This is a genomic window from Butyrivibrio sp. FCS006 (assembly GCF_000424525.1).
GTDB lineage: Bacteria > Bacillota > Clostridia > Lachnospirales > Lachnospiraceae > Butyrivibrio.
Genome location: NZ_AUKB01000012.1, coordinates 115,343 through 173,013, shown reverse-complemented (window position 1 = coordinate 173,013; position 57,671 = coordinate 115,343). Strand labels below are relative to the sequence as shown.

45 protein-coding genes, 2 tRNA genes, 1 pseudogene and 1 other annotated feature (2 of these 49 running past the window's edge) are annotated in these 57,671 nt (G+C 42.5%); of the genes and pseudogenes, 39 read left to right on the top strand and 9 right to left on the bottom strand.

Annotation, left to right across the window (positions count from 1 at the left end):
- The 14 genes from G633_RS19080 to G633_RS0103795 form a co-directional block, all read left to right on the top strand.
- On the top strand, positions 1–604 hold the 3' portion of the coding sequence (locus tag G633_RS19080) for a glycosyltransferase family 2 protein (protein WP_051199905.1). It extends 491 nt beyond the left edge of the window; 604 of the gene's 1,095 nt are visible here — the last part of the coding sequence; its start codon lies off the left edge, out of view; its stop codon occupies positions 602–604.
- 7 nt (positions 605–611) lie between these two features.
- The gene (locus G633_RS19075; protein ID WP_051199903.1) at positions 612–2,507 is read left to right on the top strand and encodes a glycosyltransferase; all 1,896 of its coding nucleotides are present in this window, start codon (positions 612–614) and stop codon (positions 2,505–2,507) included.
- Between the two features lie 101 nt (positions 2,508–2,608).
- Entirely contained in the window at positions 2,609–4,375 is a 1,767-nt protein-coding gene (locus G633_RS17265) for an ABC transporter ATP-binding protein (protein WP_051199901.1), read from the top strand.
- Between the two features lie 19 nt (positions 4,376–4,394).
- Positions 4,395–5,519 carry a DegT/DnrJ/EryC1/StrS aminotransferase family protein gene (locus G633_RS0103845; RefSeq protein ID WP_026519128.1) on the top strand — a complete coding sequence of 375 codons (1,125 nt, stop codon included), beginning with the start codon at positions 4,395–4,397 and terminating at the stop codon, positions 5,517–5,519.
- Positions 5,506–7,293, top strand: coding sequence for a glycosyltransferase (locus G633_RS19070; protein WP_051199898.1), 1,788 nt, complete (start codon positions 5,506–5,508; stop codon positions 7,291–7,293). The genes G633_RS0103845 and G633_RS19070 overlap by 14 nt, the downstream gene beginning before the upstream one ends.
- Before the next feature lie 63 nt (positions 7,294–7,356).
- A complete protein-coding gene (locus G633_RS0103835; protein ID WP_026519127.1) occupies positions 7,357–8,427 on the top strand; it encodes an acyltransferase family protein in 1,071 nt (356 codons plus the stop codon).
- Entirely contained in the window at positions 8,427–8,690 is a 264-nt protein-coding gene (locus G633_RS0103830; protein ID WP_026519126.1) for an acyl carrier protein, read from the top strand. Before G633_RS0103835 ends, G633_RS0103830 begins: the two co-directional genes overlap by 1 nt.
- On the top strand, positions 8,677–9,717 hold the full coding sequence (locus G633_RS0103825) for an acyltransferase (protein ID WP_026519125.1): 1,041 nt from the start codon (positions 8,677–8,679) through the stop codon (positions 9,715–9,717). Before G633_RS0103830 ends, G633_RS0103825 begins: the two co-directional genes overlap by 14 nt.
- Before the next feature lie 24 nt (positions 9,718–9,741).
- Positions 9,742–10,491, top strand: coding sequence for a WbqC family protein (locus tag G633_RS0103820; protein ID WP_026519124.1), 750 nt, complete (start codon positions 9,742–9,744; stop codon positions 10,489–10,491).
- A 59-nt stretch (positions 10,492–10,550) separates the two neighbouring features.
- Complete coding sequence (locus G633_RS0103815; protein WP_026519123.1) at positions 10,551–11,519, top strand: NAD-dependent epimerase/dehydratase family protein; 969 nt, start codon at positions 10,551–10,553, stop codon at positions 11,517–11,519.
- Positions 11,520–11,580: 61 nt separating this feature from the next.
- Positions 11,581–12,180, top strand: coding sequence for an acyltransferase (locus tag G633_RS0103810; protein ID WP_026519122.1), 600 nt, complete (start codon positions 11,581–11,583; stop codon positions 12,178–12,180).
- 41 nt (positions 12,181–12,221) lie between these two features.
- A complete protein-coding gene (locus tag G633_RS0103805; protein ID WP_026519121.1) occupies positions 12,222–13,628 on the top strand; it encodes a class I adenylate-forming enzyme family protein in 1,407 nt (468 codons plus the stop codon).
- A 39-nt stretch (positions 13,629–13,667) separates the two neighbouring features.
- Positions 13,668–15,305 carry a hypothetical protein gene (locus tag G633_RS0103800; RefSeq protein ID WP_026519120.1) on the top strand — a complete coding sequence of 546 codons (1,638 nt, stop codon included), beginning with the start codon at positions 13,668–13,670 and terminating at the stop codon, positions 15,303–15,305.
- An 81-nt stretch (positions 15,306–15,386) separates the two neighbouring features.
- Positions 15,387–16,943, top strand: coding sequence for a glucosyltransferase domain-containing protein (locus G633_RS0103795; protein WP_026519119.1), 1,557 nt, complete (start codon positions 15,387–15,389; stop codon positions 16,941–16,943).
- Between the two features lie 44 nt (positions 16,944–16,987).
- On the opposite strand, the gene G633_RS0103790 is transcribed toward G633_RS0103795, so the two are convergent.
- Positions 16,988–17,938, bottom strand: coding sequence for a glycosyltransferase family 2 protein (locus G633_RS0103790; RefSeq protein WP_196804226.1), 951 nt, complete (start codon positions 17,936–17,938; stop codon positions 16,988–16,990).
- A 30-nt stretch (positions 17,939–17,968) separates the two neighbouring features.
- Here G633_RS0103790 and G633_RS0103785 point away from each other — a divergent pair, with 30 nt between their 5' ends.
- From G633_RS0103785 to G633_RS17255, 3 genes are read left to right on the top strand one after another with little or no spacing between them, the layout of a single operon-like run.
- Positions 17,969–18,754, top strand: a complete 786-nt coding sequence (locus G633_RS0103785) for a glycosyltransferase family 32 protein (RefSeq protein ID WP_026519117.1) — start codon at positions 17,969–17,971, stop codon at positions 18,752–18,754.
- The gene (locus G633_RS0103780; protein ID WP_026519116.1) at positions 18,744–19,409 is read left to right on the top strand and encodes a DUF1919 domain-containing protein; all 666 of its coding nucleotides are present in this window, start codon (positions 18,744–18,746) and stop codon (positions 19,407–19,409) included. The genes G633_RS0103785 and G633_RS0103780 overlap by 11 nt, the downstream gene beginning before the upstream one ends.
- 55 nt (positions 19,410–19,464) lie before the next feature.
- Positions 19,465–20,415, top strand: a complete 951-nt coding sequence (locus G633_RS17255; protein ID WP_051199897.1) for a glycosyltransferase family 2 protein — start codon at positions 19,465–19,467, stop codon at positions 20,413–20,415.
- A 63-nt stretch (positions 20,416–20,478) separates the two neighbouring features.
- On the opposite strand, the gene G633_RS0103770 is transcribed toward G633_RS17255, so the two are convergent.
- Positions 20,479–20,551, bottom strand: a tRNA-Gly gene (locus tag G633_RS0103770).
- Between the two features lie 112 nt (positions 20,552–20,663).
- Between G633_RS0103770 and G633_RS0103765 the strand changes: the two genes are divergently transcribed.
- The 9 genes and pseudogenes from G633_RS0103765 to G633_RS0103715 all read left to right on the top strand — a co-directional run bounded on the left by G633_RS0103765 (position 20,664) and on the right by G633_RS0103715 (position 33,604).
- On the top strand, positions 20,664–21,905 hold the full coding sequence (locus tag G633_RS0103765; RefSeq protein WP_035770649.1) for a class I SAM-dependent rRNA methyltransferase: 1,242 nt from the start codon (positions 20,664–20,666) through the stop codon (positions 21,903–21,905).
- A gap of 82 nt (positions 21,906–21,987) precedes the next feature.
- A tRNA-Gly gene (locus G633_RS0103760) sits at positions 21,988–22,060 on the top strand.
- A 308-nt stretch (positions 22,061–22,368) separates the two neighbouring features.
- Positions 22,369–23,667: a GNAT family N-acetyltransferase gene (locus G633_RS17250; protein ID WP_035770646.1), complete on the top strand. Its 1,299-nt coding sequence runs from the start codon at positions 22,369–22,371 to the stop codon at positions 23,665–23,667.
- A gap of 150 nt (positions 23,668–23,817) precedes the next feature.
- Positions 23,818–24,285, top strand: coding sequence for a GAF domain-containing protein (locus tag G633_RS0103740; RefSeq protein ID WP_026519113.1), 468 nt, complete (start codon positions 23,818–23,820; stop codon positions 24,283–24,285).
- Between the two features lie 12 nt (positions 24,286–24,297).
- Positions 24,298–25,368, top strand: coding sequence for a threonine aldolase family protein (locus G633_RS0103735; protein WP_022767876.1), 1,071 nt, complete (start codon positions 24,298–24,300; stop codon positions 25,366–25,368).
- A gap of 64 nt (positions 25,369–25,432) precedes the next feature.
- Positions 25,433–25,674, top strand: a binding site (T-box leader).
- Between the two features lie 40 nt (positions 25,675–25,714).
- Positions 25,715–28,906 carry an isoleucine--tRNA ligase gene (gene ileS / locus G633_RS0103730; protein ID WP_022767875.1) on the top strand — a complete coding sequence of 1,064 codons (3,192 nt, stop codon included), beginning with the start codon at positions 25,715–25,717 and terminating at the stop codon, positions 28,904–28,906.
- Between the two features lie 219 nt (positions 28,907–29,125).
- Positions 29,126–29,527 (top strand): annotated as a pseudogene (locus tag G633_RS20475) (flagellin); the annotation flags it as partial.
- A 279-nt stretch (positions 29,528–29,806) separates the two neighbouring features.
- A complete protein-coding gene (locus G633_RS20470) occupies positions 29,807–31,024 on the top strand; it encodes a flagellin (protein ID WP_442852341.1) in 1,218 nt (405 codons plus the stop codon).
- A gap of 99 nt (positions 31,025–31,123) precedes the next feature.
- Positions 31,124–33,604, top strand: coding sequence for a glycogen/starch/alpha-glucan phosphorylase (locus G633_RS0103715; protein WP_022767874.1), 2,481 nt, complete (start codon positions 31,124–31,126; stop codon positions 33,602–33,604).
- 52 nt (positions 33,605–33,656) lie between these two features.
- On the opposite strand, the gene G633_RS0103710 is transcribed toward G633_RS0103715, so the two are convergent.
- Positions 33,657–34,571, bottom strand: coding sequence for an AraC family transcriptional regulator (locus tag G633_RS0103710; protein WP_022767873.1), 915 nt, complete (start codon positions 34,569–34,571; stop codon positions 33,657–33,659).
- Between the two features lie 169 nt (positions 34,572–34,740).
- Here G633_RS0103710 and G633_RS19060 point away from each other — a divergent pair, with 169 nt between their 5' ends.
- The 4 genes from G633_RS19060 to galT all read left to right on the top strand — a co-directional run bounded on the left by G633_RS19060 (position 34,741) and on the right by galT (position 40,053).
- A complete protein-coding gene (locus G633_RS19060; RefSeq protein WP_051199895.1) occupies positions 34,741–35,940 on the top strand; it encodes a 5-bromo-4-chloroindolyl phosphate hydrolysis family protein in 1,200 nt (399 codons plus the stop codon).
- A 43-nt stretch (positions 35,941–35,983) separates the two neighbouring features.
- Positions 35,984–37,156, top strand: coding sequence for a toxic anion resistance protein (locus G633_RS0103700; RefSeq protein WP_022767871.1), 1,173 nt, complete (start codon positions 35,984–35,986; stop codon positions 37,154–37,156).
- 177 nt (positions 37,157–37,333) lie between these two features.
- The gene (locus G633_RS0103695; RefSeq protein ID WP_026519112.1) at positions 37,334–38,497 is read left to right on the top strand and encodes a galactokinase; all 1,164 of its coding nucleotides are present in this window, start codon (positions 37,334–37,336) and stop codon (positions 38,495–38,497) included.
- Positions 38,498–38,511: 14 nt separating this feature from the next.
- Positions 38,512–40,053, top strand: a complete 1,542-nt coding sequence (galT, locus tag G633_RS0103690; RefSeq protein WP_035770644.1) for a UDP-glucose--hexose-1-phosphate uridylyltransferase — start codon at positions 38,512–38,514, stop codon at positions 40,051–40,053.
- Here galT and G633_RS0103685 read toward each other — a convergent pair.
- Positions 40,022–40,651 (bottom strand): hypothetical protein, encoded by a 630-nt coding sequence (locus G633_RS0103685; protein ID WP_022767868.1) that lies wholly within the window; start codon positions 40,649–40,651, stop codon positions 40,022–40,024. The two genes, galT and G633_RS0103685, sit on opposite strands and share 32 nt — an antisense overlap.
- Positions 40,652–40,714: 63 nt before the next feature.
- Between G633_RS0103685 and G633_RS0103680 the strand changes: the two genes are divergently transcribed.
- The 8 genes from G633_RS0103680 to G633_RS0103645 all read left to right on the top strand — a co-directional run bounded on the left by G633_RS0103680 (position 40,715) and on the right by G633_RS0103645 (position 50,152).
- Positions 40,715–42,292 (top strand): VanW family protein, encoded by a 1,578-nt coding sequence (locus tag G633_RS0103680; protein ID WP_026519110.1) that lies wholly within the window; start codon positions 40,715–40,717, stop codon positions 42,290–42,292.
- A 17-nt stretch (positions 42,293–42,309) separates the two neighbouring features.
- Entirely contained in the window at positions 42,310–43,278 is a 969-nt protein-coding gene (locus G633_RS0103675) for an AIR synthase-related protein (RefSeq protein ID WP_026519109.1), read from the top strand.
- Between the two features lie 50 nt (positions 43,279–43,328).
- Entirely contained in the window at positions 43,329–43,817 is a 489-nt protein-coding gene (locus tag G633_RS0103670) for an Lrp/AsnC family transcriptional regulator (protein ID WP_026512388.1), read from the top strand.
- The gene (locus G633_RS0103665; RefSeq protein ID WP_026519108.1) at positions 43,814–44,971 is read left to right on the top strand and encodes an aminotransferase class I/II-fold pyridoxal phosphate-dependent enzyme; all 1,158 of its coding nucleotides are present in this window, start codon (positions 43,814–43,816) and stop codon (positions 44,969–44,971) included. Before G633_RS0103670 ends, G633_RS0103665 begins: the two co-directional genes overlap by 4 nt.
- A 199-nt stretch (positions 44,972–45,170) precedes the next feature.
- A complete protein-coding gene (locus tag G633_RS0103660; RefSeq protein ID WP_026519107.1) occupies positions 45,171–46,139 on the top strand; it encodes a glycoside hydrolase family 43 protein in 969 nt (322 codons plus the stop codon).
- Entirely contained in the window at positions 46,136–47,701 is a 1,566-nt protein-coding gene (locus G633_RS0103655; protein WP_081664674.1) for a glycoside hydrolase family 43 protein, read from the top strand. Before G633_RS0103660 ends, G633_RS0103655 begins: the two co-directional genes overlap by 4 nt.
- Positions 47,679–49,184: an alpha-N-arabinofuranosidase gene (locus G633_RS0103650; protein ID WP_026519105.1), complete on the top strand. Its 1,506-nt coding sequence runs from the start codon at positions 47,679–47,681 to the stop codon at positions 49,182–49,184. Before G633_RS0103655 ends, G633_RS0103650 begins: the two co-directional genes overlap by 23 nt.
- A 44-nt stretch (positions 49,185–49,228) precedes the next feature.
- A complete protein-coding gene (locus G633_RS0103645) occupies positions 49,229–50,152 on the top strand; it encodes an ArsR/SmtB family transcription factor (RefSeq protein WP_022767860.1) in 924 nt (307 codons plus the stop codon).
- Positions 50,153–50,206: 54 nt separating this feature from the next.
- Here the strand turns inward: G633_RS0103645 and G633_RS0103640 are convergent, their stop codons facing one another.
- The 5 genes from G633_RS0103640 to G633_RS17230 all read right to left on the bottom strand — a co-directional run bounded on the left by G633_RS0103640 (position 50,207) and on the right by G633_RS17230 (position 56,079).
- Positions 50,207–51,103 (bottom strand): carbohydrate ABC transporter permease, encoded by an 897-nt coding sequence (locus tag G633_RS0103640; RefSeq protein WP_242838825.1) that lies wholly within the window; start codon positions 51,101–51,103, stop codon positions 50,207–50,209.
- 13 nt (positions 51,104–51,116) lie between these two features.
- Positions 51,117–51,998, bottom strand: coding sequence for a carbohydrate ABC transporter permease (locus G633_RS0103635; RefSeq protein WP_242838824.1), 882 nt, complete (start codon positions 51,996–51,998; stop codon positions 51,117–51,119).
- 117 nt (positions 51,999–52,115) lie between these two features.
- Positions 52,116–53,597, bottom strand: a complete 1,482-nt coding sequence (locus tag G633_RS0103630) for an ABC transporter substrate-binding protein (protein WP_026519102.1) — start codon at positions 53,595–53,597, stop codon at positions 52,116–52,118.
- 166 nt (positions 53,598–53,763) lie between these two features.
- The gene (locus G633_RS0103625; protein WP_026519101.1) at positions 53,764–54,708 is read right to left on the bottom strand and encodes a 3'-5' exoribonuclease YhaM family protein; all 945 of its coding nucleotides are present in this window, start codon (positions 54,706–54,708) and stop codon (positions 53,764–53,766) included.
- Positions 54,709–54,732: 24 nt separating this feature from the next.
- Positions 54,733–56,079 (bottom strand): S1C family serine protease, encoded by a 1,347-nt coding sequence (locus tag G633_RS17230; RefSeq protein ID WP_051199893.1) that lies wholly within the window; start codon positions 56,077–56,079, stop codon positions 54,733–54,735.
- Positions 56,080–56,213: 134 nt separating this feature from the next.
- Here G633_RS17230 and G633_RS0103615 point away from each other — a divergent pair, with 134 nt between their 5' ends.
- Positions 56,214–57,671 carry the 5' portion of an endonuclease MutS2 gene (locus tag G633_RS0103615; RefSeq protein WP_026512386.1) on the top strand. Its footprint extends 936 nt past the window's final position, so 1,458 of the gene's 2,394 nt are visible here — the first part of the coding sequence; the start codon lies at positions 56,214–56,216; its stop codon lies off the right edge, out of view.

Below are 57,671 nucleotides of genomic sequence, written 5' to 3'. Positions count from 1 at the left end.
GGTAGGCTATGAGATATGGGATAAGCTGTATGTGACTAGAATCATCAGACAAAACGACCTTAAGTTTGATGAAAACTGCCATATTGGAGAAGATCTTGAGTTTAACATTTGTTATAGCATGTATGCAAATAGCCTTGTCTGCCTCAAAGATAGGCTTTATTTCTACCGAGTAAGATCCGGGTCTGCCATGCAATCTCTCAGTAATTTTTCATCTGCTTTTGAAGAAAGACTAATTGTTTTACGTGGCATTCAGGAAGCTTATTCCATGTGTTTTACTGGAGATTACAAGAATAAATACTATCAGCTTTCTTGCAAACTATTTCGCCATGCATGCCAGGGGCATACTACGGAAGAAGTGGCTGAAGTGGCTATGAATTCTAGACAGAAAAAGTTTTGTCTGGAGCTATTGACGGAAATTTTGAGGCATAAGAGAGAACTAAAAAAATTTCTACCTGAAGAAATTGCCAATACTTACTGGAGAGAAATTTTATATATTTTTACCAAGCTTAATGGGAGCTTAAAAGGAAGATTATATTTAGGATTCTATGACTTGTATAGAAAGCTTGGGAGAAGAGATACTATCGCTCATTTGAAGGTGGTATAGGTTAAAAATGGAAAAGAAACATGCATATCTGATCATGGCACACAACGATTTTGAGTCTTTGCAATATTTGCTTAAAGCCATAGATGATAAGAGAAATGACATATATCTTCATATTGATAAAAAGACCACGTACGTAGATTATGAAGAGATCAAAGGATGGGTAAAAAAGTCAGGTTTTTTTTGTGTGCCTCGAATTAATGTGAGATGGGGCCATTTAAGCCAAGTTAAGTGTGAACTATTAATGCTAAAAATGGCAACATCGATGTCACAGTACCATTATTATCACTTATTATCTGGGATAGATTTCCCTTTAAAATCGCAAGATCAGATACATGAGTATTTAGACTCGCAGAATAAAGAATTTATTGAGTATCACCATTGTGGTGATTCTGGTGATGATTTTACGTATAAAATCAAATACTATTTTCCCCTAATGCGGTGGTGTGGAAAAGGGGAATTTAATGGCCCAGGGAAAAAAAGGGCTCTGCTCAGAAAAATGTTAGAAATACAATGGGAACTATTGGAATGGCAAAAACGCCATGGGGTAGACAGGACCAGAAAACTGGCAAGCCTTGAAATAGTTAAAGGAAGTAATTGGTTTACTATTACTGATGATTTTGCACGATACCTTGTGGCAATAAGAAAAAGAGTATTTCAGAAATGTAGATTTACTAATGGTGCAGATGAAATTTTTATTGGTACAGTTGCACTGAATTCAAGATTTAAGGATCGCGTTTGCAACAATGATCTGAGGAAAATTGATTGGAATCGGGGCACACCTTATGAATATACATATGAAGATCTTCAGGAACTGAGAGCTTCAGACTGTTTTTTTGCAAGAAAGATATCATATTCCAGAGAGCCTGAACTTGTGAAAGAGCTAATGAAGGATATTGGGGTGGGCTTAGAGTATATATCTGATGCAAATCCGTTAGTGAGTATAGTTGTTCCTATATACAACGTGGAAAATTTCTTGGAAAAATGTCTTACTTCCATTGCTGGACAGAGTTATCGAAATATTGAAGTTATTATGGTAGATGACGGGTCAAAGGACAATTCTGCTGATATAGCAAAGAAGTTTGCAGTAAATGATGATAGGTTTAAGTATTATCATCAAGAAAATGCAGGTCTATCAGCTGCAAGAAATACCGGTATTAATAATGCCACTGGAGAGTATATTTCTTTTATAGATTCAGATGATTGGATAGATTCTGATTTTGTAAAAAAACTAATGGAAGCAATTATTGCGCATAATGCAGACTTGGCTGTTTGTGGCTATTACAAAGAAGAGGATAAGATAGAAGCAATTGGCTATGACTCTGAGATGATTCTGTCAAGAACCGCCGCTATGTCAGTTTTCGAGGTCATATTCCCGAAAGAGTATTCGTTGATGGTTATTGCCTGTAATAAATTGTTTAAAAAGTCAATTTTTGATAATGTCAAGTTTAAAGAAGGCAGGATTCATGAAGATGAATATACGATGCATAGGATTATTGATGCTTCCAGTATTGTAGTTACAATACCTGATGTTCTTTATCATTATATGATCAGAGCTAATAGTATTACAGGGGCAAATAATATAGAAGATTTAAGGCATTTCGATATAATAGATGCTCATCGAGACCGAGTAAAGTGTTGCAGACAGCAGATTTACAGTGATTTTTATCGCTTGATAGTTTATTCATTATTCGAAGAAATTATTTGTCTTATGCTTACATATGACAATGAGACATTTGACAAATACCATTTAAATAAATTATTCAGACGTATTATGCTGAAAGAATGTATTAAACATTACAATCAACTCGATAGAGTTCAGAAAAAGACTTATCTGGCAGTTATCATAAATCCTAAGCTGTATACAAATCATAAACGTAAAATTGATGCTACCAGGCATGTATAACTATAATGGGTTCAGTAATTCCAGAAAGATTGACTGGAATGAGGAAAAACTTGTGATGTTGTATACACAGATCTGGAAGAATTATTAGTGAGGCTTTTGCTTTGGGAAAGATAAAGAATAAAGTAAAAAGTTTTAAGGATGGAATAATAAGCAGACTATACCACGATATGAAGTGGATATATGGCTTTTATAGAAACTATATAGGCAGGATTTTGGGTTACATCGCTGTGGAAATATTGCATATGGCAGTCAGCTTTTATATTACATATAAGATGGGACCATTTGTGGATATAATTATAGAGATGGATACAGAAAAAACGCTAGCAATGGGATTGGAGTTTATTGGCCTTTTTCTGCTTGTAGTTATTTTGAACCTTACCTCAAACAGATTTGGATCCTGGAACTACAATTCCATGAGATCTGATCTCGTCAAGAAATTGTACAACAAGTTGATGCATTCGGATTGGGAAGAATTGACCAGTTACCACACTGGTGATCTTATCACCAGATTGAGCAATGATGCCATGACAATCGCAGGCAATGCAAATGGGTTTCTGACAACCCTTATATCATGTACTTTGATGATCATTGTTTCAGTCAGTGTCATTATAATAAACGATGTGAGCATGATTCTTGTAGTTATTATCGTTGCTCCGCTAATTGCAGTTTCTTCAAGAATATTCATGAAGAAGGTTTACGAATGTCAGACTGCCATTAAAGCTATTGAGAGTAAAGAAAATTCATATCATAAGGAGTCGTTTCACAATATCCAGTCTGTTAAAGCCTTTGGTCTGGCCGATGTTTTCTATAAGAGAATAGAGGCTCTTGAAAAAGAAAGATATACCGCAGATATGAGATCAAACTTTTTCTCTTTATTGTCCTGGGCGGTAACCTTTCTTGCTGGAATTATTTCAGGAGTAATCTGTATCGGATGGGCTCTTTACAGAGTTAATTCAGGCGCTATATCGATTGGCGGACTTACAGTGGTCATTGCTATGGCTTACAGAACGGCGATGGCAGGCAAGGAACTTCTTGGACTTATACCCATATCTCTTCAACTGGCTGTGTCTACAGAGCGTGTTTGTGAATTATTAAATATTAAGGATGAGAAGACCGTTGAATCGCCTGCTTTTAACAGGCTAGTTGATAAAAGTAAGGGGAGAGGCATTGCAGTAAAAGTGAATGAGATGTCTTTTGCCTACAAGACCAGCAGACAGATATTCGACAAGGTTTCCATGGAAGCTCATCCGGGCGAGATAATTGCACTTGTCGGCCCTTCTGGAGAGGGAAAGACAACAATGCTGCGTATTCTTCTAGGCATTTTAAATATTCAGCAGGGAGAAGCATATGCTTATATTGAAGGAAATGACAAAGAAAGGATAGTACTTTCTACAGAGACACGACCACTCATTGCATATGTTCCACAGGGGAATACGATGCTGGCAGGCACAATAGCCGAGAATATGAGACTTATAGCTCCGGATGCCACTGACGAAGAGATTATAGATTCACTTAATCAGTCCTGCGCATACGATTTTGTAAAAAAGCTTCCCAAGGGCATATATCACAATATCGGAGAGAGTGGCATTGGCTTCTCAGAGGGACAGAATCAGAGGCTTGCTATCGCAAGAGCTATACTCAGAAAAACACCGATTCTTCTTATGGATGAGGCTACTTCGGCGCTTGATGTGGTGACTGAGAGGCAGGTCCTTAGTAATATTATGAAGAAGGACACAAGGAGAACCTGTATCCTTACAACCCATCGTCCAAGTGTATTATCTGTCTGCGACAGGGTTTACAGAATCAGCGATGGAAAAGTAGCAGTTATTGGGGATATAGAGATAAGAAAATTGATGAACGAGTTCTGACTGGAGTTAGGAGCAGATTGTGGAAGAGAATATCTATGTGACCAGGCCGAGCCTTCCGCCTGTTGAAGAATATATAGAGTATGTTCGTCAGATATGGGACAGTCATAACTTGACAAATATGGGAATGGTTTGGCAGGAGTTTAATAAAGGGCTTTCTGCATTTTTGCAGGAGCAGCATGTATTACCAATGAGTAACGGACATATGGCTCTCGAGATGGCCTTACAGGCGTTGGATATTACGGGCGAGGTTATCACGACGCCATTTACTTTTGCATCTACTACGCACGCAATTGTCAGAAATAACCTCACTCCAGTATTTTGTGATATTAAGGAAAGTGATTGTACAATCGATCCGGATAAAATAGAAGAATTAATTACTGATAAGACAAGTGCCATAGTACCTGTTCACGTTTATGGTATGCCCTGTGATGTTGAGCGGATTGAAAAAATTGCACAAAGACACAATTTGAAAGTGATATATGATGCAGCCCATGCTTTTGGCGAAAGGATAAATGGGGTGAGTATTTCTCGTTACGGAGATATATCAATGTTCAGTTTCCATGCCACAAAATGCTTTAACACTATTGAGGGCGGATGTGCTGTAACAAGGGACAAGGAAACTATGCTCAAAATTTATCAGCTGCATAACTTTGGAATCGTGGGCAGGGAAAGTGTTGAACTTGTTGGAGCGAACGCCAAAATGAATGAGTTTCAGGCAGCTATGGGCATATGCAACTTAAAGCATTTCGAGGAGAACAGAAACGCGCGTAAAGTTATTTTTAACAGATATAGAGAGAGATTATCAGGAATTAACGGGCTCAGACTTCTAGATTATGATGAGGATAAGAATACATACAATTACAGTTATATGCCAATTTTTGTTGATTCTGCTGAGTACGGCATGAATCGGGATGCTTTGCGTGAATTGTTAGCTAAGAAGCATATTTATGCCAGAAAGTATTTTTATCCAATCACAAATAAGTTTAATTGTTATAAAAATATCGGCTTCAGGGGAAATACAGAAATAGCTGAACAAAAGTCAAAGCAAGTTTTAGCCTTGCCGCTTTACGCAGATCTTAATATAGAAACTGTGGAAGAGATTTGCAATGTTATAGAAGAGGGAGCGGGAAATGGAGTCAGGTGATAAGAGCATAAAAGTCAGTGTTATTGTAGCAGCGTATAACGAAGAAAAATATATTGGCCACACGCTGGAAAGCGTATTATCACAGAATGTTGATTTTAAGTATGAGGTTTTGGTTGGTGATGATTGTTCGAGTGATGGAACAGCGAAAGTGATAAAAGAATTTGCTGATAACTATCCTGAGATCATTATTCCGTTTATTCGTGATGTTAATCTTGGAATGACAGAAAACGCCATGGATCTTATAAGACATGCAAAAGGAGAGTATATAGCTTTTGTAGAGGGGGACGATTACTGGATTGATGATGACAAACTAATGAAACAGTGTGAGTTTTTAGATTGTCATAGGGATTATGTGGCTTGTTTTGGCCTTTGCACAATTGTTGATGAAAATGATAAAAGACAAAAAAAACTTGAACAGTACAGTGGTTTCCTCAAAAGAGGCGGAGATTATACAATAAAAGATTTTGAAGACTATCTTTTACCTGGTCAGACGGCAACTTCTATGTACAGAAAAAAGAGCTTTGAAGATATGCTTGACAAGCTTACAAAGAGCCATTTTGATATGAGTCGTTTTATTGACAGGCATATGGTGTTGATAATGATGGCTGATGGTAAGCTTTATAATTCTGGAGAAGAAGTTTCAGCTTACAGATATGTTATGAATAAAAATTCTGGGTCATGGTCCTCAAAGAACGATTACTTTAGCTTTTTGAACCTGAAAAATTACCTTGAGGTATTGAAAGAACTGGAAAATTTGGCATCTGATTTTGGGCTAAAACTCGATTTTGATGGTCGAAGAAGATATGAGTATGATAAGATGCGTGATAATTGTACCGTTTTTACAAGAGAAGAAGTTTTGACTATAAAAAAGACTCTTTTAGATAGCAGTAATGATAGAAGTGCAATGAATATGTTTATGCTGAAAAGAGATTTGAAAAATATACTAAAGAAGTTTGTAGACTGTATTAAACAAAAAAGAATAGAACCATTTCAATTAAAACCTGAATTAAATTACTTGGAATATCATGTGGCATGGCATTGTAACTTAAAGTGCAAAGGGTGTGGGCATTACAGTAATCTACAGGAAGATCCAATGTTTTCCGATTTGGGTCAGTATGAAAAAGATTTAGGCCAGTTACATAAGTTTGTAAGCAATATTGCTGATATCAGACTTATGGGAGGCGAACCATTACTGAATCCGGAATTGGGGAAATTCATCGAGGTGACTCGAAAAGAATTTCCACATGCCAGAATTGCAGTAGCATCTAATGGCATACTCATACCTTCATGCGATGATTCCTTAATGCGCTCCATGAAGAAATATCGGGCGCGTTTTGATGTTACCTGTTATCCACCTACATATAAAATTCTTGATAAAATCAGAGAAAAATGCAGTAAATTTGGTGTTGAACTGATTGTATCGGACTTAGTAAATGAGTTTTTTGCATGCTCTGATGGTACAGAAACAAGTAATGCGAAAGAAAATTGGGAGAATTGCGAATCAAAGGAGTATCATTTTCTTTACAATGGTAAATTAGCTGTCTGTGGTCTGCCGATTCTTTCAAATGTCATGCGTGATAAAACGCAATATAAAGGAATTGCTCTGCCAGATGATGTGGTAGATATTTATGATCCGGAAATAACTTCTGAAGTTTTAATTGAAAAAATGAATTCTCCAATAAGCATGTGTCAATATTGTGATAAATGTAATAAGAAGTTTTTTAAATGGGAAGGTCAGTATACTGATTATTTCTCTGCTCAGATGTTAAATTAACATATTTCGTTGTGCAGTTTTATTGATGAATATGAAAACATACAGTTTATAGGGAAAAATAATATGCCGAAGGGAAAATACTATATTAAAAATACATTAGGAATGTTTAATCTGTATAAGGGATTTGCTATGATTTTTATGATTATGCATCATACATATGAAAAAGTTCCTGTTATAGGAATTTTGCAAATGGTATCGCCTCCCTTTATAGTAAGTGCTGCAATGCCGGCACTGTTTGTTATAAGTGGATATGGATTCAGAAAGACCACAAATAAAAAATGTGTTGTTAAACAGTGGAATACGCTTATTATCCCATTTATTTACGTTCTTATTTCTGTAACTATTGTTCATTTCTTGTACTATTTTTTCGTGTTTGGGGAGAGAAGAGTAGCGATAGAAGAAACAGCTAAAATATTCATGATAACGGCATTAGGAATCACTTATGAAAACTTCTTGGGATTTAATTTGCCGATGTGTGGGCCTATATGGTTTATTCTGGCCTTGGCCCTGGGTAATATTCTGTTTAATTTTCTTTTGAATCATTTGGAAGGGATTAAACTGCTTATTGCGGCAGCTGGCGTTGCAACATTGGGCTGGATAATCGGCCTTTTTGTTATATTACCTTGGTGTATCTTGCAAGGAATGATAGCTACCTTTTTTATTTGCATAGGGTATTTTGTAAAAAAGAATAAGCTGTTTACTACATCGTGGAGTACTCGTCAAAAAGTATTATCAATTGGAACCATCCTTGTATTAAACATCATAGCGATGATAGCTGGGGATAAATGTATTATGGCGTACAACTATTACTCACATGGTATTATCACGATTATATTTAATGGTATATCAGCGGTATTTGTTATTTATTGTTTTCTATATTTGAATAGATTCGATGGAATAATCAGTAATGCTATAAGAAATATCGGAAGGCTGTCGCTGTATGTATATTGCATTCATAGTGTAGAATATATGGGCTTTGGAAGGTATTTCCAATATGACCTTGCAAACAATTGGAAATGGCACCCGGCTTTATATAGTCTGTCTTTGTTCTGTGGTAGACTGTTTTTGGTTTTAGTAGCAACTTATTTTTTGGTTTGGATAAAGGGAATCATTGAAAATAGGGAGAAAAAGTAATGAATAACTATTTCGAAGAAATTATAAAACTGATTGTTGATGTTACAGATATTGCAAGTGAAGATATTCATGAGGACAGTTCTTTTATGGATGACCTTGATATGTCTTCACTTGAGATAATGGCATTTGTTTCAAGAGTCGAAAAGACATTTTCAATAAATGTAAAGGAGGAAGAAATGATGTCAATCGAGACTGTAAAGGATGTTATAGACATGATTTCATCCAAAAGTAATGAAGATATAGATAAAAATGAAAAGAAATAATCCGGATAAAAGAGTTTATTATTTAGACTATCTCAGGATACTTGCAACATTTGCAGTAATGATAGAGCACAATAGTGTCCCTTTCTTTATGCGAAGCGTTCACTCTGCCGATTGGAAAATCAGTAATACTTTTGAAAGTCTTATCAGATGGTGCGTGCCAATGTTTATGATGATAAGTGGAACTTTGTTTTTAGGCAGAGATATAACAGTAAAGAAGCTCTATTCAAAATATGTTATCAGAATGATAATTGCCTATTTTGTGTGGTCTTTATTCTATACTATTGTCGCAAGAAATCCTGCACAAAGTGTGTGGGAACAATTTCTGATGGGGCATTACCACATGTGGTTTATTCGAATGACAATAGTGATTTATGTTTTCATGCCTTTCTTAAAATGGATATCCCAGAATACTCGAGTTATGAAGATGTTTCTTATAACTATTTTGGGAATAGTGATTATGTGTGCACAGATAGCATGTTTGATAGGAGATTTTGGGGATCCGGAACTGGTAAATAGCCATTTATTATTGAAGATGTTATATGGCTTAAGAGACAGTATTATTTATGTGTATATTAATTATTCTGCATATTTCGTACTTGGTTATTATCTTTCTAAAACCGAAATTCCCAAAGCAGTCAGATATGTATTATATGTGATTGGAGTTTTTAGTGTGTTTGTAACCTACAAAATTGAGTATGCATATGTTTTAAGCCTTGGTCATCAATCCGAACTGTATTATGATCCGACTAATATACATATGTTATTTATTACAACGGCCCTTTTTGTTCTTTACAGGAATTTGCCCCTACCGGAGTGCAATATTATTAAAATATTATCGATATGTTCTTTTGGGGCTTATTGGATTCATCCATTTATAATACAGCTTCTGGATATGATCGGTATTAATGCCGGAAAATATTTTCCGCTTGTAGGGATATTTGTTATTGGAAGTATGGTTTCAATAATCTCATTTGGTGTTTCGTTTGTTTTAAACAAGATACCTGGCGTAAGAGATTATTTAGTGTGAATTTGTTGTTATGAGGTGAGAAATATGAAGCTTGGAATAATGCAACCCTATTTTTTTCCGTATATAGGGTATTGGCAGTTATTAAATGCAGTGGACAAATATCTGATAGTTGACAATGTCAATTATATAAAAAATGGATTCATTAACAGAAATAAAATATTAGTTAATGGAGAGCCGTTTAATTTTGGCATATCAGTTAAAAAGGCTTCTCAGAATAAGCTTATTTGTGAACATGAACAAGGACTTGATGAATCTAGTGTAAATAAGCTCCTTGCAACATTAAAGAGCGCTTATGCAAAGGCTCCATATTTTACTGATACCTATGATCTTGTTAAAGAGGTATTGGAATTTGGTCTTATACCTGAAGGTCGGAATTTATCAATTTTTTTGGATAATGCAATTCGATTGACTTCAAAAAAACTGGGAATTGAAACGCCAATAAATCTAACTAGCAAAGATGTTCCTTTAGACGGAGATTATAAGAGAGAACACCTAGTAGTTGCATACTGCAAGAAATTAAAAGCTGACGAATATGTCAATGCAATTGGAGGAACAGGGCTTTATTTCCAAAATTTCTTTAGAGAGAATGGTGTGGGGCTAAAATTTCTTAAAACCCATGAGGATATATGTTATTCACAGAATAGGGAATTGTTTATACCAAACCTATCAATAATAGACGTAATGATGTATTGTTCTCCGGAGGAGATTAGTCAGATGCTTGGACAGTATACATTGATAGATGGATATGAGTCACCTGAAAATTTACCTGGCTGATTTGCCATCTTTTGTAAGATGTGGCCGTAGTTTGTTGATATTAAGAAGGAGACCACCAAATGAAAAAAATTCTTATATTTGGTACATCGGGTAACATGGGGGGATACCTTGTAGAGTATTTCCTTCAGTACTGCGGAAGTAATTATGAAATAATCGGTGTGGACAGAGTTGAGCACCCCACTGTGAAGAAGATGGTCAACACAATTCTTATGGATGTTAATAATGATGAAGAATATAACAAGCTTCCACAGGATGATGTTTATGCTGTTATTGATATGATAGGCCCAATGCCTGCAAGAATGAACGGTTATAATCCAAGTATTTATGTTGAGACTAATGTTCTGGGGTCCTTTAAAATTTTTAATTACGCTATTAGGGTAGGTGCTGACAGGATCCTTTATGCAAAGAGCTTTGCGGATATTGTAAAAAGGGGAGAAACTCAGCTTTACTTACACGTTGATGATGAGCCCTGTTTTGAGTATGACAATTATCATTCTGTTTATACTATAACTCAGAATACTGCAAAGGATCTGCTCAGATGTTTGCATGAATTTTACCAAATAAAAACATTTACAATCAGATTACCGCATATCTATCTTTGGAACAGTGATGATTCATACATGGTTGCAGGTGTTCCGCAGAAAATGATGCACAGGATCATTATTGACAAGGCTATCGCTGGTGAACCTATTGAAGTCTGGGGGGATCCTAGCCGTCAGAAAGACATGATGTATGTAAAAGATTTATGTCAGATCTTTTATAAGGCTGCTTTTGTCGATAGGGAAACAGGTTTCTATAATGCTGGAACAGGAATTGGGACACCTCTTCTTGAGCAGATAAAAGGAATACGTGATGTGTTTGGTCCGAAAAACAAATCACAGCTTGTTTTCTGTCCTGATAAGCCGAACGCTCCACAATATATTATGGACATAAAGGAAACTGTTGCAGACCTAGGGTATCAACCCAAGTATACGTATCTTGAAATGCTTGAGGACATGAGAAAAGAACGTGAACAGGGGAGATTCTGATTTACAACTATGAAGGTGTGTATGCTATTTACAGTTGGGGTTAAATTGAAAGGTGGCAAGTATGAGCGAAGTTAAAATTGATGGTATCGAAATAATGGGCAATAATCTTCGTGATAAGGTTGCGTTTTGTGGTGAGAATACAAGATTATATCCTCTTTGTAAGATGATCCACGCTGACAAGGCCGTTTTAGAAGATCATTGTCAGTTGTTTGATTTTGTTTTTGTGGATGCAGGAGAAAGCCTTAGAATTGGTAAGTATTCCACTTTGACTTGGAATGTCCTTGTGGAAGGAGGGGCAAAAACCGATATAGGTCACAGAGTTTTCTTGGGGCCTGGTACAAAGGTGCTTACATCCACCTATGAATTTGACGGATATTATTCAATAGAGCATTTGCCTGGTGATGCTGGTAAAATCAGCTATGGTGATGTGATTATTGAGGATGATGCATACATTGGAGCAAACTGCACAATTCTTCCCGGAACAATTATTAGGGAAGGCGCTTTTGTGGGAGCTAATTCACTAGTGAAGGGTGAACTTAAGCCTTGGACTATTTATGTTGGAACCCCATGCAAGGAGATCAGGGCAAGAAAGAAACCTACTGATGAAAGGGCAGCCATTGTAAATGCTATGGATTGGTCCAGGGAAGATTTAATTCAATAACTTATATTTCTGTAAATGGAAAAACATAGGAGAGTAATGTCGTGGTAGATTTTTTGGCAAGAATGAGAAGCTTTGGGGTTACAATGGCTTATGTTGTAATGGACGGCGAGAAGTCAGATTGCATAACCTACATGGATTATTACAAAACATTAAAAAATGCCTCTAATAACCTGAATAAAATACTGGGTAATCCTGTTGGTAAACATGTCGGAATATATTTTGATTCTGGACTTGAATATACTGTTGCTTTGGCGGTTGTTTTATTTTGCAGAGCAGTTGTTGTGCCTTTAAACGTGCGTGAGAGTGAAGAAAATATCAAGTATGAACTGTATGATTCTGATATGGATTTTGTGTTAGTAAATGATAAAACACAATCCTTTATTGAAAAGACAGGATTTGAATATGCCAATGTGAAAGAGTTGTTTACTGATCGTGAAGGAGATTATGATCTTGTAGACTTTTCTGATGAGGAGAGGGATAATCATGCAGCAATTGTCTATACTTCAGGAACTACTGGAAAGCCTAAGGGAGTAGTTATCAAGGTGGGGAATCTTTTTGAAGAAGTGAGAGAAGCTTTTTCTTCATTTTGTCCAATAGACAATCTTGTGGGAACTAGATCGTATACTAACCTTCCCTATTATCATATTGGAGGTATTACACATTGGCTATTTCAGATAGAAAAAGGTATTACAACTTATCTCAGCATTAATCCCGGTAATCTATTGACTGACCTTGAAAACCATGAAATTGATTTTGCTATTGTAATACCAGCCACCCTTAAATTGTGGAAAAAATCACTGTTATGTGGGAATTATAAAAGATTTGGAAATGCAAAACTTGTAATTACAGCTGGTGCTGCGCCAGACATTAATATTGCAAAGCTATTCCTTGAACATAAGATTGCCTATGGTCAGTGTTATGGTCTGACGGAATATAGTGGTATTTTGTCAAGTAACTTTGAATGTTCAAAGCATTTGGAGTCGGTGGGGCAACCTGATCCATCTGTTACGGTCACTTTTATAGATGGCGAAATTTGTGTGTCTGGGCCAGGCGTTATGATTGGATATTATCACAATCCTGAAGAGACAGAAATTGCCCTTGAAGGAAACGTTCTTCATACAGGCGACCTTGGGTATGTTGATGACGAAGGATATATTTATATCACCGGAAGAAAGAAAAATCTTATTATTCTTTCCAATGGTGAAAATGTTAGTCCTGAAGAGTTGGAACAGATGCTTTATTTATGTGATGATATCATAGAATGTAAAGTTTATGAACAGGACGACAGAATTTGTGCGCTTATATATTCAAAACGAGGAAAAGAAGAAATAATCAATAAGTTTATTGAAGAGTTAAACACCAGGGTGCCTACCTATAAGAGAATATATAGAAAAAGAATAACTAATACTCCATTGGAAAAGACTGGCATTGGTAAAATTAAGAGATGAGAATGCAATTATTTTTTGCTGAACAGTATTGGGGATATTATGAATAAACAAAAGGTTTACGACATCCTTTTATTGACAATAGCAGTATTACTGATTCTGATGAATGCTATATTTTTTGAATCAAAAAAAGAGGGTTTTTTTCTAGATGAAAAAGCCACGTTTCATATAGCCAATGCAAGTTATACGAGTCTAGGTGATTTTAGAACACGTCTCAATAATAACAACGCTTCAATTATTAAAAACTTTTGGGAAGTATATGGAGATGCACCAATGGTATTGGGGCAGAGATACTCATATGCTGAAGTGAGTGATATGTTTGATGCGCAAAAAGGTGAGAAATTCACTTTTTTGGAAACATTGATACTAACAATTCCTGATTCCCATCCCCCTTTTTACTATTTGCTGTTTAATGTATTTGATTCTTTATTGGTAGGAGTCTCACTGATGCATGTGGGGTTCATTATAAATATAATTGCCCTTCTGCTTACATGTATTCTTCTTTTCAGAATTATTTTTTACTTCACTGAAGACCGTTTTTGCAGTGTCTTGGGAGTTTTGTTTTATGGACTCAGCTACGACCTTATCAATTCTGCCATGTATATCAGAATGTACGCACTGCTTACTTTTTGGTTCGTATTACTCCAATATTTGTATTTATCAATGGTAAAGAATAATTATCGGTGGGATGGAAAGCTGCTACTAAAAATCTGCATTGTTGAATTTTTTGCCATGCTAACACAGTTCTATGCTGCCATATTTATCTTTTTGCTGTTTTGTATAACAGTTATTATCTTTTTGGTACATAAAATGACTGTAAAAAAATATATATTAAGTCAGATTGTCACTGCTGTAGTATATCTGATTGTATGGCCAGTGTCAGTATATCAGGTCTTGGTTAACGGAAGGACCGAAGATATAAAAAATAATGCAGCTTCGTTTAAGTTGTTTTCAAGGTTAAAGGAGTTTTCGGTGCTTCTTCGGAATTCGATTTTTGGAGGAAGCAAAAAGATATTATTGCTGATATTTGCTTTGATTATGCTATTTGGTCTGTTATGTTTAATAAAGGCAGCTAGAAGTGATTTTTCAGCATTTCTAGCATCAAACAGATTTGCGCTTGGAGTATATCTTGTCATACCAGCTTCGGTATTTTATGTGATTTCAGCATATATATCACCCTGGGTAGTAGATAGATATGTTATGCCGTCAATCCCAATAATATGTGCAATAATAGTCATTGTTTTTTGGAAGGGTTCGGGGATGATTGTAAAAAGCAGATATATTCGTGCTTCTATAATTGCGCTGTTTGTAATGATGATATATGTGTTGTCATTACGTCTTTCTCCGGAATATGCATTTCCTGTAACTGCAGATAAGATTGATTTCATTAATGAGTATCAAGGCTATGAGGCGCTCATAGTCGACCCGGAGAATGATTCGGAATATCTGGAGGTCGCAGCAGAGGTGGCTCATCCTTATTGGATGCTTGTCAAGGATAATCAGATATCGTCAGATCAGCTCGTTGCGCGTTTTGATAAGAGTACAGATACAGTAGTGTACATAAATAAATTCTGTGATACTGATGAGCTATTACTGATATTTGAAAATGCTGATATTGAGTTGACAAAATGTGGGTATTCAACGGATTTCTTTGATGTATATAAGTATGAGGCGCGATGATTCATTTAAGAGAATAAATGGATATTGGATTAAGATTTTGGATGCTGAGCGTGGAAATGAGTGAAGGAGTTGCTAACAAAAATGGATAGTAGTGGAATCAAATATAATGAAGAGGGTTATTACTTTATAAAGTACACGATGATAATTATGCTTATTAGTGTAGTGTGTTTTCTTCCGATAATTGCTAATAGCCTTACAAATTCTTATGAGGGTTTATGGTATTCTACTTATTATCAGGCAGGTAATCACGAGTTGTCTAATGGAAGGTGGGCATGGCTTTTCTTGGATAAAATCAGAGAAGGCTATAGTGCAGAGCCCTTTAATTCCTTATTAGCTCTTCTCTTTATGACTGTGGGAACCTATTTTTTGTTTTCGCCATTTATACATAAGAAACACTATTTGTTGTATTCACTTATAATTATCGTTAGCACAACAACATGCTGCTATCTTTCTTTCAGGTTTCAATCACCAACCTTTGGAGCGTCCTTTTTTACTGCAGCTCTATCAGCATGGTTTGTCATAAACAGCGATGCCTCTGGAAATATCAAAAAAGTATTATTTTCTTGTGCTGTAGGAACTCTGCTGCTTTCCGTTTCATTGGGACTGTATCAGTCAAATATCGGTTGTTTTTGCCTGGCATTGGCTGCGTATTCCATGAACTTGCTGCTCTCTGACAATAGAGCGGATGCACCAGTAATTCTAATTAGAGGAGCGGGGGTATTATTAGCAGGATGCATCGTATATAAAATATTATGGGATGTTGCGCTAATTCTGAGACATACTGCAGCATCAAGTTATAGAGGTGCAGATTCAGTATCTTTCTTAACCATTATAAAGATGTTACCTCAAAGCATTTTGGGCACATATGTTTCGTTTATTGGATTTTTTAGCTTTAGTGAGGGGAATTATGTTTTCAGGATCATAAGATGTGCTCTTGTTTTTGTTTTATTTGCATTTTTATTATTTCAGGGGATTAGAAAGTTAAAAAATAATTTTAAAGAATGCATACTATTTATAGCATTGTGGCTATTGATTCCTGTAGCAGCAAATCTTTTTTTGCTTCTTGCACCTTCTACAGGTTGGTTAAGCACTCAGATGACTGGCCCATTATCCACTGTTATTCCATTGTTGCTATGTGTGATGGAACAAGATATTAAAAAAGCAAGAATATGTTTGATTTTAGGGTGCGTATTCCTTTATGGCAATATATACGCTGTTGGTACAGATATTGATGCTTTGTCACAAGGAATGACATCTTCGCAAGCTATCGTCCAAAATGTAATTGCGTCTATAACTGATGAAGAAATATATTCTGACAATAATGAATACTTATTTGTTGGTAACATGTCAGATAGTCCTCTTTTCAGGAAAAATGAGTTATGGATTAAAGCAAGCTCATATGCACAAGCCGGTGATTTTGGTATTTATAGTAGCAGTCAATATGATAGTTACAAAGGCGTGTTGGATGATATTGGAATACAATTGAAAATGGGATCTTTTGATGATTACTTATCCGTTTTAGAGGATGATAGCATATTAAATGCACCAAATTATCCAAATCCAAAATCCATTATTAATAAAGGAAACTTAGTAATTATTAAGATATCTGATGATATTGGTATAGAGTATACAGAGTGATTGTGTAAATCTTATTGGATTCTTTACTGTTTGCAGTGGTGGAATTAAAGTAAAATAAGAACTTGTGCAGGTGCTAACTCATAGAAAATACGCCTTTTGCTCTTTTTAGCAAGGGGCGTTTTTGTTTGGTGCATTTCCTTCTGCAGCATTTTGATCTGGGCCTTGGTCCCAGCATTTTTGCTAAGCTTGTACTGATTCAGCAAGGTGTACATGGAATAATCAAGAATGGAATTGTAGCTACTGAGCACGTGATCTGACGAGACACAGCTGGAAATGCGGTCATAGGCAGGCTTGTAGATGAAAGTCTCGCCATCAAAAAAGCTTTTTGTCACTGTTGCTGAAGCCTGATCCTGGATGTAGTGGTACATGGGAAGGGGCAGGCATGCGAAATGTACTTCTTTTGATGAAAAGAGTCTTGTCTGGAGCAAAAGGTCCTCGCAGATTCGTATGTCCGAGTCAAAAGAAAGCTCTTTTAACAAATCTGTTCTAAAAAGCCTTGTGAAAAGAAATCCTCTCACTGAATCATCTGTAAACATTAGTCTTAACATGTCCTCAGATGAAAGAATTTCAGATGAATTATATGAATAAGGCGTCACAACACTGTCTTTATTGGTAAAGTATCCACAGAGGCATCCGTCTATTGAACCGTTCTCGTTTTTTGAAGAAGCGTCGTAAATTGCGCCGATCATTTTCTCATACATATCAGGTTCGATATGATCGTCTGCATCAAGAAAACTGATCCAATATCCACCGGCATTCCTTATCCCTAAGTTCCTTGCTGCTGACACACCTGCGTGGCTTTGAGATAATACTTTGATAAAAGTATATTTCTGTGCATAATTATATGCGACGTCTATTGAACCGTCGCTTGAACCATCATCAACGAGAATTATCTCATAAGGCAGCATTGTTCCGGCCAGAATGCTCTCTAACATTCTAGGCAAAGCGTTTTTGCAGTTGTAGAATGGGATTATAGTAGTAATTGTCTTATTCATGCTACTAATTATAGTTACTGGGGATAAGAAATGGAAGATAAAAAACAGTATCCGATTCCGAAAATAATACATTATTTCTGGATGGGCGGGGGAGAAAAGCCAGAGTCTATGCAGAAATGCATTGAGAGTTGGAAAAAGAACTGCCCCGACTTCGAGATTAGGGAGTGGAATGAGGATAACTACGATGTTCACAGCCATCCATATATGGAAGAGGCATATAATAAAAAGAAGTGGGCGTTTGTTACTGACTATGCAAGGTTGGATGTCTTGGTGCGTTTCGGGGGTATTTACCTGGATACCGATGTAGAGGTGTTAAAAGACCTTTCCCCTTTGTGTCAGTATCGGGCTTTTATTGGGTTTGAGAATCCTCAAAAAACCAATGACGGTCAGGGATTTGGTTGTGAGCCGGGTATGCCTGTGTTTCGAGAAATGCTTGAATGTTATGACGGAGATAAGCCCTTTGAAATTATAAATGGAGCCTTAAATTATGTAGAAAGCCCGAAACTCCGGACAAAAGTCTTACTTGCGCATGGTCTTGTTCTTGATGGATCGAGGCAGCAGGTGGATGGCGTGGAAGTATTTCCGGTCGACTATTTCTGTCCACTGGATTATGACACTGGTAGGCTTATGGTTACGGATAATACATTCAGCATTCACCATTTTGACTCAAGTTGGCAGGGAAAAAACGCTGCAATATACAATAAGTTCCGCCAACGCCTGAACAGAATGTTTGGAGTAGAACGCGGAAAGAAAATGTTTATAAAAATGATGCAAACTAAAGATTTCGTTAAGGGAGTCCTAAAAAATGGGAATTAAAAAGCAAATAAGAAGAATAATATCCTCAATTTATGAGGGCCTCCAGTTTTCGCGAAATAAACGTATCAGAGAATATAACTACAACTTTAGAAAACGCGTTAATAATCATGACTTCACCATCATATCGATGGATTGTCTTGGCGGGATATTATACCATCGTCTAGGAATGAGATTCGATTCTCCTACAGTAAATCTATGGATGAAGGGTGAGGATTTTGTCCATTTTTGCGAACATCTAAAAGAATATATGGAAATGGAATTGAAATTCATTGATACAGAGTTTGATTATCCGGTTGGCGTATTGGATAATGGAATCTTGCCGGTGGTCAAACTTTTCTTTTTACACTATGATTCAGAGGAAGAAGCATGTCTGAAGTGGGAGAGCAGAAAGAAAAGGGTAAATTATGATAATCTGTATATAATTGCCAAAGATGGCCGAATTAATGAAGATGGAATCAAACGCCTTGAGAAAGTAAAATGCAATAATCTTGTGGTATTTACTGCCAAAGAATATCCGAAATGTCGATGCGTTCATCCTATACAAAGATACGAAGGAATGGATGAAGTTGGGCCGTTTTTAAATGCGATTGACGATATTAAAGTTTCGTTTATTGAATATGAATTTGACTTTGCGGATTTTCTGAACCGAAAATAGTATCAACCGATGAAGGTGAATAGATAATGTTCTTGGAAAGGTAAATAGAGGGATAATGAAGTCTATCTCGGTTATTGTACCGGTATACAATGTTGAAAACTACATAAGAGAATGCTTGGATTCAATCATGGCTCAGACCGTCAGCTCTTTTGAACTAATACTGATTGATGATGGCTCCACGGACGACAGTGGCAGAATCTGTGATGAGTATGCGCAGCAAGACGAGAGGATACGGGTTATACATAAGGAAAACGGAGGGCTTTCGTCAGCTAGGAACAGTGGACTTGATATGGCGACAGGAGACTATGTATGCTTTATTGATTCCGATGACATTGTAAAGCCGGACTACATGGAGAAGCTGCATGATAGTATCATACAACACAAGTCAGACCTGGTAATCTGTGATATAGAGGATCAGAGGCTGGCCAATTGGAGCAATGAACCAGCCACAATGGTAGGGGGCACATCGAAAGATGCGCGGCGCTGGCTATATGATCAGCATTCTCGAGAGTATGTGCTCATGGTCGTGGCATGGAATAAGTTGTATTCAAAAGAACTTTTTGATGGCCTACGTTTCCCTCTTGGCAGGCTCCATGAGGACGAGTTTATGATCGGGCCGATTCTGAAAAAGGCCAACAAGATCTCTTTTGTCCCTGAAAAGCTCTACGTGTATAGGGAAAATACTTCCGGAATTACCTCTAATGCAAACAAGTTCAATATAAGGCATCTTGACGCAATAGATGCTTATACAGAAAGGATTGACGGCGCCGTAGAGGATGGTGACCTGGAATTTACTGTTGCTACCCTGAAAAACGCATTGTATAAATGCGCTAGATTTTACAAGGAAGGGAAGGAACTGGGATTCACAGAGTTTGCGAAAGCGGCAGCTAAGAAGTATAAAGAGGTTTTTGCAAGATATGGAAATCTTTTAAGTGCAAAACAGCAGCTTAAGTACAGGGTGTTCCTGATATTGCCAAGTGCATTTATATCGATGTACAACCCTTGATCAATCCAATTAGTAAGAAATGACATAGAAAAAGGACATCCGATTGGATGTCCTTAATTTTAGAGCGATAGACGGGGCTCGAACCCGCGGTCTCGACCTTGGCAAGGTCGCGCGTTACCAACTACGCCACTATCGCATTTCGCTGTCATAATTATAAAGGTGACAACGAATTGATTTTAGAATAATATTGTTGTATTGTCAACATATATTTCAAAACAAATCAGCAACAAATCAGATTAGGAGCAATAATGAGCGCAAAAGTTATTCTTAGAAAAGGACAGGGAAGAGAGTTTAAGTCAGGCGGCCTTTGGATATATGACAACGAGATCGACAGAGTTGAGGGTGGTTTTGAAAATGGCGATATCGTTGAACTCCATGACTTCGACGATTTCTTTTTGGGATATGGATTTATAAATGAGAATTCCAAGATAAGGGTTCGAATGATGTCCAGGAAGAAGGAGAATCCCGTCACAGATGAACTTATAGAGACAAGAGTTAGAAATGCCTGGGAGTATAGGAAGGCAGTTATGGCGGATTACTGCAATGAGTACCTTAAGGGTGATGATGCTTTTATAAGGCTCTCCTGCAGGCTGATTTTCGGCGAGGCGGATTTTCTGCCGGGAATTACCATTGATAAGTTCTCGGATGTGCTTGTTATCGAGTCCCTTGCCCTCGGAACAGACAGAATGAAGGACAAGATCCTTGATGCCTGCAAAAGAGTTCTTCTGGAAGATGGGGTTAAGATCCGCGGAATTTACGAAAGAAGTGATGCCAAGGTTCGTGAGCTTGAGGGCATGGAGAGAACTAAGGGCTTTATCGGAGAGTCTTTTGACACAAAAGTACTTATAGAAGAGAACGGCGTAAAATACTACGTCGATGTTGAGAATGGCCAGAAGACCGGCTTTTTCCTCGACCAGAAATTTAACAGACAGTCTATCAGGGGGCTTTGCAAGGGTAAAAAGGTTCTGGACTGTTTCACGCATACAGGCTCTTTCGCACTCAATGCAGCAGCCGGCGGCGCATCATCAGTCCTTGGTGTTGATGCATCAGACCTTGGCTGCGAACAGGCAAGAGAAAATGCAGCACTCAACGGCCTTGAGAATGTTGCAAGCTTTGAGTGCGCAGATGTATTTGAGCTTCTTCCCGATCTTGAGAAAAAGGGCGAGAAGTTTGATGTGGTTATCCTTGATCCTCCGGCCTTTACCAAGTCCAGAGCTTCGATCAAGAAGGCTACGACCGGATACAAAGAGATCAACCTTCGCGGAATGCGCCTTGTCAAGAACGGAGGGTATCTTGCAACCTGCTCCTGCTCTCACTTTATGGATGAGGAGCTGTTCCTTAAGACCATCGCAGATGCAGCAAGAGATGCTCACAAGCGCCTTCGCCAGGTGGAATTCAGACAGCAGGCTTCTGACCACCCGATCCTTTGGGGAGGAGCAGCTTCATACTACTTGAAATTCGTGATCTTCCAGGTTTGCGATGAAATGTAAAAAAATTTAAAAAACATGTTGACAACACGCCACAAATACTTTATTATTTATTTTGCTGTCGCGAAAGCGACTTTACATATATGCGATAGTGGCGTAGTTGGTAACGCGCGACCTTGCCAAGGTCGAGACCGCGGGTTCGAGCCCCGTCTATCGCTCTGAAATTAAGGACATCCAATTGGATGTCCTTTTTTTGCTTGACACGGAGTTGTCAGTAAATTATACTAACAACTAATATTTTTCAGAAAAAGGAAACGCTTATGATCAAATTATTCCGCATCAACCCCAATACAGCATCTGATAAGCCCGTGAATGATAATAATCAGGGGTCTGTTGGTGTTACGGTGATGAGGATGAAGACGGGGGCATAAAGAGCTATCATAAATGCATTATAGTTGTTATTAAGCCTCATCAGACAGCAAAGTTTGATGAGGCTTTTTATATTCAGAAAACAGGAGGAGAAATTATGGAACTAATCAGAGTGCAGGATTCAGACTACAAAAAGACCTATGATCTTTACATGACATTCCCGGAGAATGAGAACGGGTATATGAACAATGTATATGGCTATGATTATGAGAAGTTTCTCGATTGGATAGAGATGAAACGTAACTGGTCCATGGGAAAAGAGCTACCGGAGGGCTTCGTTGCGGATACGACATATGTACTTTCAGATGAGGGCAACTACGTTGGTGTATTTAACTTAAGGCATTACCTCAACGATTTTCTCAGGGAAGGTCCGGGACATATAGGCTACTGCATATCCAAGGAATACCGTGGCAGAGGATATGCCACCAAAGGACTGGCGCTGACACTTGATAAGGCAAGGCAGAGATGCATTCATGAGGTTTATATGTCTGTGAATAAAGACAATCCGGCGAGCCTACGGGTGCAGATTAAGAACGGAGCCTATATCCATCACGAAAACGAGACCGAATATTTCACCAGGATCAATGCAATAGAAGATGGCGCTTCGAGAAAAGAGATTGTCAGCAAATTCTATTCTCAATATGAAGAGGATGGCAGACTTGAAAGATCAGTACATGGCAGGCTTGAGTATGCAACAACCATGAATTATATTCACAGGTATGCACAGAAAGGCCCTAAGGTACTGGAAATTGGTGCCGGAACAGGCAGATATTCTGTGGCGCTTGCAAGGGAAGGCATGGATGTTACTGCCGTTGAGCTTGTGGAGGAGAACCTGAAGATTTTAAGAGAACACAGCAAAGATATTGAGAATATAAAGTCATATCAAGGTGACGCCACGAACCTGTCTATGCTTGATGATGCTGCTTTTGATGTAACACTTGCGTTTGGACCATTCTATCACCTGTATGAATCTGATGAGATAAGTAAAGCAATCGATGAGGCTATCAGAGTTACAAAGCCTGGCGGGGTGATCCTGTTTGCTTTTATTTCAGTATTTGCGATCATGTACTCCAACTACTTTTATGGTAACTGGGCTGCTGGAGAGGAAGAGAACTTTACGGATGATCATAAGGTAAGGCATTTTAAAGAACAGCTTTTTACCGGCTACGATATAGAGGAGTTCGAGCAGTTATTTAAAGGAAGGCCTGTGGAATGGATCACCACAACAGGTGTTGATGGCCTTCTTGAACCAATCGAGCGAAGAGCAGATTTTTCCGTATCAGATGAAGACTTTGAGAAATTGGCAAACTGGTATCTTGCGTTTTGTGAAAAGAGAGAACTTCTTGGTAACACAAACCACCTTCTCTATATTTGCAGAAAAAATGAGTCAAAGTGAAACGTCCCCATTGACTCAAAATGAGACAAATTGAAACGTCCCCGGTGACTCAAAATAAAATGATTGTGCACAAGGTAAATTGATGTTAGGATAATGGGTGTGATTTCGGGAAACTGAGGTCACTCCCATTTTTGTTTGGAGGAAAAACAAATGACTGATTATAAACTTCTTGCAGCGCAGATCAAGTCGTTGGCTGAGGATGAACCCAATTACATACCGGTAATGTCCAACGCCTCTGCGCTTTTATATGAAAATATGGAGGATCTCAACTGGGCAGGATTCTATATCATGAACAAGGGATCTCTTATGCTGGGACCGTTCCAGGGCAAGGTTGCCTGCATCAGAATCGAGCTTGGCAAGGGCGTTTGCGGAACTGCAGCACAGAGCAACGAGACTCAGCTGGTAAAAGATGTTCATCAGTTCCCGGGGCACATCGCCTGCGACAGCGCATCGAACTCCGAGATCGTCGTTCCTATTCACTCAGATGGCAAGGTTGTTGCCGTACTTGATATCGACAGTCCGAGCCTTAGCCGCTTTGATGAGAACGATAAAGAGGGCCTTGAGCAGTTTGTAAAAGCGCTGGAAGAGACCGTAGATTTTACAGAACTATCAAGATAACAGGAGATTACCATGGCACAGACCATTTCTTTTTCAAGTGATTACACAAAAAACGCACATCCCAATATCCTTAAAAGGCTCCTTGACATGGGTTTGGAGCAGAACGTGGGCTACGGTACCGATGATATCTGCAAAAGCGCCGCAGAAAAAATAAAGAAAGCCTGCGAGTGCCCTCAGGCAGAAGTCTTTTTCCTGGTGGGCGGAACCCAGACCAATCAGACCATTATAGATATGCTTCTTAAGCCCTACGAGGGTGTTGTTGCAGCACAGACAGGGCACATTGCAGCCCACGAAGCCGGAGCCATCGAGTTTTCCGGTCACAAGGTTCTTCCGCTTCCTGCTAAGGGAGAGGAGGCAGACACAGAGAAATACGGCTCAAACATCGGTAAGATTTCTGCAAAAGAGCTAAAGGCATACCTTTGCACTTTCTTTGGCGATGATAACCATGAGCATATGGTATTTCCGGGAGCTGTGTACATTTCTCACCCCACTGAGTACGGAACTCTTTACACCAAGAAAGAGCTTCAGGACATATCCGCAGTCTGCAAGGAGTATGAGATCCCTCTTTTCCTTGACGGAGCAAGGCTCGGATACGGTCTTATGAGCAAAAGAACTGACGTCACCTTGAAAGACATTGCAGAGCTGACAGATGTCTTTTACATAGGCGGAACCAAGGTTGGAGCGATGTTTGGAGAGGCGGTTGTGTTCACAAAGGGCGGAAAGCCAAAGCACCACGTTCCGATCATCAAGCAGCACGGAGCGCTTCTTGCAAAGGGATGGCTTCTTGGAGTTCAGTTCGACGAGCTCTTTACCGATAACCTCTACTTTGATATCAGCAGAAACGCCATCGATATGGCAGAGCTTCTGCGTGAAAAGCTCAGGGAAAAGAACTATGAATTCTTCCTTGATTCACCCACAAACCAGCAGTTCATTATTATTGACAACGACAAGCTGGAAGAACTAGGCAAGAATGTGGGCTACAGTTTCTGGGAGAAATATGATGATACTCACACAGTCATAAGACTTGCCACAGACTGGGCTACAACCAAAGAAAATATCGATACTTTGGTGGAGTATCTGTAAAAGTTCTTAAAAACCATTTGCATATTTTCTGATAAGGTAGTAGAATGTGTGCATTAAATCGAATAAAAAAGCTATGACGAAGACAGTAGGCTCTACTGAAAGCATCCAGAGAGCTGCCGGTTGGTGAGAGGCAGTGCGAGTAAGAGATGACCGAAGATCACTTCCGAGCTTCAGGATTGAAAGCGTAAGTAAGTAGAGCCTGACGTGAATCTCCACGTTAGAGAGAAGCGTATTCAACCGGATTTTCCGGCGCGTATGTGTAAACAGGTGGTATAACGAGAGTACATTATTGGCCTCGTCCTTTTTACAAAGGACGGGGCTTTTTCATTACTGAAAGGAGCTCAAGATGTATAACAAAGTCGAAACCGATATGAACTTTGTCGGAAGAGAGAAAAAAGTTGAGGAGTTCTGGAAAAAAGAAGACATATTCCAGAAGAGTGTTGACACCCGCAGCCAGGGCGAGATGTATATGTTCTATGACGGACCGCCTACAGCTAACGGTAAGCCACATATCGGACACGTTTTAACACGTGCCATCAAGGATATGATCCCTCGTTACAGAACCATGAAGGGATATACAGTTCCCCGTAAGGCAGGATGGGACACACACGGTCTTCCTGTTGAGCTCGAGGTTGAGAAGATGCTTGGCCTTGACGGCAAGGAGCAGATCGAAGAGTACGGAATGGAGCCCTTCATCAAGAAGTGCAAGGAATCCGTATGGAAATATAAGGGAATGTGGGAGGATTTCTCCGGCACAGTTGGATTCTGGGCTGACATGGAGCACCCATATATCACATATGATGACAATTTCATCGAGTCCGAGTGGTGGGCTCTTAACGAGATCTGGAAGAAGGGGCTTCTTTACAAGGGATTTAAGGTAGTTCCTTACTGCCCTCGCTGTGGAACACCTCTTTCATCTCACGAGGTTGCACAGGGCTATAAGACATTAAAAGAGCGCACAGCGGTTGTTCGTTTCAAGGTTGCTGGCGAGGATGCATACTTCCTTGCATGGACAACAACACCTTGGACACTTCCTTCAAACATCGGTCTTTGCGTAAACCCTGATGAGAAGTACGTCAAGGTTAAGGCAGCAGACGGCTACACATATTATCTGGCTGAGGCCCTTGCTGATACTGTTCTTGGCTCACTTGCCAAGGAAGAGGGACAGAAGGCCTATGAAGTACTTGAGACATATGTAGGAACAGATCTTGAGTATAAAGAGTATGAGCCTCTTTACCAGTGTGCTAAGGACGAGGCTGACAAGCAGCACAAGAAGGCATTCTTCATCTACTGCGACAACTACGTAACCATGTCTGATGGTACAGGTATCGTACACATTGCTCCTGCATTCGGTGAAGATGACGCAAGAGTTGGACGTAAGTACGACGCTCCTCTTGTACAGATGGTTGATTCAGAGGGTAGACTTAAACCCGAGACACCTTTTGCGGGATACAGATGTAAGCCTACTCAGAAAGAGATGGATGAGGGTGCTATCAGCGCAGATCCTGAGGTACTTAAGGACCTCGATAGCAGAAGCCTTCTCTTTGCAGCACCTAAGATGGAGCATGATTATCCTCACTGCTGGAGATGCTCAACACCTCTTCTGTACTACGCTCGTTCATCATGGTTCATCAAGGTTACAGAGGTTAAGGATGACCTTATCCGCAACAATAAAGAGATCAACTGGGTTCCTGAGTCAATCGGTAAGGGAAGATTCGGCGACTGGCTTGAGAACATTCAGGACTGGGGTATCTCCCGTGACAGATACTGGGGAACACCTCTTAATATCTGGGAGTGCGATGACTGCGGCCATCAGCTTTCAGTAGGTTCAAGAAAAGAGCTTGCTGAGCTCTCCGGAGATCCGGCTGCTGAGACAACAGAGCTTCACAGACCATACATCGATCAGTTCGAGATCACATGTCCCAAGTGCGGCAAGAAGATGCACAGGGTAAAAGAGGTTATCGACTGCTGGTTCGATTCAGGAGCAATGCCATTTGCACAGCTCCACTATCCATTTGAGAATAAAGAGCTCTTTGAGAAGCAGTTCCCTGCTGAGTTCATCTCAGAGGCTGTAGACCAGACAAGAGGATGGTTCTACTCACTGCATGCTGAGGCTACACTGCTCTTCAACAAGCCTGCATTTAAGAACGTTATCGTTCTGGGTCTTGTACAGGATGAGAACGGACAGAAGATGAGTAAGAGTAAGGGTAATGCGGTAGATCCTTTCGAGGCTCTTGAGAAGTACGGCGCAGACGCGATCAGATGGTACTTCTATACAAACTCAGCTCCATGGCTTCCTTCACGTTTCTCCGGCGATGCGGTTATGGAGGGACAGCGTAAGTTCCTTGGAACACTTTGGAACACTTATGCATTCTTTGTACTTTATGCAAACATCGATGGTTTCGATGCTGCTAATTATAAACTTGAGCTGGATAAGCTCACAGTTATGGACAAGTGGCTTCTTTCTAAGCTTAACAGCTGCGTAAAGGCTGTTGACGAGAACCTTGCAAACTACAGAATTCCTGAGGCAGGTAAGGCGCTTGATAACTTCGTTGATGAGATGAGTAACTGGTATGTTCGCCGCAGCCGTGAGAGATTCTGGGCTAAGGGAATGGAGCAGGATAAGATCTCTGCTTACATGACTCTTTACACAGCTCTTGTAACCGTTGCCAAGGCAGCAGCTCCTATGGTTCCTTTCATGACAGAGGAGATCTACCAGAACCTTGTAAGAAACAGCTTTAAGGATGCGCCCGAGAGTATCCATCTCTGCGACTTCCCTGCTGTAGATGAGAGCCTTATCGACACCAAGCTTGAGAAGGACATGGAAGAAGTCCTTGATATCGTAGTTCTTGGAAGAGCAGCAAGAAACGCAGCAAACATCAAGAACCGTCAGCCTATCGGCCAGATGTACGTAAAGGCTGAGCAGACTGTAGGTGAGTTCTACACAGATATCATCAGAGAAGAGCTCAATGTAAAGAATGTAGCCTTCACAGATGACGTAAGAGACTTTACAAGCTACAGCTTCAAGCCACAGCTTAAGACCCTGGGACCTAAGTACGGCAAGAACATCGGTGCTATCAAGGCTTACCTTGAGGGACTTGACGGAAATGCTACAATGGACGAGCTTAATGCCAACGGAAACATCAAGTTCACTGTTAATGATGTAGATGTTGAGCTTGTTAAGGACGACCTTCTTATCGAGATGGCTCAGAAAGAGGGCTTCATCTCACAGGAGAACTGGGGAATCACTGTTGTCCTTGATACAAACCTCTCTGAGGAGCTTATCAACGAAGGATTCGTTCTTGAGGTTATCAGTAAGGTTCAGACCATGCGTAAGGACTCAGGATTTGAGGTTATGGATCACATCAAGGTTTCTCTTAACGGCAATGACAAGCTTGCACAGATCGTCAAAGCCAACGAGAGCAGCATTTCAACCAAGGTTCTTGCAAACGAAGTTGTATACGGCTCTGATGTTGCAAATGCAAAAGAGTGGGATATCAACGGCGAAAAAGTTACAATCGGCGTAGAGAAAGTCTGATCCTTTAACGCATATAGCAGCTACAATTTGATAGAAAACAGATATTAGGGCACCTCCATCTGGAAAGATGGAGGTGTTTTTTTACAAAAAGTTAATGAAATGAAATTTTATTCCGATATAAATAATAGCCAAAGGGATGTGGCTGATAACTTGCATGGATGCTTTCTAAGGAACTTACCTGATTATGGACATCAGGAGACTTAAGAAGGATCTTTTACCATGGTAATCCAGCATAACCTTTCGGCAATGAATTCTAATAGACAGCTTGGCATAACGACCGGCCTTCAGGCTAAGTCGTCTGAAAAGCTGTCGTCCGGATATAAGATAAATCGCGCTGCAGATGACGCAGCAGGACTCGCAATCAGTGAAAAAATGAGAAGACAGATACGCGGACTGGGCCAGGCATCAGAGAATGTCCAGGACGGTATTTCCTATGTCCAGGTGGCAGATGCTGCTCTGGCAGAGATAGATGAGATGTTAAATCGCATGACTGAACTCTGTGTTCAGGCTGCCAACGACACTCTTACCCCTGAGGACAGATCCTATATAGATTCCGAGATTCAGCAGCTTAAGGTTGAGTGTAACAGAACCTTTCACACTACAACTTTCAACGAAAAGCTCATTTGGGACGAGAATACATCTGACAGAAAGGTGGTCGGAACAGAGGACAGACCGATATTTACCTGGAGTACCGGTTATAGTGGATACTCAGGCACAGTAACTGAGACCAATAAGGCTGCATGGCCCAGTGACGGTGGATTTAGGTTCGCTGCGACTGACAGTGGTGTCAAGGTAAAGTGGAAAGGTTATGACGGAATAGAGTATGAGAGCAATGAAATCCCATTTCCATCAGAGGAAGACCTGAAAGAAGGTTTTACTATTTCTTTAAACAGCGGAACCATGGACTACACAAGGTTTCCGGGGGCGGTCGGAATTTCTCCGAATCTCAGGCTGACCCTGGATAGTGATGCGACTAAGGCACAGCTTGTTTCTGAGCTCAACAATAAGACAGTATCTGCAAGCTCTCATTTTGGTATCAGCGGAACAGTAGTGGGTGACAGCAGATCAAGCATCAGCGGATCAATATCGTATCAGACGGGACTTGCCAGCAGAGACCAGGTATCAGGCTCAACCGATCATATTGACCCGGATGGCGGGAACAGCGCAAACAGAAAAAATGCAGCTGATACATCCACCATGAGTTTTGACTTTGACTTTGGGAAAAATGCCAACACTCAGCCCACATCGCCTTCAACCTTTGATGTAACTGCTAAGTATTCAGGCTCTGTATATACAAGCTCCGGTGAGCGCAGTGCGCAAACCGAAGGCGTTTGGTGGTATTACTATCGCGGTCAGAAGTACAGCAGAAACGAATATTTTAATAATGGAGACCTGGCGACAGCTATAAATGAAGCGTTGAATGGAACAAAATCAAACAATTCACTTATAGATACCAGTACGGTTGGTGGCCAGCTTCATATCAATTTTACTCTGACAACCGGAGATTCAGTGAAATATACTTCAGACGGCACAGAGCTTACAGGAACGATCGGAAATTACACTCTCCACATGAATGTCAATGAAGGCGAGACTGCCGGCAATATCATAAACAGAATAGCCAATATACGCGGTGTTGATATAACTAACAGTTCGCCTTCCACCATGACGATGTACAACGGTTCGGCCAATTATTTTAAGGCCAATATTTATGCCGGAACCATGCAGCTTAATATTCAGGCTGGATCTGAGAGCAGCGATGATAACATTATTCCGCTGATCTATGATGTTTTAAACAATCATTCACTTGGAATCAATGCTATTGGCACACAAACAAGAGAGACTTCCCTTGAGGCTTTGGACAAGGTAAAATCCGCATCCAAAGTTGTTGATGAACAGAGAGCTGTTTTCGGTGCATATCAGAACCGAATGGAGCATGCATACAAAAATCTCACCAATACTGTTGAAAATACCCAGCAGGCAGAATCTCTTATCAGAGATACAGATATGGCAGCTGAGATGGTTAAGTATTCAAATGAAAATATCCTTGCTCAGGCCGGACAGTCAATGCTGGCTCAGGCAAATCAGACAAATCAGGGTGTTTTGAGCCTCCTACAGTAACGAAACAACGCTAATTTACCGAATGTTTATAGAAAAGAACACTTATTTGCGGTAAAATAGATAAGTGTGAAATAAGTAACTGTTCTTTTAGGAGGTAACATGAAGAAGAAAAAGCTTTCTTTTGACAAGGATCTTTTCAAGAGAAGTGTCCTATACAACGTAAAGACCCTTTACAGAAAGACTATGGATGAGGCTACACCTCAGGAGCTCTATCAGGCTTCTGCGTATGCCATTAAGGATGCCATAGTAGACCACTGGATGACTACTCAGAAGGCAGCAGCCGAGCAGGATCCGAAGATTGTTTATTATATGTCCATGGAGTTTTTGATGGGAAGGGCATTTGGTAACAATCTTATTAACCTTCAGGCTTACAAGCCTGTCAAAGAAGCGCTTGACGAACTTGGAATAGATGTAAACCTTGTGGAGGACCAGGAACCCGATCCTGCCCTTGGAAACGGCGGCCTTGGAAGACTGGCAGCGTGCTTTTTGGATTCCCTCTCCACCTTGGGATACATGGCTTACGGCTGTGGAATCCGCTATAAATACGGTATGTTCCGCCAGAAGATAAGGGATGGCTATCAGATAGAGGCTCCCGATAACTGGCTTGAGAACGGAAATCCCTTCGAGCTCAGAAGAAGCGAGTATGCCAAGGAAGTTAAGTTTGGCGGATATGTGAATATGCATACCGACGAGAGAGGCAGAACTGTCTTTACTCAGGAGGGATATCAGGTTGTTAAGGCTGTTCCTTACGATCTTCCTATCGTGGGATATGGAAACGGTGTTGTAAATACACTTAGAATCTGGGATGCAGAGCCTGTTCAGTGTTTCCAGCTTGATTCCTTTGATAAGGGCGACTATCAGAAGGCTGTAGAGCAGGAGAATCTTGCAAGTCAGCTCTGCGAAGTCCTCTACCCCAACGATAATCATATTGCAGGAAAAGAGCTAAGACTTAAGCAGCAGTATTTCTTTATCTCTGCGTCTGTTCAGACTGCAATTAAGAGATATTTAAAGTCTCATGACGACATCAGAAAGTTCTACGAGAAGGCAGTATTCCAGCTCAACGACACTCACCCGACAGTGGCTGTTGCAGAGCTTATGAGACTTCTTATGGATGAATACTACCTCTCATGGGATGAGGCATGGGAAGTAACCATAAAGACCTGCTGCTACACAAACCACACCATCATGGCAGAAGCTCTTGAGAAGTGGCCGGTAGATCTTTTCCAGAGACTTCTTCCCAGAATCTATCAGATAGTAGATGAGATCAACAGAAGATTTGTTGACCAGATCATGCGTCAGTACACAAATAGTGCGGGCATTGACGTTCAGGCCAAGATCAGAAGCATGGCTATCCTCTATGACAACCAGGTTAAGATGGCTCACCTTGCCATTGTCGGCGGTCATTCGGTAAACGGCGTTGCCAAGCTTCACACTGAGATCCTTGAAAAGAGAGAGCTCAAGGACTTCTACGAGATGATGCCCGAGAAGTTCAACAACAAGACCAACGGTATCACTCAGAGAAGATTCCTCTTACATGCTAATCCTCTCCTTGCTGACTGGGTTACAGAGAAGATCGGTGATGGCTGGATCACAGACCTGTCAGAGATGGATAAGTTAAAGGCCTTTGTTGATGACAAGAAGGCTCTCGAGGAGTTCATGGACATCAAGTACCAGAACAAGAAGCGCCTTGCAGCTTACATCAAGGAGCACAACGGTGTAGTAGTTGATCCTAAGTCAATCTTTGATGTGCAGGTAAAGAGACTTCACGAGTACAAGAGACAGCTCCTTAACATACTTCAGGTAATCCACAAGTATAACGATATCAAGGCTCATCCGGGCAAGGATTTCTATCCTAAGACCTATATCTTCGGAGCAAAGGCAGCAGCCGGATACCTTACAGCCAAGCTTACAATCAAGCTTATCAACTCAGTAGCTGATGTTGTAAACAACGATCCCGATATCAAGGGTAGGCTCAAGGTTGTATTCATCGAGGATTACAAGGTATCTAACGCAGAGCTTATCTTTGCTGCAGCTGATGTATCAGAGCAGATCTCTACAGCAAGTAAGGAAGCTTCCGGAACCGGTAACATGAAGATGATGCTCAACGGAGCAGTAACTCTTGGAACCATGGACGGAGCTAATGTTGAGATCGTTAACGAAGTCGGTGAAGAGAACGCGGTTATCTTCGGTCTTACTTCTCAGGAAGTTATGGACTATGAGAGAAACGGCGGATACAATCCGATGGATATCTACAACAGCAATCCTAACGTTAAATCTGTTCTGGACAAGCTTGTTGACGGTACATTCTCAGAGGACAGAGAGCTCTTCAGACCGCTCTATAACTGCCTGCTCAACACCATCAACTCCAACAAGGCGGACCAGTACTTCATTCTTAAAGACTTCGAGGCATACCTCGAGGCTCAGAGAAAGATAACTGACGCCTATGCAGACAAGAAGCGCTGGGCTAAGATGGCACTGATGAACACAGCTTGCTGCGGTAAGTTCTCATCAGACAGAACCATCCAGGAATACGTTGACGAAGTTTGGCATCTGGACAAGCTTCAGATTGAAGTTAAATAAGATCATCAGAAATAAGAAGGCCCTCCACCATAGAAGTGGAGGGCTTTTTTGATTAATTCGGATCGTTGGATTCAAGGTGCCTTTCTTCGATGAGTTTTTCTACCTGCAACAGGTGCTCCTTGCTGGCTGCCTGTGTATCGCTCTTTGGCAGGGATTTCCTGTACTGGGAGGGCGATAACTTCTTTTCCTGGCGGAAGGCCTTTGAAAAGACCAGTGGATCAGAATATCCGCAGGAGATGGCGATGGACTCTATGGGGAGCTTTGTAAGCTGCAGCAGTTCTACGGCCTTGGCTATTCGGTAGCTGGTCAGGTACTGCTGAGGGGATATCCCAAGGCTCTTTTCAAAAAGAGTGTACAGATAGCTCCTGTTGATGCAGACATAATTAGCAATATCCGAGACCTTGATGGGGTTACAGTAGTTGCTGCGAATGTAGGCCTGTGCCTTGGTAACGTAGTCGTTGGCGCTTCCGGAGTCGCTCTTTGCCGTAACGCTGATGCCGGATGCTATGACGGAGAGGAACATGGAGAGAAGGCCGTTTCTTCGAAGTACGTCCTCTACACTGAAGGTGTTGTGGTCCATCATGTCTTTTACCAGGTCATAGATATCCTTGGAGGCTGTGCTCTTAAAGACCGGCTGGTTGACCGAAAGACCCAGCTGGGAGACTATCGCCTCTGCTCTTTTTCCGCCAAAACCGACCCAGGCATAGGTCCATGGGTCTTTTTCATCTGAGACGTAGTATGCAAGCTCGTCCGGAACGATCAAAAAGCCATATCCTTCCTTAAGGGGATAGGTCTTACCTCCGATCTGGAACTTGCCCTTTCCGCTTAGGCAGTAGTGGATCATGAAATGCGGCTTAAGAGCAGGCCCGAAGCTGTGTCCGGGCAAAGTCTTTGAGAGTCCGCAGCAATATACGTAAAGGTCATCTGATTCTTCTGTGTTAAATAGTAGTTTATATGCTTTTTCCATAGCTTAATTGTAATATGCAAATTGTGAGCTTTTCAAGAGGGGGCAATTGTGTTTTCCGCAGTTTTACTGTACAATGAAAGGTGCATTTTGGTATTATCCATCAAAATGTGAAAGGAATTTTGTTTTGGGTAAAGATATACAGGAATTTTTACAAGCAGGAAATCAAATATTGGACAGTGTTTCCAGCGCCATTGACAGAAATGATTACAGCACGCTCCATGCAGATGTGGCAAGGGCTATCAAGTCCGTCAACATCGAGAGACGAGTAAACTACTCAAGTCAGATGGGCTCCACTGCTCAGAGAGCAGCTAAGGCTAAGCCCAGGATCATTCCGTTCTTCCAGAAACATATCAGCAGATACCTGGGAGTTCCGCAGATGGCATTCACAGGTGCTATCGGCTCCTTCATCTTCATGAGTTTTCTGGGAGCGCTGATTACAGGATCAATCGGGGGATCGATTGCAACAGGCATTATTACTGCAGGTTGTGCATTCGGGTTCTTCAGAGGAATGAAGAAGTACGACCTTGCCAAGAAGTATTATCAGTACGGCAATATTCTGGGAGAGGCAGAGTACTTTAACATAGCTGATCTCGCCAAGGTAGCACTGAAGAGAGACAAGGATGTGCTTAAGGATATCAAGGGTATGATCAAGCTTGGATTTCTTCCAAGAGCAAGGCTTGATTCCACTGAGAAGGTCTGCATGGTAACCGACAGAGCTTACGAGCAGTACCTTGGAGCCGAGCAGGACAGAATTGCCAGAGAGCAGAGAACAGCCGAGCAGAAGAAGGCTGAGATGGAACAGCTAAAGGCAAGGAACGCCGAATATGCGAAGCTCCCTGAGGAGGCAATCGCAATCCTTGAGGAAGGTAAGGAATACATTACCTTCGTCAGAAACATAAACGACAAGATCCCGGATACAGAAGAGCTTTCAACCAAGCTTTACAGGCTTGAAGAGATAATGAACAGGATCTTTGCTCAGGTCAAAAAAGATCCATCCAGCGCGGATGAGCTTCATAAGCTTATGAGCTACTACCTGCCCACCACCAAGAAGCTCCTCAACGCTTACGTGGAGCTGGATAAAGAGCCTGAGGTTGGAAACAACATCACTCAGACCAAGCTTGAGATTGATGCAGCTATCGATACCATCAACATGGCCTTTGAAAACCTGCTGGACAGCCTTTTCCAGGATATGGCATGGGATATTTCATCTGACATTTCAGTTATGAAGACCATGATGGCTCAGGACGGACTTACAAACGAGAGCCAGGGAATCGGAGCACAGGTCATGGGAATGAGTGCCGGAGCATCACAGGCACAGGCGCAGGTTCAGGCCCAGGGCGGCGCACAGGCGCAGACAAGACCGGAATAAACAGTAACTAATTTATAATGAATATAGTTTTTAGGAGGACGATATGGGAGCAGAGTTAGAATTCGGAGCAGCACCTGCTGCACCATCACTTAGTTTTGGAGCAGAGGCTCAGGCGGCAGAAGCGCCTGCAGCTGCAGCAGCACAGGCAGCACCCGAGGCAGAGAAGACAAACGGAAACATCGCACTTGAGGCACAGCTCACAGCTGAAGAGCTCAAGCAGGTTGATGAGTTCAGTAAACAGATTGATATTTCCAACACCACAGGCGTTATGAACTACGGTGTAGGAACACAGAAGAAGCTTGCAGACTTCTCCGAGAAGGCAATTGAGAATGTAAGAACCAAGGACATGGGCGAAGTTGGTAACATGATCACAGATCTTGTTACAGAGCTCAAGGGCTTTGAAATTGAAGAAGATGAGAAGGGTCTTAGAGCTCTTTTCAAGAAGAGTGCCAACAAGTTTGAAGGCATGAAGGCTAAATATGCCAAGGCTGAAGTTAACGTTCAGACCATAGCTAATGAGCTTGAGAAGCACCAGGTTACACTTCTTAAGGACGTAGATGTTCTTGATAAGATGTATGACCTCAACCTCAACTACTACAAGGAGCTTACAATGTACATCCTTGCAGGTAAGAAGAGACTTGAGGAAGAGAGAAACACAACTCTTGTAGAACTCCAGAAAAAGGCTGAGCAGTCAGGACTTCCTGAGGATGCAGAGGCTGCTAAGGACTTCGCAAATAAGTGCGACAGATTCGAGAAGAAGCTCTATGATCTTGAGCTTACAAGAACAATCGCAATGCAGACAGGTCCTCAGATCCGTATGGTACAGTCTTCAGACACCATGATGGCTGAGAAGATCCAGTCAACGATCGTAAATACCATTCCTCTTTGGAAGAACCAGATGGTTATCGCTATGGGTATCGAGCACGCTACTCAGGCAGCAAGAGCAGAGAGAGAAGTTAACGATATGACCAACAACCTTCTTAGAAAGAATGCTGATGCTCTTAAGGTTGCTACAATCGAGAGCGCTAAAGAGGCTGAGAGAGGAATTGTTGATATCGAGACTCTTAAGCACACCAATGAGTCCCTTATCTCAACACTTGATGAGGTTCTTAAGATCCAGACCGAAGGTAAGGCAAAGCGTCGTGAAGCTGAGGCTGAGCTTGCTCAGATCGAGAATCAGCTCAAGGACAAGCTTATCGAGGCAGCCAAGAACTAATACGGAATATATAACAAGAGCCCTGCGACTTTTAGGTCGCGGGGCTTTTTTTAACATTTTGACAGGTTGTGCAAACAATGTGGTATGGAAAAAGATAGCGCTAAAGGGTATTATTAACTCACAAGAAAACGCTATTTAGTTAATTATAAACAGGAGGTTACTATGATCGATCAGGAGATGAAGAAAGCAGTCCTTGAAAACTTTGAGAAGGTTTTCGGTAAGAATGACAAGGTAAAGGCTTATTTTGCACCGGGCAGAGTCAATCTTATCGGCGAGCACACAGATTACAACGGAGGACATGTTTTCCCCTGCGCACTTACCATCGGTACTTATGGCGCAGCTGTAAAGAGAGATGACAACAAGATCAGATTCTATTCCGTAAACCAGGATAAGCGCGGTGTTGTTGAGACAAGCCTTGACGATCTTAAGCCTTCTGATGAGGCAGGCTGGACCAACTATCCCAAGGGAGTTGTATGGGCTTTTGCCAAGAGAGGAATGAACCTTGATACCGGCTTCGACATGGTTATCTACGGAAATATCCCCAATGGTTCAGGCCTTTCATCATCAGCTTCCTTAGAGGTTCTCACAGGATTTATCTTAAGAGATCTCTACGGCTTTGATGTTTCCAACCAGGATATAGCACTTATCGGACAGTACTCAGAGAACAACTTCAACGGCTGTAACTGCGGAATCATGGATCAGTTTGCTGCAGCTATGGGAAAAGAGAATAACGCCATTTTCCTCGATACTGCCGATCTGTCTTTTGAATATGCACCGATTGCACTTGAGGGTGCCAAGATCATAATCGCCAACACCAACAAGAAGCACAAACTCACAGATTCTCAGTACAACGCAAGAAGAAGCACCTGCGAGGCGGCTCTTGCAATTCTTCAGAAGAGCCTTGATATCAAGACTCTGGGTGATCTCTCCATCGAGGAGTTTGAGGCTAACAAGCATCTTCTTACTGACCCTGACATGCAGAAGAAGGCAAAGCACGCTGTATACGAGAACCAGCGCACAATCGAGGCTGTTAAGGCTCTTAAGGCAGGCGATATAAACCACTTCGGAGAGCTTATGAGACAGTCACACGAGTCTCTCAGAGATGACTATGATGTTACAGGCGTTGAGCTTGATACACTCGCTGAGGAAGCATGGAAGATTCCGGGCGTTATCGGCTCACGTATGACAGGTGGCGGTTTTGGTGGCTGCACTGTTTCTATCGTCAAGGACGAGGCTATTGAGAACTTTAAGAAGACTGTAGGCGAGAACTACAAGAAGAAAATCGGCTATGATGCGACCTTCTATACAGTAGAGATCGGCGGAGGCCCTGAGGTTATTTAAGGAGAGAATTGGAAATGGAAGCAGTTAATAAACTTGTTGCGTATGCACTTGCAACAAAACTTATAGAAAAAGAAGATATCATCTATTCGGTAAATTCCCTGCTTATTGCCCTGGGACTTGATGCTGCTGAATATGAGATTTCTGATATCGAGGCCCTTTCAAGAGAGATCTCTCTTGATGAAAAAGACCTTGCAGCTTACCTTGAGGCTACTTTAAAGGAGCTTGATGACTTTGCTGCAGAGAAAGGTCTTATAGAAAACGACAGTGTTGTCTTTAGAGATCTGTTTGACACAAAGCTTATGGGTCTTTTAACAGAGAGACCAAGCGCTGTTATTGCTAAGTTTAACAGCCTTTATGAAAAGAGTCCTGAAGAAGCAACAAACTACTACTACAACTTCTCCAAGAATACCGATTATATAAGACGCTACAGGATTGCCAAGGATATGAAGTGGATTGCACCCACTGAGTACGGTGATCTTGATATAACCATCAACCTCTCCAAGCCCGAGAAGGATCCAAAGGCCATTGCTGCTGCAAGAAATGCCAAGCAGAGCGGATATCCCAAGTGTCAGCTGTGCTGGGAGAATGAGGGATACTCAGGAAGGGTAGATCACCCTGCAAGAGAGAACCACAGGATAATCCCTGTAACCATACAGGATTCCAAGTGGGGATTCCAGTATTCGCCTTATGTTTATTACAATGAGCACTGCATCGTGTTTAATTCGAAGCATATTCCTATGAAGATTGAGCACGGTACCTTCTGCAAGCTCTTTGATTTTGTTAAGCAGTTCCCTCATTACTTTGTTGGATCAAACGCAGATCTCCCGATAGTTGGAGGTTCTATCTTAAGCCACGACCATTTCCAGGGCGGACACTACACCTTTGCAATGGCTAAGGCTCCTGTGGAAAGGTCTTTTACCGTAAAAGGATTTGAGGATGTACAGAGCGGAGTGGTTAAGTGGCCTATGTCGGTAATAAGGCTCTCTTCTCCCGACTATGAGAGGATAATCGCTCTTGCGGATGTGATCCTTGAAAAGTGGAGAGGATACACTGATGAAGCGGCATTTGTATTTGCCGAGACTGACGGAACTCCTCATAATACTATTACTCCTATAGCCAGAAAGCGCGGAGAAAACTTCGAGCTTGACCTGGTTCTGAGGAACAATATAACAACAGAGGAACATCCTCTTGGCGTATATCATCCACACGCTGAGCTCCATCACATCAAGAAGGAGAACATTGGACTTATCGAGGTTATGGGACTTGCTGTTCTTCCTGCAAGACTTAAAGGTGAGATGGCAGAGCTTAAAGAGGCTATGCTCTCCGGTGCAGACCTTCGTGCAAACGAAGTCCTTGAAAAGCACGCTGACTGGGTGGATGCTTTTAAGACAAAGTACGAGAAGATTGATGAATCCAATATAGATGAGATAATTCAGAACGAGATCGGAGAGGTCTTCATGCATGTTCTGGAGGACGCCGGCGTATATAAGCGCACTCCTGAAGGCCAGGAAGCCTTTAACAGATTTATTCGCTCTCTGCCGGCTGAAGGAGTTTAAGGATTGTCTGACGGCTTAGAGAGTTGAGATTTTTGGCAATGGGAACAAGACCATCGAGCTTTCTTTGGATCTCTTCTTCGTTAAGACCAAGCTTTGTCTTGTAGAGATCTATGAGAAGCCTGTAGGTCGCTGTGATATCCGAGCGGGTTTTTACAGCAAATTCAAGGACCTTTGCAGCATCTTCAAATCTGCCGAGGTCATAAAGAGCCTGACCCCACTTCTGCAGTGAGCATACCAGGGCTGTGTAGTTCTGGTCGTACTGAGTAAGGGGAGTTATGTTGGCTGTACCATATTCAAGTTTAAGATCGGTGTTGCTGATTCCGGTGAGATTGACAATCTTTTCATCCTTGAGGGCGGTAAGTTCATTTTCCGCGTCCTGAAGAGTTTTGTCATCGCCGGCAGTGCCGAAGGGAAGAAGGTCGAAGGGAATGTGGATGTATTCCAGATTCTCTAGACTTTTTTTTCTTACATTATTAGACTGCAGCTCTTTTTCCCAGAAGCTTGCCTCCTGCTCTTCCGTCTTTCTTGAGGTTCTGCGCATGAGAAGATTCATGACGATACACAGGAGTATGAAGCTTGCTAAAAAGGGGAATTTCATCTATAATATCCTTTCAGTAAAAACGTGGTGATTACATTTACATAATATCACAGAGGAAGTATTATGAAAAAATTTTTTGGGGCCATTGGAATTGCGGTTCTACTGATGGTCTTGATGCCTCAGACAGTTGCCTATGCTTCTGATGGCAGACAAATCGCAAAGGGTGTGTTCATAGGACCGGTTGACGTGTCCGGAATGAGCGTAAACGAGGCAGAAAGTGCAGTAACTGCATATGTTGATCAGGTATCGGGGCAGACTCTGACTCTCCATGTCGGCGAGGGAAAAGAGAGACAGCTCACCGGCCAGGATATCGGCCTTTACTGGAGCAACACTTCAGTGGTTGAGGATGCATATTCACTGGGACATCAGGGCAATATCATCCAGAGATACAAAGCGCTTAAGGATCTTCAGCATCAGAACAAGATCTTTGATATTGAATACGGCTATGAAAAAGACATTATAGAAGGCATTGTTAATGAATGCGGAGATGCCTTTGATCAGGAAAAGATCAATTACACACTGACCAAGACAGAAAACGGATTCCAGGTATCCGACGGACAGACAGGATATCTTGTGGATCGTCCTGAGTCAGTATCTATAATAGAAGACTTTATTCAGAACAAGCTCGGTGGTGACAACAATGTCATCCAGCTCTCTGTTAAGGCCGATGAGCCTCAGGGCAGCGAAGAAGAGCTCTCTTTGGTAAGAGATGTTCTGGGAACCTTCACTACCAGCTACAAGACATCAGGAGCATCAAGAAGTGCCAACGTTGCCAATGGATGCAGACTGATTAACGGATCAACTATCTATCCCGGAGAGGAGTTCTCTGTTCTTGATACCATAACTCCTTTCACAGAGGCAAACGGATACTTCCCTGCAGGTTCATATTTAAACGGCCTTGTTGTTGAGAGTATCGGAGGTGGTATCTGCCAGGTTTCAACAACTCTTTACAACGCGGTTCTTCTTTCAGAGCTGGAAGTAACAGAGAGACACAACCATTCCATGATCGTAACTTATGTTTCACCCTCTGCTGATGCAGCCATTGCTGAGTCCGGAGGCAAGAACTTCAAGTTTGTTAACAGCACAGACCATCCTATCTATATAGAAGGATACACTACATCAGACAAGCACATTACATTTACCATATACGGCGTTGAGACAAGACCTTCAGGAAGAAAGGTTTCCTATGAGAGTGAGGTTCTTGAGACAACTCCTGCTTCTGCGGATGAGTTCGTGACCGACCCTTCCCAGGGTGTCGGATATGTTGGCACACAGTCAGCTCACCTTGGCTACAAGGCTCAGCTCTGGAAGATCGTTACAGAGAACGGCGAGACCACCAAGGAAGTCGTTAATTCCAGCAATTACAAGATGGTTCCCAAGATCATTACCGTGGGAACAGCCGGAGCGGATGAAGCAGCTATGTCACAGCTTCAGACAGCAATAGCAACAAGGGATGTTGGCACAGTCAAGGCAGTTGCCGGTGCTCTTGCAGCAGCAAGAAATGCAGCAGGAACAGAAGGCGCAGAGGCAGCTAACCAGGCAGCAGCCGATGCCGTAAACGCAGCCAATGAGCAGCTCAGAGCCCAGGAAGAAGCTGCACAGCAGCCTGAGGGCGATGCAGAGGCCATCCAGACAAACTAACCGGCGCCGGAGAGTGTATGAGAATTGGTAAGATAACTGAGAACGCTTTGAAGCGCTCGGTTTTAAAGCTACTTAGAACAGAATATAAAGATGTTAAAAGCGCAGCTGTAGGGTCAGACTGCGCTTTTTCTGCAAATAAAGAGGCCTTCAGCACAGTATCGAGCGTTACGGCAGACACAAGAGATCCCGGATTTTACGCAGTTGCCAAGGCGCTTATAGGTCTTTTCTCCCAGGGCATAACTCCTGACCATGTGTCGTTATCCGTAATGCTTCCTGCAGATGCAGAGGAGCAGATGGTAAAAGACATTGTGAGAGGCGCGATAGCTGCGGCTAAGATGTTCGATGTTCCCTATACCGGCGGACACACTGAGGTGACAGAGGCAGTAAACAAAGCACTTGTAACTGCTGTTGCTGTGGCGGGAAGGTCAGAGAGTCCTCTCATCGATGCAAAGCCTTTGGCCGGGGATGACCTTGTTGTCACCAAATGGATTGCCCTTGAGGGCACATCAATGCTGGCCTTGGAGAAAAAGGACGAACTTTCATCCAGATACCCGGTACCTTTTATAGAAGAAGCAGAGCGCTTCAGAGCGCTTTTAGATATTCGAGCGGAGGCTGCAGTCGCCGTGAAGTCCGGAGTCAGAGCCATACATGATGTTTCATCGGGGGGAATTTATGCTTCTCTCTGGGAGATGTCTGAAAAGGCAGGCTGCGGACTAGAGGTAGACCTCAGGAAGATTCCCGTAAGACAGGAAAGTATTGAGATCTGCGAGTTCTTTGAATTAAACCCGTATCAGCTCACATCGGGTGGAGCTCTTTTAATAGCAACAGGCGATGGAAAAGGCCTTGTGAAAAAGCTGGAGGATGAAGGAATTCCTGCGGCGGTGATAGGAGCTCTTAAGGAAGGAAACGATAAGATAATAGTAAACGGAGATGAAAAGAGATTTCTCGAATCTCCTCAGGCAGATGAGATACATAAGGTCTTATGACGGAATTAGTGGTATTATAGTAAATAAATCAGAAGGGGAGAATGATAAAGATGAGTACAAGAGAAGAAATTCTAGGTATTATTGAGAAAAACAGCCGTATAGATGTACATGAACTCAGCGTCCTTTTGGGAGCGGACGAGCTTCTTGTAGCCAATGAACTTAAGAACCTTGAGGAAGAGGGTATCATCTGCGGATATCACACAATGATAGACTGGTCCAAGACCGATATTGAGAAGGTTAATGCGCTTATTGAGGTTAAGGTTACACCTCAGAGGGGCCTTGGCTTTGACAGCATTGCCGAGAGAATCTACAAGTACCCGGAGGTTACCAGCGTATACCTTATGAGCGGAGGCTTTGATCTCATGGTCATCCTTGAGGGCAAGACCCTTCAGGAGGTAGCAAGCTTTGTAAGCAACAAGCTCTCTACACTTGATACCGTTCTTAGCACAGCAACCCACTTTATTTTAAAGAAATACAAGGACCATGGAACAATTCTTGCAAAGAAATATGAAGACACAAGGGAGATAGTATCGCCATGAGAAACCCAATCGGAAAGAAAGTAGTAGATATAAAGCCATCGGGTATCAGAAAGTTCTTTGATATTGTCCTTGAGACTGAAGGCGCTATTTCTCTGGGTGTTGGTGAGCCGGACTTTGATACTCCCTGGCATATAAGAGATGAGGGTATCTACTCCCTGGAGAAGGGACGTACCTTCTATACATCCAATTCAGGACTTAAAGAGCTCAGGACCGAGATCTCCAATTACATTCAGAGGACTCAGGGCGTAAGCTACGACCCGATAAAAGAAATATTCGTTACGGTAGGAGGATCTGAGGCTATCGACCTTGCTCTACGCGCAATGGTTGATGAGGGAGACGAAGTTTTGATCCCGCAGCCCAGCTACGTATCCTACGAGCCCTGTGCAATTCTGGCAGATGCTGTTCCTGTTATCATTGAGCTCAAGGAAGAGAATCAGTTCAGATTAACAGCTCAGGAAGTGCTTGATAAGGTTACGGACAAGACCAAGATCCTGGTTCTTCCGTTCCCCAACAACCCAACCGGAGCCATCATGGAGAAGGAAGACCTCGAAGCTATTGCCAAGGTCGTTATAGAAAAAGACCTCTATGTCATATCCGACGAGATCTACGGAGAGCTCACCTACAGTGGCAAGCACGTATCCATCGTATCTCTCCCGGGAATGAAGGAGAGAACCATCCTTATTAACGGCTTCTCCAAGGCCTATGCCATGACAGGCTGGAGACTTGGATATGCCTGCGGACCACAGGCCATTATGGAGCAGATGGTCAAGATCCACCAGTTCGCCATCATGTGCGCGCCTACAACCAGCCAGTATGCTGCTGTTGAGGCCTTAAGGAACGGCGATGACGACGTTCTTATGATGAAGGAGCAGTACAACCACAGGAGGAGATTCCTTCTTAGTGAGTTTGAGAGGATCGGGCTTCCGTGCTTTGAGCCCTACGGCGCATTTTATGTGTTCCCTTGCATCAAGAAGTTTGGAATGACCAGTGATGAGTTCTGTACAAGACTTCTTAAGGAAGAGAAGCTCGCTGTTGTTCCGGGTACAGCCTTTGGTGACTGCGGAGAGGGTTACATAAGAGTTTCCTACGCATATTCACTTGAAAATCTCAAGGCTGCCATGGAGAGACTGGAGAGATTTATCAGTAAACTCTGATGTGAAACAAATTAAATATCTTTAGGTAAAACTAAAACTCCTGCTTGTTTGAGCAAATATGCACAAAAAGCAGGATTTTTTTTGTGAAAATCCTTAGAATATCTAAAATAATTCATTAAAATCTAAAATAATCGTTGACTTCATATTTCTCGCATTTTAGAATTGATAATAACAAGGTGTATTAGGAGAAATTGGACAAATGACAGCGGAAAAACAGCTAAAATATAACGAACCATGGATACTTCAGAGGGCTGACCCCTATGTTTACAGACACACAGACGGGACTTATTATTTCACAGCTTCTGTTCCGGAATATGACAGGATTGCCCTGAGGAAATCCGATACTCTCGCAGGTCTCGCAGATGCAGAAGAGACAGAGATCTGGCACAAGCATGAGTCAGGTCCTATGAGCATACATATCTGGGCTCCTGAGCTGCACTACCTTGACGGCGCATGGTACATCTACTATGCAGGAGGAGATAAGGATAACATCTGGGAGATCAGGCCTTATGTTCTTCAGTGTAAGGATGCTGACCCGATCACCGGAACCTGGACAGAGCTTGGCAAGATCCAGAGAGCTGACGCAGACGAGTTCTCTTTTAAAGCCTTCTCTCTTGATGGTACAGTGTTCGAGAACAAGGGCGAAAGGTACTATGTCTGGGCAGAGAAGGTAGGAGTCGGAAGACAGATCAGCAACCTCTATATAGCCAGGATGGAGAGCCCATGGAAGCTTGCAACGGTCCAGGTGATGCTGACAACCCCTGATTATGACTGGGAGAGAGTGGGCTACTGGGTAAACGAAGGCCCTTCAGTCATTAAGCACGGCGGAAAGATCTTTTTAACCTATTCTGCCAGTGAGACGGGCAAGCCCTACTGTATGGGAATGCTGACTGCTGATGAAGACAGCGACCTTCTTGATCCTAAGAGCTGGACAAAGGAGAGATATCCGGTTCTTGAGTCTGATGAGAAACTTGGCATCTACGGACCTGGGCACAACAGCTTTACAGTGGACGAGCACGGACAGGACATCTGTGTATACCATGCAAGAAATGAAGAGACCATAACGGGAGATCCTCTCTACAACCCCAACAGGCACGCAAGACTTATGCCGGTTGTCTGGGACGAAGAGGGAAGGCCGGTTTTCTCTTTTAACCGGGGAGATAAATGATGAAAAGGAAATGCATGAGATTTATCGCAGCAGGGATGAGCTTCGTCCTTGCTGCTCTTGGAAGCGGATGCTCGGCGCCTTCGGGGGCAAAGAGCTCAGTTCTTCCTCAGGAGGCGAGTATGGAGGAAATAGCAAAGGGATCCGTTAACTCGGGGGCATCTCTTCACGATCCCCAGGTCATTGTGGCAGATGACGGCACATATTACTGCTACGGAACCCACATGACAGCAGCTACTTCTTCGGATCTGATAAAGTGGGATACCTGGGCTGATGGGGTGAACGGCAGCAACAAGATCTATGACAACCTGCTGACCGAGCCTTTTGATGCCTTTTCTTTTGTGGGTAAGAACGAGCAGAATAGTTATTCAGTCTGGGCTCCAAGCGTTATCTACAACAAGAAGACCGGCAAGTACTGGATGTACTTCTGCACCACTTCTTCTTATATAAAGTCAAATATCGTACTGGCAACTTCTGATAATATCGGAGGTCCTTACCACTACGAAAAAACAATAATTTACTCAGGATTCGCAAAATCTGACCTGAATCTGACTAACTTTTGTGAGATAATGGGAGAGGATGTAGCCACAAGAAACCGCTATGTATCGGGCGGTGCTTATAACAATCAGCTCTGGCCAAACGCCATCGATCCTGCAATGTTTTATGACGCAGATGACAGGCTCTGGATGGTATACGGCTCCTGGTCAGGCGGTATCTTTATCTTAGAGCTCGATCAGGAAACCGGCGAGCCGATCCATCCCGTCACAGATGACGAGAATGAAGTAGATGCATACTTTGGTAAAAGACTTATCGGCGGATTCCATCATTCAATAGAAGGCCCATACATCCATTACGACAAGGCTACAGGCTACTACTATCTGTTCCTGTCCTATGGTAATCTCCAGACAGACGGCGGATATCAGATAAGAGTCCTGAGGTCGGAGAACCCTGACGGACCTTATGTGGATGCTACGGGAAACAGCCTTGGTATCAAGGGAGATCTTGATTCCTACGCTGATTACGGCGTTAAGCTCATGGGTAATTACACGCTTCCAAGCCTTAACGTCACATATATGGCGCCCGGAGGACAGTCCACCTTTGAGGGAGCAGACGGTAAATTATACATCGTCTATCATCAGAGATTTAAGAACAACGGGGAGTTCCATTCAGTAAGAGTCCATCAGATGGCCATGAATGAGGATGGCTGGCCCTGTGTTTTCCCGTTTGCCACAAACGGTGAATCCCTATCGGAAGAGGGCTATAAGACAAAAGACATTCAGGGTACTTTCTACGTGGTCGACCATGGCCTTGAAGTGAACAACCTGGTAAATGAGCCTGTAGAGTGCAAGTTTGCAGATGGAAATATCACGGGCGGAATAACAGGAACCTATGAGGTAAAAGAGGGTACTAACTTTATCACCATAAAATCCGGGGATGTAACCTATAAAGGAGTTATGGTGGAAATGACAGATGAAGCAGGAAACAACACCTTCTGCATCAGCGCAGCAGGTGACAATAATCATTCAATATGGGGAGTAAGATATGGCAAAACTAGTGATCAATGAAACAAAGAAAATGGGAGAGATAGCGCCCGAAGTATACGGACATTTCTCCGAGCACCTGGGAAGATGTATCTATGAAGGCCTCTATGTAGGTGAGAATTCGGATATTCCCAATGTCAACGGTATGAGAACAGACGTGGTTGAAGCACTGAAGGAAATGAAGGTTCCTGTGCTTCGCTGGCCGGGCGGATGCTTTGCAGATGAGTACCACTGGATGGACGGTATCGGAGAGAAGTCAAAGAGAAAGAAAATGATCAACACTCACTGGGGCGGAGTTATGGAGGACAACAGCTTCGGAACAGATGAGTTCATGGAGCTCTGCAGACAGCTTGGATGCAAGACCTATGTAAACGGAAACCTCGGAAGCGGAACAGTTCAGGAGATGAGCCAGTGGGTTGAGTACATGACCTTGGACGGAGTATCTCCCATGGCTGACCTTCGTAAGGAGAACGGACATCCCGAGCCTTATAAGCTTGACTACTTTGCAGTAGGAAATGAGAACTGGGGCTGCGGCGGAAACATGAGACCTCAGTACTATGGAGATCTCTATCGCAGATATCAGACCTATCTTCGTCAGTACAATCCTGACAAGAAGTTCAAGAAGATCGCCTGTGGTGCAAACAATGATGACTATCACTGGACAGAGGAGGTTTTAAAGACCTGCTTTGATCATTCACCTGCACACGAGCACGGCTTTATGGACCTGATCTCTCTCCACTACTATGACATGCCTTACGGCTGGGATCCTAAGGTAAGCGCAACAGAGTTTGATGATGAGTGCTACTACAGAACTCTTAGCAAGGCTTATCTCATGGATGAGCTTGTATCAAGACATTGTAACGTACTCGACCAGTACGATCCCGACAAGCATATCGGACTTGCAGTAGATGAGTGGGGAACATGGTTTGAGGTTGAGCCTGGAACAAATCCCGGATTCCTCTATCAGCAGAACACTGTAAGAGATGCCCTTGTAGCCGGCATTACTCTCAACATCTTCAACAAGCACTGCGACAGAGTTAAGATGGCATGCATCGCTCAGATGGTCAACGTTCTTCAGTCCGTTATCCTCACAGATGGCGAGAAGATGATCAAGACTCCTACTTATCATGTATTCCACATGTATCGTCATCACCAGGGTGCTGAGCTTCTTGGCAGCAGCATCACAGGAGCTACAGAGATCGGTGTTGAGGATGGCTTTAAGGTACCTGACCTCACAGAGTCTGTATCTGAGAAGGACGGAATCATCACAATCACAGTCAGCAATCAGTCTCCTTCTGAGGCAAAAGAGCTTGATGTTGTATTTGCTGAGAAGAAGAGCTTTGAAGTTGTTGAAGCAAAATATGTAGGCGGCGCAGATGCGCATGATTACAACACCTTTGAGGATCCTGAGAAGGTTGTTGAAAAGAACGTTGAGGATTACAAGACAGAAGGCGGACTTAAGCTTAACATACCTGCAGCAAGTGTAGTTGAGATTAGACTAAAATAAAGGTATAATATTTTAATCTAATATGAAAAGGGTGGGTACGTATTATGTTACATATCAAGTCGCTTGATGAGGGGCTCGAGCTCTTTAAAGCACTGGGTTCTGATATTCGAGTTGAGATAATCAAGATACTTCTGAATGAAAATGCCATGAACATGAACGAGCTTGCAAGCCGTCTTAATATCACCAACGGCGCGCTTACAAGTCATATCAAGAAGCTGGAAGAATGCGGTGTTGTTACTGTTTCATCTGAGGCTTCAGGCCATGGCAATCAGAAGGTATGCTCAGTACATCTGGACAAGATTCTTATAGAGCTTCAGGATAAGCCTGAGAGTGAGAATATCTACACAACGGATATCAAGGTTGGTCTATTTTCAGACTACAACGTTTATCCAACCTGTGGTCTTGCAACCAGTAACAGGCTCATCGGAGAAGTGGATGATACCAGATACTTTGCTCATCCCGACAGATATGAAGCTGATATTCTCTGGTTCACCAAGGGATATGTCGAATATGCCATCCCTAACTTTGTTCCTGCCAATCAGAGGATTGACGAGATCTGCATTTCCATGGAGCTGAGTTCTGAAGCTCCCGGAGTTAATAATGTATGGCCTTCGGATATCTATTTTTACTTAAACGGAACTCTTCTTGGAACCTGGACGAGCCCCGGAGACTTCGGAGATGTAAAAGGAATCTTTACTCCCGACTGGTGGTTCCCCAACTGGAATCAGTACGGACTTCTCAAGATGCTGGTTATAAACCACAAGGGTACGTTTATAGACGGCCTTCAGATCTCTGATGTGACCATTGATCAGTTCAAGATATCAAGTAAGAGTCCTCTTAAGTTTAAGCTCGAAGTTCCTGAGAATGCAGAGCATGTAGGTGGCCTTACAATCTTCGGAAGAGGCTTTGGTAACTACAACCAGGATATAAACATAAAGATGGCATACAGCCCTATAGAGTTGCCATAATAAAGGTAAAGAATAAGAGGTTAGCTTAAACGCTAACCTCTTTTATTATGTCTTTTACTTGATTCCGCTGATTGCGATTGACTCGATGATGACTCTCTGGAACAGGAAGAACAGTATCAGTGTTGGAAGCATTGCTATTACTGATGCTGCCATGATCAGAGCGTAATCACTTTGGATCGCATAGTAGTGGTTAAAGGATCTGATAACTACCTGCAGGGTCCAGGTCTTTTCACTTCTAAGGAAGATCGTTGGAGCAAGGTAGTCATTCCATATTCCCATGAACCAGAGCATGAGCTGTGTACCAAGAGCGCCTTTCATAAGTGGAAGGAAGATCTTCCAGTAGATGCCGAAGTAGTTGCATCCGTCAATCTTGGCTGCATCCATAAGGTCTGAAGGGATGCTGTAGAGGTTCTGCCTGAGGAAGAAGATCATGCTGACGTTTCCAAAGCACCCCGGAATGATAAGTGGTGCCAGGGAATTGGTCCAGTGGAGCTTGGTAAAGAGTACGTACTGAGGGATCATTACAACCGCAAATGGAATCATGATGGTTGCAAGAAGTGCCAAAAACAGTGCGTTTTTACCCCTGAATTCCATCTTGGCAAAGGCAAAGGCTGCAAGGGATGAAGTAAAGCCTCCGATAATGAGCACGGGGATCTCAACCTTGATGGTGTTGATGATACCGCTTATGAACTGTCCCTTTTTCATAACCTCGCTGTATTTACCGATAAGGATCGGGTCAGGAATGATCGTCAGGGTTCCTGAGAGGATCTGGTTTTTGGTCATAAAGGATGTTGCCACCATGTAAACAAGGGGGAACACCATTGTTAAAGCAAATAAGAACAGCAGTACAAAGATAATGATGTTGAACGTCTTTTCCTTGGGGGATGTGACGCGATCATTCATGTAATCTTTTTGGCTGCTCTTTGGTTTTGATAAAATTGCTGTAGCCATCTGTCACACCTCCTTAATCTATAGTCTTAACCCATTTATCCTGGCCCCAGAAGTTGATGGCCGTGATAATGAATATGATGGTCGCAAGAATTACCGCAACTGCACTTCCGTATCCAAGCTGTCCGTTGGTAAAGGCTTTCTCATAGAGATAGAATACAACAGTTGCTGAGCTGTAGTTTGGTCCGCCGTTTGGTGTCATGACCTGAACTTCTACGAATACCTGGAAGCCTCCAATGAGGGAAGTGATAAGTACGTAGAAGGTTACCGGTGAGAACAGCGGGAGAGTGATATTGGTGAACTTCTTCCAGCTGTTTGCTCCATCGATCATGGCTGCTTCATAGTAGTCTCTCGGAATGTTCTGAAGTCCTGCAAGATATAGGATTACCGTTCCGCCGAGGCCCTTCCATACCATGAAGATGATGAGGGATATCTTTACCATGTGCTCATCGCCCAGCCAGTTGGGACCGTGCATTCCGGTGAGAGCTTTGTAGATACCATTTAAAAGACCGTAATCGTAGTTAAATACCCATGCCCACAAAATAGATACAGCAACCAGTGAAGATACCACGGGAACATAGTACATGGTGGTAAGAACTCTTTTGCCCGGAATCTTTCTGTTAAGGCCCATGGCGATGAGGATTCCCAGGATCATTCCGATGGGAATACCAATCATGTAGATTATGGTTGTTCCCATGGATCTCCAGAATTTGTAATCGCCGAAGATCTTAATGTAGTTGCCAAGGCCGACTATATTTCCCCAGAGAGAATTCATTCCTGTCCATTTACTGGTACTGGCGATCAGGGCGAATACGATCGGGTACGCCATAAAGAGCATGAAGCCGATAAAGGGAGGTGCGATAAACAGCCATGCCCAGCGCTCTTCTCTTTTTGCCATGGCGGATCTGTGTACTTTGACTTTTGTTTTTGCCATTTTCTCTTTCCTCTAAATCTTATAAAACGAGCCCCTCGGCATAAAATACAGAGGGGCTCTGTTTGGTTCTAAACTGGGTTATCAGCCGTTCTTTGTAGCTGAATTCTGAAGCTCTATAGCCTCGTCAAGAAGCTCCTGCATCTCAGGCTCAACCTGCTTTAAGTAATCCTCAACAGAGATATCGCCGTTCTTGATGTTGAATACACCTGACCAGAAAGGTGTGAACCACTCTGAGTTGTATGTGTAATCTGTCTCCTGAAGAGCTGCTGCGTAGTTGTCGTTTCCGTCGAAGTAACCAAAGATAACGTCTACGTTTGAAGCGTAAGGAACTTTGCCACTGTTTACAGCATCCTTGAACTCGCCGTATGCAAGCTCTGTGATGTTAGGAAGCTGGATAGAAGCACCTGTTGAGATACCTGAAACTGCTCTCTGTCCGTCAGCATCTGTTGAAAGCTTTGAAACAAGCTCTGCGCAGAGGTCAGGGTACTCTGTTGTAGCTGATACGCAGTATCCAACTGATCCCATCCATGTGTGTGATCTTCCGTCACCTGAAGGTCCTACAGGCCATCCGCAAAGGTTCCACTTGTAAGGGAATGTAGCATCATCCATAAATGCTGCAACGTCCCATGTACCGCAAGCGTAGAAAGCAACCTGTCCATCGAGCCATCTCTGGTATCCGCCAAGAGCTGTATCCTGCTCAACTGAAGGTGTAAGGCCGTTCTTTGTAAGGTCTGTGTAGAATGTAAGAGCCTCTGTGAGCTGAGGGTTATTTGCAACGTTAACCTTGGTCATATCGTCGTTGAGGAACTTAACGCCGTTTGAATAAAGAATAGGTGTCATGCCCCATTGATCTGCACAGGCAACGCCCCACTGATCAACTTCTCCGTCGCCGTCCTTGTCCTTTGTAAGAGCCTTGCATACTTCCTCGAACTCTGCGTATGTGTATGGCTTGTTAGGATCGGGATATTCAAGACCTGCCTCATCGAAGAGGTCCTGGTTGTAAGCAAATGCGAAACATGAAAGATCCTTAGGGAATGCGTAGAGTGAACCCTTGCCGATCTCGCTGCCGTCATAGCGGTAGATTTCCTGAGTTGTTCCCCAAATACTGCTGATTGTTGCATCGTCCACATAGTTGTCGAGTGGAAGGATGTAACCGTTGTCTACATAAGAACGAACTGCTGCAGGTCCTACGTAGAATACGTCAGGCATATCGCCTGCTGTCATGTTGGCGATCATCTTCTGGTTGTACTCATCCTGTGTTGTAACTTCGAATACAACTTCCTTGACCTGATCCTTGTGCTCTTCAACGAACTCATCGATGAGCTGCTGGTAGATTTCCTTCTCATGCTCCTGCATGTAAAGGAATACGTGGATTGTCTGATCACCTTCACCTGCAAGGGTCTCGGTTGAAGACTCTGAGGTGGTCTCAGCTGCAGCTGTGTCTGCTGCCGGTTCTGCCGGAGTAGCTTCGCCTGCTTCCTCAACAGTTGTTGTTGAGCAGCCTGCAAGAATACCCATTGACATACAGCCGGCTAATAGAATACTCAAAACTTTCTTCTTCATAGCAAATCCTCCTAAAAAAATTGCGTTAACTAGCATCTGTTATAGCAATTTTACTAAACAGGATTATCGGGCGTCAATGGGTATTTTAGATTTTTCTTAAATATTTTAAATTTTTGTCGTTTTACACAAAAAACTAAAGTTGTTTTTGTTAATCTATAAATGGTAATCAGTCAATCTTTGTCTCGAAGATGTTTGTTTCAAAGAATTTGTTGAATCCCTGCCATCCCGGAGTGGTTATATTCTGCAGGATTTCAGTGAAGGTCTCCATCTTGGCATCTGTGTTGTCAGCAAGGTTTAGGGCTACGGCTTCCATGATTGCTGGCTTTTTGGGTGAGCCATACTCAAACTCTCCGTGATGAGCAACTATGCAGTGCTGAAGCTCCTGCTTTAAGAGCTCAGGGAAGCCTTCGATGAGGGCGGCTTTTTCTCCAACCATCATAGCTCCCATGACGATGTGGCCGAGGAACTGACCTTCATCGGTGTAATCGTTGACAGGGAAAAGAGACAGCTCTTTTGTCTTACCTATATCATGGCAGATGGCTGCTGTAAGAAGAAGGTCTCTCTTGAGCATAGGATAAGCGCCTGCCATATAGTTGCAGAGCTTGGTAACGCTTAGGGTGTGCTCCAAAAGGCCGCCGATAAAGCCGTGGTGCACGGTTTTGGCTGCGCTGGACTTGCGGAACTTCTCGATAAAGGCTGTGTCCTTTACAAAGAATTCTTCCAAAAGCTTTTTTAAATAAGGATTCTCTATAGTTGCGATGATCCCCAAAAGCTCTTTATACATTGCGTCGTTGTCCTTGCTTGAAACAGGAAGGAAATTGGCAAGGTCGTATTCTCCCTCGGAGCACTTTCTGGCTCTCTTGATGTTGATCTGGATAGCACCGTTAAAGCTGGTAACTTCGCCAAAGACATCTATGCAGTCCTGATCATCAAACTCATCGATGCCGGCTCCTCCCGGCTCCCAGATCTTGGCATCTACTGTGCCGGTCTTATCCTGCAGGGTTACGGAATAGTACTCCTTTCCATTCTTGGTTGTGGCTGACTGTTTGTGCTTACACATATAGATGTCAGCAACTCTGTCCCCTGGTTTAAGATCCTTGATAAATTTCATAAAAACCTCATTTCTAACAATAAATTAATTGTGGGTGGCACTTGATAAAGTCACCTCTATGTCAAGCTCTATGTAATCATTTGGAGCCTGTCTTTTTACTGCAACAGTTATTATATCATCCGGTGAGCACTGCGCAAGTTTGGAAATGAACTGCTCATAGGAACTGACTTCGACGCCGTCTATGGCGGTTATTATATCTCCACTCTGGATTCCGGCCTGCATAGCTGGAGAGCCAAGCTCAGTCTTTGTTATGTAAGCGCCGGCAGGGATGTTCTGCTGCTCTAAGATGTCCGCGGGAATAGTGGTTCCGTGGATACCCATGTATGCTCTGTTTCGTCCGTTTGAGAGATCTTCAAACAATGTCTTTAACTCTGTGATACCGATGGCACAGATATGGTTCTCCAGATCCTCGGTGTTGTAGGACATGTCGATAATACCAATAACCTGGCCGTTTAAGTTGGCGAGTACTCCGCTTCCCAAGGTGCTGCCGTAGATGTCTGTGGTCAGGAGCTTGTAGTAGGAATCTTCAAGGTTTAAGGTTGTCTTCTCGGAAGTGATGATACCGTAGGAGATGGAACCCTGAATTCCAATGGGGCTGCCGACTGCGATGACGGGAAGACCAGTCATTGTGCCGTTGTTGGAGCTTCCTAGGAATGAGGTTGTCACCTTGTTTCTGGTGTTCTCTGTCAGATCCGATCTGCTGACGCTGATGACACTAAGGCCTGTTACGTCATCGGCGAGTTTCAGTTCTGCGTTGGCCATGGAGCCATCGACAAAGGTTACCTTTATACTCTCGGCTTCGCTTATGGCTGATGAAGGAACTACGATAAAGTAGCTGGAGCCGTTGTTGGCGATAATGACGCCTGAAGCAGATCCGCTGCTCTCAAAGGATTCGCTGAACCAGTTGGTGTCGTTGGAAACAGCAGTCACTGTGACTATGCTGGTGCCTACGCTCTGGGCAACGCCCTTAAGAGAGTACATCATTTTTGAATAGTCGGAAGCAGAAAAGGCATAGGAAGCGATGGCTTCATCGATCTGATCCTTCTGATTGGCTTCAAGATACTGGGCTTCGACCTCCGCTATCTGAAATTCGTCTGCAAACATCTCCTCGGGAGTAAGCTCATCCTGAACCTCCTCCTCCGGGAAGGAGATGGGCTCCGGCTCAGCTTCCGGATAGAGCTTGTCACTGAAGACCGGCTGCAGGAACAGGAACGTAAAGCACGCAACTATTCCGAATACTATGGCAAGAAAGAACGTGATGGCTGTTCTTCTTAAGAGTTTTTTCCTATTTATGGGGCGCTGTTTTATCTTTTCACTGATAAACCCTGTGTCCGCCAATACTTCTTTTTTCTCATCCTGATTAAGAGGCATGTCTTTTTACCTTCCAAGCTCAAAATATTACATACATTATATTATAGATTGGCTCTCTAGTCACGGAGCGCTTAAAATGGTAAACTGTAATTTGGACAATTATGTAAACAAGCAGAAAAACAAGGTTTTTAGAAATGAACAAAAAAGCATTACACGTACTTGAGTACGACAAGATAATTGAAAAACTGGCAGAACACGCAACATCTGACCCCGGCAGAAAGCTCTGTCTTGAGCTTGAGCCGTCTTCTGATATCAAAGAGATCAGAAAGAACCTGCAAAAGACTAATGACGCCATCGCAAGGATCTTCAAAAAAGGATCCGTAAACTTTGGCGATAACAAGGAGTTTGGCGGGATCTTAAAAGCGCTGAAGATCGGATCATCCCTTGATATGGCATCGCTCCTTAGGCTTGCTTCATTCCTTGATAACGTAAACAGGGTAAAGAGCTACGGAAGACCGCCAAGAGATGATGAAGAGGGAGACTCACTTACTGAGTCCTTCCAGATGCTTGAGCCTCTTACCTTTGTGTCAGCAGAGATCAGAAGATGTATCGTGTCTGAAGATGAGATGAGCTCTGATGCAAGTCCTGCACTAAGGCACATAAGGCGCGGAATGATGCTGGCCAATGACCGCATTCACGAGCAGCTGAACAGAATGATAAATGGTTCACTGCGCACCTACCTTCAGGATGCGGTGGTTACAGTCAGAGGAGATAGATACTGTATACCGGTAAAAGCTGAGTACAAATCCCAGGTAAACGGTCTTGTTCATGACCAGTCGTCCTCGGGGTCAACACTCTTTATTGAGCCGGCAGCAGTTGTTGAGCTCAACAACAAGATCCGCGAGATGGCACTTCAGGAGAGCGCAGAGATTGAGAAGATCCTCATGGAGCTCAGCCTTTCAGTGGCTGAACATGTTGATGCCATCAGGTACAACTGCGAGATCATGACTGATCTTGACTTTATCTTTGCCAAGGCCTCCTATGCCCTGGAGATAAATGCCATTACACCTGTATTTAACGAGCAGCACATTTTTGATATCAAGAAGGGAAGACATCCTCTTATTGCAAAAGACAAGGTGGTTCCCATCGACGTATATGCCGGCCGTGATTTTGACATGCTGATAATAACGGGACCAAATACCGGCGGTAAAACAGTTACATTAAAGACGGTAGGTCTTTTGACCCTGATGGGACAGGCGGGGCTTGCGATACCTGCAGCGGACAGGTCGGAACTGTCGGTGTTTGAAGAGGTTTACGCGGACATCGGTGATGAGCAGAGTATTGAGCAGTCTCTTTCAACCTTCTCATCACACATGACAAACACGGTTGCTATCTTGGAGAATGCCAATGAGAACAGCCTGTGCCTTTTCGATGAGCTGGGTGCGGGTACTGATCCTACAGAGGGTGCGGCTCTTGCCATCTCAATCCTGAATGACCTTCACAAGAGGAAGATCAGGACCCTGGCAACGACTCACTACTCAGAGCTCAAGGTCTATGCCCTCAACACAAAGGGTGTTCAGAATGCAAGCTGCGAGTTTGATGTTGAGTCCCTAAAGCCCACATACAGGTTGCTGATAGGACTTCCCGGAAAG

What these genes read in the sequence shown, in the direction of transcription:
- G633_RS0103765 (WP_035770649.1), top strand. Translation starts at nt 20,664, where the DNA reads ATGAGCGCAAAAGTTATTCTTAGAAAAGGACAGGGAAGAGAGTTTAAG.
- G633_RS19075 (WP_051199903.1), top strand. Translation starts at nt 612, where the DNA reads ATGGAAAAGAAACATGCATATCTGATCATGGCACACAACGATTTTGAG.
- G633_RS0103635 (WP_242838824.1), bottom strand. Translation starts at nt 51,998, where the DNA reads ATGGCAAAAAGAGAAGAGCGCTGGGCATGGCTGTTTATCGCACCTCCC.
- G633_RS0103815 (WP_026519123.1), top strand. Translation starts at nt 10,551, where the DNA reads ATGAAAAAAATTCTTATATTTGGTACATCGGGTAACATGGGGGGATAC.
- G633_RS0103780 (WP_026519116.1), top strand. Translation starts at nt 18,744, where the DNA reads ATGGGAATTAAAAAGCAAATAAGAAGAATAATATCCTCAATTTATGAG.
- G633_RS0103735 (WP_022767876.1), top strand. Translation starts at nt 24,298, where the DNA reads ATGGCACAGACCATTTCTTTTTCAAGTGATTACACAAAAAACGCACAT.
- G633_RS0103695 (WP_026519112.1), top strand. Translation starts at nt 37,334, where the DNA reads ATGAAGAAAGCAGTCCTTGAAAACTTTGAGAAGGTTTTCGGTAAGAAT.
- G633_RS0103680 (WP_026519110.1), top strand. Translation starts at nt 40,715, where the DNA reads ATGAAAAAATTTTTTGGGGCCATTGGAATTGCGGTTCTACTGATGGTC.
- G633_RS0103625 (WP_026519101.1), bottom strand. Translation starts at nt 54,708, where the DNA reads ATGAAATTTATCAAGGATCTTAAACCAGGGGACAGAGTTGCTGACATC.
- G633_RS0103785 (WP_026519117.1), top strand. Translation starts at nt 17,969, where the DNA reads ATGGAAGATAAAAAACAGTATCCGATTCCGAAAATAATACATTATTTC.
- G633_RS17230 (WP_051199893.1), bottom strand. Translation starts at nt 56,079, where the DNA reads ATGCCTCTTAATCAGGATGAGAAAAAAGAAGTATTGGCGGACACAGGG.
- G633_RS0103665 (WP_026519108.1), top strand. Translation starts at nt 43,814, where the DNA reads ATGAGAAACCCAATCGGAAAGAAAGTAGTAGATATAAAGCCATCGGGT.
- G633_RS17250 (WP_035770646.1), top strand. Translation starts at nt 22,369, where the DNA reads ATGGAACTAATCAGAGTGCAGGATTCAGACTACAAAAAGACCTATGAT.
- G633_RS0103660 (WP_026519107.1), top strand. Translation starts at nt 45,171, where the DNA reads ATGACAGCGGAAAAACAGCTAAAATATAACGAACCATGGATACTTCAG.
- G633_RS0103835 (WP_026519127.1), top strand. Translation starts at nt 7,357, where the DNA reads ATGCCGAAGGGAAAATACTATATTAAAAATACATTAGGAATGTTTAAT.
- ileS (WP_022767875.1), top strand. Translation starts at nt 25,715, where the DNA reads ATGTATAACAAAGTCGAAACCGATATGAACTTTGTCGGAAGAGAGAAA.
- G633_RS0103650 (WP_026519105.1), top strand. Translation starts at nt 47,679, where the DNA reads ATGGCAAAACTAGTGATCAATGAAACAAAGAAAATGGGAGAGATAGCG.
- G633_RS0103715 (WP_022767874.1), top strand. Translation starts at nt 31,124, where the DNA reads ATGAAGAAGAAAAAGCTTTCTTTTGACAAGGATCTTTTCAAGAGAAGT.
- G633_RS0103810 (WP_026519122.1), top strand. Translation starts at nt 11,581, where the DNA reads ATGAGCGAAGTTAAAATTGATGGTATCGAAATAATGGGCAATAATCTT.
- G633_RS0103790 (WP_196804226.1), bottom strand. Translation starts at nt 17,938, where the DNA reads ATGAATAAGACAATTACTACTATAATCCCATTCTACAACTGCAAAAAC.
- G633_RS0103740 (WP_026519113.1), top strand. Translation starts at nt 23,818, where the DNA reads ATGACTGATTATAAACTTCTTGCAGCGCAGATCAAGTCGTTGGCTGAG.
- G633_RS0103645 (WP_022767860.1), top strand. Translation starts at nt 49,229, where the DNA reads ATGTTACATATCAAGTCGCTTGATGAGGGGCTCGAGCTCTTTAAAGCA.
- galT (WP_035770644.1), top strand. Translation starts at nt 38,512, where the DNA reads ATGGAAGCAGTTAATAAACTTGTTGCGTATGCACTTGCAACAAAACTT.
- G633_RS0103640 (WP_242838825.1), bottom strand. Translation starts at nt 51,103, where the DNA reads ATGGCTACAGCAATTTTATCAAAACCAAAGAGCAGCCAAAAAGATTAC.
- G633_RS0103830 (WP_026519126.1), top strand. Translation starts at nt 8,427, where the DNA reads ATGAATAACTATTTCGAAGAAATTATAAAACTGATTGTTGATGTTACA.
- G633_RS0103655 (WP_081664674.1), top strand. Translation starts at nt 46,136, where the DNA reads ATGATGAAAAGGAAATGCATGAGATTTATCGCAGCAGGGATGAGCTTC.
- G633_RS0103710 (WP_022767873.1), bottom strand. Translation starts at nt 34,571, where the DNA reads ATGGAAAAAGCATATAAACTACTATTTAACACAGAAGAATCAGATGAC.
- G633_RS19070 (WP_051199898.1), top strand. Translation starts at nt 5,506, where the DNA reads ATGGAGTCAGGTGATAAGAGCATAAAAGTCAGTGTTATTGTAGCAGCG.
- G633_RS0103675 (WP_026519109.1), top strand. Translation starts at nt 42,310, where the DNA reads ATGAGAATTGGTAAGATAACTGAGAACGCTTTGAAGCGCTCGGTTTTA.
- G633_RS0103825 (WP_026519125.1), top strand. Translation starts at nt 8,677, where the DNA reads ATGAAAAGAAATAATCCGGATAAAAGAGTTTATTATTTAGACTATCTC.
- G633_RS20470 (WP_442852341.1), top strand. Translation starts at nt 29,807, where the DNA reads ATGGACTACACAAGGTTTCCGGGGGCGGTCGGAATTTCTCCGAATCTC.
- G633_RS0103795 (WP_026519119.1), top strand. Translation starts at nt 15,387, where the DNA reads ATGGATAGTAGTGGAATCAAATATAATGAAGAGGGTTATTACTTTATA.
- G633_RS0103685 (WP_022767868.1), bottom strand. Translation starts at nt 40,651, where the DNA reads ATGAAATTCCCCTTTTTAGCAAGCTTCATACTCCTGTGTATCGTCATG.
- G633_RS17255 (WP_051199897.1), top strand. Translation starts at nt 19,465, where the DNA reads ATGAAGTCTATCTCGGTTATTGTACCGGTATACAATGTTGAAAACTAC.
- G633_RS0103670 (WP_026512388.1), top strand. Translation starts at nt 43,329, where the DNA reads ATGAGTACAAGAGAAGAAATTCTAGGTATTATTGAGAAAAACAGCCGT.
- G633_RS0103700 (WP_022767871.1), top strand. Translation starts at nt 35,984, where the DNA reads ATGGGAGCAGAGTTAGAATTCGGAGCAGCACCTGCTGCACCATCACTT.
- G633_RS0103630 (WP_026519102.1), bottom strand. Translation starts at nt 53,597, where the DNA reads ATGAAGAAGAAAGTTTTGAGTATTCTATTAGCCGGCTGTATGTCAATG.
- G633_RS0103820 (WP_026519124.1), top strand. Translation starts at nt 9,742, where the DNA reads ATGAAGCTTGGAATAATGCAACCCTATTTTTTTCCGTATATAGGGTAT.
- G633_RS0103800 (WP_026519120.1), top strand. Translation starts at nt 13,668, where the DNA reads ATGAATAAACAAAAGGTTTACGACATCCTTTTATTGACAATAGCAGTA.